General features: G+C 53.4%; 55 protein-coding genes (1 of these 55 only partly in view). 25 read left to right on the top strand and 30 right to left on the bottom strand.

The window, feature by feature from the left end; genetic code table 11:
- Positions 1–7 carry the 5' end (the start) of a 23S rRNA pseudouridine(2457) synthase RluE gene (gene rluE / locus G163CM_RS08000; protein WP_015964824.1) on the bottom strand. Its footprint begins 641 nt before the window's first position, so the window shows 7 of its 648 coding nt (coding positions 1–7); the start codon lies at positions 5–7; the stop codon falls past the left edge of the window.
- Positions 8–221: 214 nt separating this feature from the next.
- Between rluE and icd the strand changes: the two genes are divergently transcribed.
- Complete coding sequence (gene icd, locus G163CM_RS07995) at positions 222–1472, top strand: NADP-dependent isocitrate dehydrogenase (protein WP_015964823.1); 1251 nt, start codon at positions 222–224, stop codon at positions 1470–1472.
- A gap of 58 nt (positions 1473–1530) precedes the next feature.
- Here icd and G163CM_RS07990 read toward each other — a convergent pair whose 3' ends face one another.
- The 5 genes from G163CM_RS07990 to fhuE form a co-directional block, all read right to left on the bottom strand.
- Entirely contained in the window at positions 1531–3078 is a 1548-nt protein-coding gene (locus G163CM_RS07990) for a DUF6056 family protein (RefSeq protein WP_231828346.1), read from the bottom strand.
- Positions 3078–4007, bottom strand: coding sequence for a glycosyltransferase family 2 protein (locus G163CM_RS07985; protein ID WP_231827642.1), 930 nt, complete (start codon positions 4005–4007; stop codon positions 3078–3080). The genes G163CM_RS07990 and G163CM_RS07985 overlap by 1 nt, the downstream gene beginning before the upstream one ends.
- Positions 4004–4366: a GtrA family protein gene (locus G163CM_RS07980; protein ID WP_231827641.1), complete on the bottom strand. Its 363-nt coding sequence runs from the start codon at positions 4364–4366 to the stop codon at positions 4004–4006. Before G163CM_RS07980 ends, G163CM_RS07985 begins: the two co-directional genes overlap by 4 nt.
- Positions 4367–4463: 97 nt before the next feature.
- Complete coding sequence (locus G163CM_RS07975) at positions 4464–5627, bottom strand: MFS transporter (RefSeq protein WP_231827640.1); 1164 nt, start codon at positions 5625–5627, stop codon at positions 4464–4466.
- Between the two features lie 106 nt (positions 5628–5733).
- Positions 5734–7920: a ferric-rhodotorulic acid/ferric-coprogen receptor FhuE gene (fhuE, locus tag G163CM_RS07970; protein WP_255690273.1), complete on the bottom strand. Its 2187-nt coding sequence runs from the start codon at positions 7918–7920 to the stop codon at positions 5734–5736.
- A 349-nt stretch (positions 7921–8269) separates the two neighbouring features.
- Between fhuE and G163CM_RS07965 the strand changes: the two genes are divergently transcribed.
- Positions 8270–9361 (top strand): YncE family protein, encoded by a 1092-nt coding sequence (locus tag G163CM_RS07965; protein ID WP_015964819.1) that lies wholly within the window; start codon positions 8270–8272, stop codon positions 9359–9361.
- Positions 9362–9409: 48 nt separating this feature from the next.
- Here the strand turns inward: G163CM_RS07965 and G163CM_RS07960 are convergent, their stop codons facing one another.
- The 3 genes from G163CM_RS07960 to G163CM_RS07950 are packed head-to-tail and all read right to left on the bottom strand — an operon-like array spanning position 9410 to position 10309.
- Positions 9410–9592 (bottom strand): DUF1869 domain-containing protein, encoded by a 183-nt coding sequence (locus tag G163CM_RS07960; RefSeq protein ID WP_015964818.1) that lies wholly within the window; start codon positions 9590–9592, stop codon positions 9410–9412.
- 5 nt (positions 9593–9597) lie between these two features.
- On the bottom strand, positions 9598–9951 hold the full coding sequence (locus tag G163CM_RS07955) for a TehB family protein (protein ID WP_015964817.1): 354 nt from the start codon (positions 9949–9951) through the stop codon (positions 9598–9600).
- A gap of 31 nt (positions 9952–9982) precedes the next feature.
- The gene (locus tag G163CM_RS07950) at positions 9983–10309 is read right to left on the bottom strand and encodes a TehB family protein (protein WP_231827638.1); all 327 of its coding nucleotides are present in this window, start codon (positions 10307–10309) and stop codon (positions 9983–9985) included.
- A gap of 184 nt (positions 10310–10493) precedes the next feature.
- On the opposite strand from G163CM_RS07950, the gene G163CM_RS07945 reads away from it, so the two are divergent.
- On the top strand, positions 10494–10757 hold the full coding sequence (locus G163CM_RS07945; RefSeq protein WP_015964815.1) for a DUF2534 family protein: 264 nt from the start codon (positions 10494–10496) through the stop codon (positions 10755–10757).
- 446 nt (positions 10758–11203) lie between these two features.
- Positions 11204–12688, top strand: a complete 1485-nt coding sequence (locus G163CM_RS07940; protein WP_231827637.1) for a GGDEF domain-containing protein — start codon at positions 11204–11206, stop codon at positions 12686–12688.
- Between the two features lie 89 nt (positions 12689–12777).
- Here G163CM_RS07940 and G163CM_RS07935 read toward each other — a convergent pair whose 3' ends face one another.
- The 4 genes from G163CM_RS07935 to G163CM_RS07920 form a co-directional block, all read right to left on the bottom strand.
- Positions 12778–12882, bottom strand: a complete 105-nt coding sequence (locus G163CM_RS07935) for a YoaK family small membrane protein (protein ID WP_015964813.1) — start codon at positions 12880–12882, stop codon at positions 12778–12780.
- 45 nt (positions 12883–12927) lie between these two features.
- A complete protein-coding gene (locus G163CM_RS07930) occupies positions 12928–13944 on the bottom strand; it encodes a GGDEF domain-containing protein (protein ID WP_231827636.1) in 1017 nt (338 codons plus the stop codon).
- Between the two features lie 241 nt (positions 13945–14185).
- Complete coding sequence (locus G163CM_RS07925; protein WP_231827635.1) at positions 14186–14605, bottom strand: hypothetical protein; 420 nt, start codon at positions 14603–14605, stop codon at positions 14186–14188.
- A 361-nt stretch (positions 14606–14966) separates the two neighbouring features.
- A complete protein-coding gene (locus tag G163CM_RS07920; RefSeq protein ID WP_231827634.1) occupies positions 14967–15641 on the bottom strand; it encodes a hypothetical protein in 675 nt (224 codons plus the stop codon).
- A gap of 486 nt (positions 15642–16127) precedes the next feature.
- On the opposite strand from G163CM_RS07920, the gene G163CM_RS07915 reads away from it, so the two are divergent.
- Positions 16128–16376 (top strand): putative hemolysin, encoded by a 249-nt coding sequence (locus tag G163CM_RS07915; protein WP_041686470.1) that lies wholly within the window; start codon positions 16128–16130, stop codon positions 16374–16376.
- Positions 16377–16447: 71 nt separating this feature from the next.
- On the top strand, positions 16448–16753 hold the full coding sequence (locus G163CM_RS07910) for a hypothetical protein (protein WP_015964810.1): 306 nt from the start codon (positions 16448–16450) through the stop codon (positions 16751–16753).
- Between the two features lie 32 nt (positions 16754–16785).
- Here G163CM_RS07910 and G163CM_RS07905 read toward each other — a convergent pair whose 3' ends face one another.
- Positions 16786–17130 (bottom strand): DUF488 domain-containing protein, encoded by a 345-nt coding sequence (locus tag G163CM_RS07905; RefSeq protein WP_149464741.1) that lies wholly within the window; start codon positions 17128–17130, stop codon positions 16786–16788.
- 139 nt (positions 17131–17269) lie between these two features.
- Here G163CM_RS07905 and G163CM_RS07900 point away from each other — a divergent pair, with 139 nt between their 5' ends.
- A complete protein-coding gene (locus G163CM_RS07900) occupies positions 17270–17977 on the top strand; it encodes a CTP synthase C-terminal region-related (seleno)protein (RefSeq protein ID WP_231827633.1) in 708 nt (235 codons plus the stop codon).
- Positions 17978–17981: 4 nt separating this feature from the next.
- On the opposite strand, the gene G163CM_RS07895 is transcribed toward G163CM_RS07900, so the two are convergent.
- Positions 17982–19163, bottom strand: a complete 1182-nt coding sequence (locus G163CM_RS07895; protein WP_231827632.1) for a CynX/NimT family MFS transporter — start codon at positions 19161–19163, stop codon at positions 17982–17984.
- A 96-nt stretch (positions 19164–19259) separates the two neighbouring features.
- Here G163CM_RS07895 and G163CM_RS07890 point away from each other — a divergent pair, with 96 nt between their 5' ends.
- Positions 19260–20051 carry an AraC family transcriptional regulator gene (locus G163CM_RS07890; RefSeq protein ID WP_231828345.1) on the top strand — a complete coding sequence of 264 codons (792 nt, stop codon included), beginning with the start codon at positions 19260–19262 and terminating at the stop codon, positions 20049–20051.
- Here G163CM_RS07890 and G163CM_RS07885 read toward each other — a convergent pair.
- From G163CM_RS07885 to yeaG, 8 genes are all read right to left on the bottom strand, one after another.
- Positions 20035–20481: a DUF441 domain-containing protein gene (locus tag G163CM_RS07885; RefSeq protein ID WP_015964805.1), complete on the bottom strand. Its 447-nt coding sequence runs from the start codon at positions 20479–20481 to the stop codon at positions 20035–20037. The genes G163CM_RS07890 and G163CM_RS07885 overlap by 17 nt on opposite strands.
- A 34-nt stretch (positions 20482–20515) precedes the next feature.
- Positions 20516–22624, bottom strand: coding sequence for a glycoside hydrolase family 31 protein (locus tag G163CM_RS07880; protein ID WP_231827631.1), 2109 nt, complete (start codon positions 22622–22624; stop codon positions 20516–20518).
- Positions 22625–22633: 9 nt separating this feature from the next.
- Positions 22634–23968 carry a glycoside-pentoside-hexuronide (GPH):cation symporter gene (locus G163CM_RS07875; RefSeq protein ID WP_231827630.1) on the bottom strand — a complete coding sequence of 445 codons (1335 nt, stop codon included), beginning with the start codon at positions 23966–23968 and terminating at the stop codon, positions 22634–22636.
- Between the two features lie 198 nt (positions 23969–24166).
- Entirely contained in the window at positions 24167–24670 is a 504-nt protein-coding gene (locus G163CM_RS07870) for a YbaK/prolyl-tRNA synthetase associated domain-containing protein (protein WP_231827629.1), read from the bottom strand.
- A gap of 69 nt (positions 24671–24739) precedes the next feature.
- Positions 24740–26239, bottom strand: coding sequence for a diguanylate cyclase DgcJ (gene dgcJ / locus G163CM_RS07865; protein WP_255690271.1), 1500 nt, complete (start codon positions 26237–26239; stop codon positions 24740–24742).
- A gap of 102 nt (positions 26240–26341) precedes the next feature.
- Entirely contained in the window at positions 26342–26776 is a 435-nt protein-coding gene (uspF, locus tag G163CM_RS07860) for a universal stress protein UspF (RefSeq protein ID WP_015964802.1), read from the bottom strand.
- Positions 26777–26964: 188 nt separating this feature from the next.
- On the bottom strand, positions 26965–28236 hold the full coding sequence (locus G163CM_RS07855; protein ID WP_015964801.1) for a YeaH/YhbH family protein: 1272 nt from the start codon (positions 28234–28236) through the stop codon (positions 26965–26967).
- A 118-nt stretch (positions 28237–28354) separates the two neighbouring features.
- Positions 28355–30289, bottom strand: coding sequence for a protein kinase YeaG (gene yeaG, locus G163CM_RS07850; RefSeq protein ID WP_015964800.1), 1935 nt, complete (start codon positions 30287–30289; stop codon positions 28355–28357).
- Between the two features lie 440 nt (positions 30290–30729).
- On the opposite strand from yeaG, the gene G163CM_RS07845 reads away from it, so the two are divergent.
- Positions 30730–31476 (top strand): MipA/OmpV family protein, encoded by a 747-nt coding sequence (locus G163CM_RS07845; protein WP_015964799.1) that lies wholly within the window; start codon positions 30730–30732, stop codon positions 31474–31476.
- A 96-nt stretch (positions 31477–31572) separates the two neighbouring features.
- On the top strand, positions 31573–32424 hold the full coding sequence (locus G163CM_RS07840) for an aldo/keto reductase (protein ID WP_231827627.1): 852 nt from the start codon (positions 31573–31575) through the stop codon (positions 32422–32424).
- A gap of 120 nt (positions 32425–32544) precedes the next feature.
- Here the strand turns inward: G163CM_RS07840 and G163CM_RS07835 are convergent, their stop codons facing one another.
- Together G163CM_RS07835 and gapA are read right to left on the bottom strand one after the other, a co-directional pair.
- Complete coding sequence (locus G163CM_RS07835) at positions 32545–33429, bottom strand: D-hexose-6-phosphate mutarotase (RefSeq protein WP_231827626.1); 885 nt, start codon at positions 33427–33429, stop codon at positions 32545–32547.
- A 73-nt stretch (positions 33430–33502) separates the two neighbouring features.
- Complete coding sequence (gene gapA, locus G163CM_RS07830; protein ID WP_149464751.1) at positions 33503–34498, bottom strand: glyceraldehyde-3-phosphate dehydrogenase; 996 nt, start codon at positions 34496–34498, stop codon at positions 33503–33505.
- Between the two features lie 339 nt (positions 34499–34837).
- Here gapA and msrB point away from each other — a divergent pair, with 339 nt between their 5' ends.
- Entirely contained in the window at positions 34838–35251 is a 414-nt protein-coding gene (gene msrB, locus G163CM_RS07825; RefSeq protein WP_015964795.1) for a peptide-methionine (R)-S-oxide reductase MsrB, read from the top strand.
- 43 nt (positions 35252–35294) lie between these two features.
- Positions 35295–35573 (top strand): YeaC family protein, encoded by a 279-nt coding sequence (locus G163CM_RS07820; RefSeq protein WP_015964794.1) that lies wholly within the window; start codon positions 35295–35297, stop codon positions 35571–35573.
- Between the two features lie 6 nt (positions 35574–35579).
- Here the strand turns inward: G163CM_RS07820 and G163CM_RS07815 are convergent, their stop codons facing one another.
- The gene (locus G163CM_RS07815) at positions 35580–37502 is read right to left on the bottom strand and encodes a sigma-54-dependent Fis family transcriptional regulator (RefSeq protein WP_231827625.1); all 1923 of its coding nucleotides are present in this window, start codon (positions 37500–37502) and stop codon (positions 35580–35582) included.
- 274 nt (positions 37503–37776) lie between these two features.
- Between G163CM_RS07815 and ssuD the strand changes: the two genes are divergently transcribed.
- The 10 genes from ssuD (at position 37777) to G163CM_RS07765 (ending at position 48824) form a co-directional block, all read left to right on the top strand.
- On the top strand, positions 37777–38949 hold the full coding sequence (ssuD, locus tag G163CM_RS07810; protein WP_231827624.1) for an FMNH2-dependent alkanesulfonate monooxygenase: 1173 nt from the start codon (positions 37777–37779) through the stop codon (positions 38947–38949).
- Between the two features lie 22 nt (positions 38950–38971).
- Positions 38972–40354, top strand: coding sequence for an FAD/NAD(P)-binding protein (locus tag G163CM_RS07805; protein WP_231827623.1), 1383 nt, complete (start codon positions 38972–38974; stop codon positions 40352–40354).
- Positions 40355–40424: 70 nt separating this feature from the next.
- Entirely contained in the window at positions 40425–41831 is a 1407-nt protein-coding gene (locus tag G163CM_RS07800; RefSeq protein WP_231827622.1) for an LLM class flavin-dependent oxidoreductase, read from the top strand.
- Positions 41828–42847: a methionine ABC transporter ATP-binding protein gene (locus G163CM_RS07795; protein WP_231827621.1), complete on the top strand. Its 1020-nt coding sequence runs from the start codon at positions 41828–41830 to the stop codon at positions 42845–42847. Before G163CM_RS07800 ends, G163CM_RS07795 begins: the two co-directional genes overlap by 4 nt.
- On the top strand, positions 42844–43539 hold the full coding sequence (locus G163CM_RS07790) for a methionine ABC transporter permease (RefSeq protein WP_231827620.1): 696 nt from the start codon (positions 42844–42846) through the stop codon (positions 43537–43539). Before G163CM_RS07795 ends, G163CM_RS07790 begins: the two co-directional genes overlap by 4 nt.
- Positions 43539–44414, top strand: a complete 876-nt coding sequence (locus G163CM_RS07785) for a MetQ/NlpA family ABC transporter substrate-binding protein (RefSeq protein WP_231827619.1) — start codon at positions 43539–43541, stop codon at positions 44412–44414. Before G163CM_RS07790 ends, G163CM_RS07785 begins: the two co-directional genes overlap by 1 nt.
- A 48-nt stretch (positions 44415–44462) precedes the next feature.
- Positions 44463–45878, top strand: coding sequence for an MFS transporter (locus tag G163CM_RS07780; RefSeq protein WP_231827618.1), 1416 nt, complete (start codon positions 44463–44465; stop codon positions 45876–45878).
- 10 nt (positions 45879–45888) lie between these two features.
- Entirely contained in the window at positions 45889–47100 is a 1212-nt protein-coding gene (locus G163CM_RS07775) for an acyl-CoA dehydrogenase family protein (protein WP_231827617.1), read from the top strand.
- A gap of 737 nt (positions 47101–47837) precedes the next feature.
- Positions 47838–48239 carry a hypothetical protein gene (locus G163CM_RS07770; protein ID WP_231827616.1) on the top strand — a complete coding sequence of 134 codons (402 nt, stop codon included), beginning with the start codon at positions 47838–47840 and terminating at the stop codon, positions 48237–48239.
- A gap of 84 nt (positions 48240–48323) precedes the next feature.
- Positions 48324–48824, top strand: coding sequence for a hypothetical protein (locus tag G163CM_RS07765; protein WP_231828344.1), 501 nt, complete (start codon positions 48324–48326; stop codon positions 48822–48824).
- 29 nt (positions 48825–48853) lie between these two features.
- Here the strand turns inward: G163CM_RS07765 and pncA are convergent, their stop codons facing one another.
- Genes pncA through sppA form a run of 3 tightly spaced genes read right to left on the bottom strand, consistent with a single transcriptional unit; the run spans position 48854 to position 52426 of the window.
- Entirely contained in the window at positions 48854–49495 is a 642-nt protein-coding gene (gene pncA, locus G163CM_RS07760; RefSeq protein ID WP_015964784.1) for a bifunctional nicotinamidase/pyrazinamidase, read from the bottom strand.
- Between the two features lie 9 nt (positions 49496–49504).
- Entirely contained in the window at positions 49505–50521 is a 1017-nt protein-coding gene (gene ansA / locus G163CM_RS07755; protein ID WP_015964783.1) for an asparaginase, read from the bottom strand.
- Between the two features lie 51 nt (positions 50522–50572).
- Positions 50573–52426, bottom strand: a complete 1854-nt coding sequence (sppA, locus tag G163CM_RS07750; protein WP_231827615.1) for a signal peptide peptidase SppA — start codon at positions 52424–52426, stop codon at positions 50573–50575.
- A gap of 164 nt (positions 52427–52590) precedes the next feature.
- Between sppA and G163CM_RS07745 the strand changes: the two genes are divergently transcribed.
- Complete coding sequence (locus G163CM_RS07745) at positions 52591–53142, top strand: NAD(P)H nitroreductase (RefSeq protein ID WP_231827614.1); 552 nt, start codon at positions 52591–52593, stop codon at positions 53140–53142.
- A gap of 43 nt (positions 53143–53185) precedes the next feature.
- On the opposite strand, the gene phoC is transcribed toward G163CM_RS07745, so the two are convergent.
- Positions 53186–53935 carry an acid phosphatase PhoC gene (gene phoC / locus G163CM_RS07740; protein ID WP_231827613.1) on the bottom strand — a complete coding sequence of 250 codons (750 nt, stop codon included), beginning with the start codon at positions 53933–53935 and terminating at the stop codon, positions 53186–53188.
- Positions 53936–54158: 223 nt separating this feature from the next.
- Here phoC and selD point away from each other — a divergent pair, with 223 nt between their 5' ends.
- Positions 54159–55202, top strand: coding sequence for a selenide, water dikinase SelD (gene selD / locus G163CM_RS07735; RefSeq protein ID WP_231827612.1), 1044 nt, complete (start codon positions 54159–54161; stop codon positions 55200–55202).
- A 4-nt stretch (positions 55203–55206) separates the two neighbouring features.
- Entirely contained in the window at positions 55207–57165 is a 1959-nt protein-coding gene (locus G163CM_RS07730) for a DNA topoisomerase III (RefSeq protein ID WP_231827611.1), read from the top strand.
- The last annotated feature ends 74 nt before the right edge of the window (positions 57166–57239 follow it).

Here is a 57239-nt window from a genome sequence, read left to right as displayed (position 1 = left end):
CGCGCATTATAGCCTAATAACGAGTGTCTTTCATGGCGCCGAACAATAAGGTAGTATTGACACGATCATTACAAATCATTAACAAAAATGCTCTAACTCTTTGTGTTGCAGGAAGGCGGTAAGACAGTGCATTCCCGGGGTTTAACCGGCATGTAGTAAACAGCGAGAACCTGTGGCGTAAAGGATGACGAGCACACCAGAAGCGCTCGAAGGAGAGGTGAATGGAAAGCAAAGTAGTTGTTCCGGCAGAAGGTCAAAAAATCACCCTGAAAGACGGCAAGCTGAATGTGCCGCACAATCCGATTATCCCATTCATTGAAGGCGACGGCATCGGTGTTGATGTAACCCCACCGATGATCAAAGTTGTGAATGCCGCAGTTGAGAAAGCCTACAAAGGTGAGCGTAAAATTTCCTGGATGGAAATCTACACCGGCGAGAAATCCACTCAGGTTTATGGCCAGGATGTCTGGCTGCCAGCTGAAACGCTGGATCTGGTACGTGAATATCGCGTTGCCATCAAAGGCCCGTTGACCACGCCAGTTGGCGGCGGTATCCGTTCTCTGAACGTTGCCCTGCGTCAGGAACTGGACCTCTACGTTTGTCTGCGCCCGGTGCGTTACTACCAGGGCACCCCAAGCCCGGTTAAACATCCTGAACTGACCGATATGGTCATCTTCCGTGAAAACTCAGAAGATATCTATGCGGGTATCGAGTGGAAAGCGGACTCCGCTGACGCAGAAAAAGTGATTAAATTCCTGCGCGAAGAGATGGGCGTGAAGAAAATTCGCTTCCCGGAACATTGTGGTATCGGCATCAAGCCGTGCTCCGAAGAAGGCACTAAACGCCTGGTTCGCGCCGCTATCGAATACGCAATTGCTAACGACCGTGACTCTGTGACTCTGGTTCACAAAGGCAACATCATGAAGTTCACCGAAGGCGCGTTCAAAGACTGGGGCTACCAGCTGGCACGCGAAGAATTCGGCGGCGAACTGATCGACGGCGGCCCGTGGCTGAAAATCAAGAACCCGAAAACCGGCAAAGAAATCGTGGTTAAAGACGTTATCGCTGACGCCTTCCTGCAGCAGATCCTGCTGCGTCCGGCAGAGTACGATGTGATTGCCTGTATGAACCTGAACGGTGACTACATTTCTGACGCCCTGGCGGCGCAGGTTGGCGGTATCGGTATTGCTCCGGGCGCGAACATCGGCGACGAATGTGCCCTGTTCGAAGCGACCCACGGTACTGCACCGAAATACGCAGGCCAGGATAAAGTCAACCCGGGCTCCATCATTCTGTCAGCAGAAATGATGCTGCGTCATATGGAATGGTTCGAAGCGGCTGACCTGATTGTTAAAGGCATGGAAGGCGCTATCGCTAACAAGACTGTAACCTATGACTTCGAACGTCTGATGGAAGGCGCTAAGCTGCTGAAATGTTCAGAGTTTGGTGACGCGATTATCGCGAATATGTAATTGAAATAGCGTTAAGCCCCGCTCTTTGCTTAAAGGCGGGGCTTTTTTTCGCTCAGGCTTAGAGGGAGATTACTGTAACCTCACCTTTATCAATAGGGGCGTAGTACCAGAATTGTTGGTTAATTTCTACCTGTCTCATCTTTTCAGGATGAATAATTTTCTTCGTACCATCGACAGTTACCGTTATCGCTGAAGCAAGCGGGGTCGCGCTAATCACGGCCAAATCACCTTCTGTATTACTGTAGGCCACGATATCGTTAGCGAGTGTATGCTGCTGCCCATCAGCAACGACTGAATAGTCAAACTTTACTTTCTTCCTGACAATTGTCTGAACGCCATAATAGTCGCCATAGACCGCAGGATCGTGGAAGAAACCAAAGTGACCACCACTGTTTTGCAATTTTACAAAATAGTAATCAGGGATGGTAAACGCCTGCTTCCCTGCCGCAAGCTGCTGGCTAATCACTTTTTGCCTGACGACTTCCTGGCGGGCAGTTTTTTCGTACGCGTTGTACATCATGGGATAAGACCATAAGAAAGTTATCCCACATAGCACGGTAACGGCTGCTGTACCGATGACTCCCGCTCTCACACCACTGGTTAATAAGCCATGAGCAAGGAAAGCAATGGCTAGTAGAAAGAACATAAAGGTCCCATTCATTACCCGGTCTGGGTAGGAGGGGGAGGCAAACATGATTAATGATGTGCCCAGACCTATGCAAACCACCAGCGCTGCGGTAACAAGATAGCTCTTTTCAATTTTTGTGCGAATTTGCTTGTTGAAGATAACCAACAGCACCAGCAGAAACAGTACGACATAACCAATCCAGATCAGTGCCAGATGATTATGCACGCGTTCAGTCAGGTGAATGAAAATTCGTTCAAAAATGGATTTCCCATACCAAAAGTCTTTCCCGCTGGCGCGGATAAAGTTACCTGGAGAGAGAATTAAAACACATGATCCCAGGATTGCACTGATGCTGTAGATAATCTTATTGACTGAAACTGACTTTGTACGCCACAGCTCGTACGCGATGGTGAGCACAGAAAGCAAGGAGACAAAAGGTGAGACGCTTTCATTAGAACAACCCGCCATAAAACTCAGCAAGGCAATTAATGGGTTGATCGTTTTGATATTTTGGGTCGTGATACGGTAGATATAAAACAACCACGCCGCGACGAAAAGGTTAGTCCAAAGATAGTTTGCCGCACCCACAATCCAGAAGGTGGTTTGTCCTAAATTTGGGTTCGAAATCCAGTAGGTAAAAAAGATCAGCGGGAACAAAATATAATCAACTTTCGTCCAGCTCAGCGTACCAGATGGCGTTTTAACAATGAAGTAGCAGAACGCAACCGTTGAGAAGCCTGCGGCAACGGAATAGATAATTTGTGATTGAGTGTAGAGAATCAGTGAACTGGCGTAATCGGCAATGATCCTGCCGCTCCAGGTCATATAATGATGTAAATGAGACTCAGGTGAGATCCCTAAAAGATAGTAGCGATAGTCATCTGAGTGTATCGGGGTAAGCCACTCAATGAGAAATATGGCAAAAAATGCCAGCAGCAATATCGCCGCTTTGGGTAGTAACTTTAGCATGGTCGTAATTATTCCATCGTCCTGTTTTTACTCTTCAAGATGTAACGAGGTCTCTGCTTAACCTCCGTGTAAACGCGGCCAATATACTCACCGAGAATGCCGATGCCAATAAGCTGAATACCGCCCAGAAAGAGAATAGCGGTCATGAGGGAGGGATAGCCCGGAACAGGATTGCCCCACAGCAACTTGTCCAGGATCATCCACGCGGCATAAATGAGAGAGAGAGCGGAAACGCTAACGCCAATATAGGTCCAGATCCGCAGGGGAAATGTGGAAAAACTGGTGATGCCCTCAAGCGCCAGGTTCCAGAGTTTCCAGCCGTTGAATTTCGAATCGCCAGCAACGCGGTCCGCACGTGCGTATTCTACAACATCGGTGTTGCCACCTACCCAGGAAAGTACGCCTTTCATAAAAAGATTTCGTTCAGGCAATAACTTAATATTTTCCACGACATCGCGAGACATCAGCCTGAAATCACCCACATTTTCTTCAATCCTGGGCGTACTGATCTTATTGTGTAATTTATAAAACCATTCTGCGGTCTTACGTTTCAGCCGGCCATCAGTCGAACGATCGGTGCGCTTCGCCAGCACCATATCAGCGCCGGCTTGCCATTTTTTGATAAGGTGTGGAATTACCTCTATGGGGTCCTGTAAGTCAACATCGATAGGGATGACCGCATCGCCAGTGGCGTGATCCAGGCCAGCAAAGAGCGCTGGCTCTTTACCAAAATTTCGCGTAAATGAGAGCGGTACGACCAGCGGATCCGCTATAGCCAGAGCATTAATAATTGATTCGGTGGCATCGTGACTACCGTCATTAATAAAGACGATCTCGACGTCGAACGGTTTTAATTCATCAAACTCTCTCACCGTCTTATAAAAGATAGGGATAGTGTCCTCTTCATTAAAGACGGGAACCACTAATGAAATTTTCATTTCGCATTCCTGAATACAATGAACCGAGAATAAAAAAATCCGCAAATCAGGCTGATCGCAGAGAAGACTACAAGCGTAATAATCGGTGCCATTGCGCACTCATCGGCTATCCAGCCCACAATACCGCTCAGTGCGCCCATAAAGCCGACATACAGCAAATAACGCGTGGTCGATGTGGTGGATTTGAATGTAAATCGTGCGTTAGCAAAAAAACTAAAACTGACAGCCACAGCAAAACCGGCCACATTAGCCAGCGCCTGGCTTGTGTGGAAGCCATAGACACAGATAGAGAAAATGATCCAATGCAAGGCAGTATTAAGTACGCCAATTGATGCATACTTTGTGAATAATTTTAACATTACCAAAATCAACAGGTTGAAATTCTGCGCAGTCTATCAGACTCGCGCCTGACAATCATTATTGCCCTGCGTAATTTGAGGGGCCAGCCAGACGAAATTATGACGTAGTCCTGTGCTCGCTACTGACTTGCCTGCGGGAAGAGGGCGTTATAAGTAACATGGCACACGACATCCCCGCAAACACAATTAAAGTTATAACCGCACCATACCCCGCATAAATCTGCCCAAACAATGCAGACCCCACCACCTGACCCGCGGCCAGCATAAAGAATGCGACGCAAACCCCAGTTGCCGGAGCCTGACGAAGGACATCGGCGGCATACACCAGCAACACACCGGAAAGCGTGACATACCCGGCACCACACATCGCCACTGCAGGGATCAGCCACCCGGAGTAACTTTGCAAAAAAGCCATCAGCAGCAATGGCAGCGCCATGCACAGCTGAGATAAACGATAAATCTGCGTCCAGGCCAGGTAGCGAGCCAGTAACCCGGTGAATACCGCTAGAATGCCCGCCGCTCCGCTTATCAGCCATAGCAGGCTGCGAAGCCGCGCATTCACTGCAAGATGATGGGCGAGTATATCCGGGCCAAAACTCCACCAGGCCGCGCTGGCCGCGCCGCTTATCAGAGCGATAAAGGCTAAGCGTAGCATCGCTGGCGAAAACAATTCACGCAGGGCAAAGGGATTTTGCGCCTTCTTTGCTCGCGTTTCGCGGGGAATATGGCGATAAATCAGCAACAGGCAGAATATTGCCAGCGCGGCAAAAGTTATACACGCCATTCGCCAGCCGCCGGGCATGACCAGTAATACCGGAACGCTGACAATAATTCCCGCGCCGGTACCCGCATTAATGGCGGTATTCACCTGCGGCTGGTTGTGCGTGGAGATTCGCTGTGAAACGGCCTCTGCAAGCGCTGGAGAAGATAACCCTGCGCTGGCGCCTGCGATGAAAAGCCCGACGGCGAGCACAAGCGGGGAATGTGTCAGCGCCAGCAGAATAAGCCCGGCGGCAGCTGCCAGTGCGGCAGTCATTGCCGGCATGCGTGGGCCAAAGCGGGAAACCAGCAGGGGAGTGAAGACGATCGCCAGGCAGTAAGCCAGATAGCTGCAGGCCGCGATAATGCCGGCAATTTGTGGGCTAAACGACACCTCTTTCGCCACTTCCGGCATCATCAACCCCCAGGAAAATCTCGCCATCCCGTAGGTTACTGCGATAAGCGAAAAGCCGGTGATACCCAGTGCGGTTGAATTTTTCATGGTTTCAAGCCTGGAATAATATCGCGGTAAGATCCAGTCAGGGCGGGGTTAATCAGTCTGAAAGCGGAGGGGAAAAACGCAGAGGATAATCCTCTGCGTGTGTCGGTCAGAATGCCCAGGAGACGTTCACCGAATAGTTACGCGGTTCGCCATATACCACGTAATCACTGGCCCAGGAGTAGTATTCGCGGTCGAAGAGGTTTTCGATATTCGCCTGCACCGCCAGTTGTTTCGTGACCTGGTAGCGGGCAAACAGATTCGCCAGTGGATAACTGCCCTGATGGACGCGGGTGGTTTCGCCATCCGGTCCACTGGCATCCTGATATGTTCGATTCTGCCAGGTGAGGCCGCCGCCGACGGTAAGGTCGCGCAGCATCGGTAACTGGTAACGGCTAAAGAGCTTAAACTGCGTCTGAGGCATATTGCTGTTGAAGCGCCCTGTGGAATCGCGTGCGACGTAGCGCGTGGCGCCAAAGGTCATTTGCAGGTTATCGGTCACCGCACCGTTCAGCTCAAACTCCGCGCCCTTACTGACTGCGCCTTTTGCCGCATAATAGGCCTGCTCGCTGCTGCCGTTGACGTGATTATCGCCATCGGCCTGGCCTACGTTATCCTGCTCAATGCGGAACACGGCAACCGTCGCGGTTAACCGACCGTCCAGCCAGGCGGATTTCAGGCCCGTTTCGTAACTTTTTCCAGTGACCGGCGAGAGGTAACTGCCTTTCTGGTCGCGGTAGGTCTGCGGCTGGAAGATGGAGGTATAACTGGCATACGCCGACCAGATGTCATTGATGTCATACACCAGCCCGGCATACGGCGTAATGTTGTTTTTACTCATATCCCCACTGGAGCCGTGAGTGCTCCATTGGGTGTAGCGCGCGCCCACAATTAAAGAGAGCGGGTCAGCCAGCGAGAAACGCGCCGCCGTGTAAGCAGATTTTTGCCGCACGATATCATCGGATGTTAGCGTCCAGTCGCTCCAGGCGGGTTCCGCGAGGCTGCCGTTCCAGTTGTTATCAAACACGCCAATATCTGCCGTATCAATATCCGCTCCGGCGCTGTAATAGCGGTTGGTCTGTCGGCTGTAGCTCAGGCCCGCCACCAGCTCGTGCTGACGCCCCAGCAGCGTGAAGGGCCCGGTGGTGTAGGTATCCACGGAATCGAGTCTCCGCTTGCCGCGATCGAGACTGCCATAACCCGACAGGCCTTCCCCGGTGGACTGATCCGGAAAGCCGAAGGAGTAGAGCAGTTTCGAATCAAACGAGGCTTCCGCATGCGTACCATTCATGCGCAGGCTCCAGCCATTATCAAATTCGTGGGTCAGGTCGGCGAAAACTTTGCGTGATTCAAGATAGTAGTGCGCCCAGTCTGCTGAGGGGTTAGTGCTGCGGTCGTAATGGGTTTTTACGCCGTTACTGTACCAGGTTGGCAGCCCGCCCCAGGTCGGATTGCGGGTGGTACTTTGCTGATAATCATAGCCCAGCGAAACGGTCGTGTTGTCGGTGATGTCAGCATCGACGACGCCGTAGAAGAATTTTTTGCGTTTATGATAACGATCCAGCCAGCTGTCCTGATCCTGATATCCGGCGATGATTCTGCCGCGCACGGAGCCCGTGTCGTTCAGCGGGGCAGAGAGATCGGCGACATAGCGCTGTTTGTTCCAGCTGCCATAGGTGGCGCCGACGTTGCCCGTAAATTCACGGCTGTCAGCGTGTTTGCGTACCATGTTGACCGAGGCCGCCGGATTGCCTGCGCCGGTCATTAACCCGGTCGCGCCGCGAACCACTTCAATACGATCATAAATGGCGGTGTCGTCACCCGCGTCGCCAAAGTTCCACTCATCGCTGACGGAGGTTGGAATATCATCAAAGGTATAGTTGTTGATGTAAAAACCACGAGAAAAATAGCTGGAACGTTCGCTGTCAAAAATATTGGCGGAGATCCCCGTGGTATTCGCCAGCACATCGCCGACAGTTTCCAGGTTTTGATCCTGCATGCGTTGTTCGGTGATGACGCTGACCGACTGCGGCACATCGCGGGGGGTGAGCAGCATTTTGGTGCCCGCACGCGTCGTTTTCACACTGTAGTCGTGCTGGCCCTGCGTATTATCTGATACATCCGACGACGCGCCATCGACCACCATGACATCCTGCGTATTGGTATTTTCCGCAGCGACCGCTGAGCCAGAGGCGAGGGCGAGATGAATCATCGCCGCCAGGCTTGAAAAAAGAAAGCGTGATGCCCTTGCTGAAGATCTCTGTGCGGAACGGGGAACCCTGTTAAAACAACCCATTGTACGTTCTCATATGTTGTGTTTGTTATCGAAAAATCTGCCACTGTGACCACCGCTCAATGAGCGAATGGCAATGATAATCATTTGCCTTATCGAATTGAGAAATGATCTCATCTAAATTGTAAGTTAATGTAAATTCTTTAATTATCACAGTGTTGTAAGGGTTTTTCTCTAACGGGCGCGCGGCGGGCGTTGTGTGTGGAGAGGTGGGATTAATCGCGGCAAAGGGTGGGTGAGTTGCTATGGCTGCAGAGTCGGTAACGTTTGCTAAAGTGGTGATAATAAGTATGATTCTCATTCTCTAATGGTTGCCGTCACGGGAACCTTTATCCATTGAATGGAGTACAGAATGAAATTAGTGCTTACGCGCCGTCACGTTACGGTGGCTTTTGCGATTGCTGCTGCGCTGGGGCTTTCGGCATGCCAGTCTCCGGCGGTGAAGAATCCGCCGGTAGAATCAAAAACGCAGCCGCCAGCCGCCAGCAGCGACGTCACGCAGCGCGTATTAGCGAATGGACTCTATGAGATGAATTACGCGCCGACGGAAAAGGCGCTTTATGTCGCCAGCGCGCAGGGTTTTAAAGATATTAATGGTGGCGTGCTTTATCGTCTGGACCCGGCAACCCTTGCCACTACCGGTGAAACGCATACCGATTATAAAAACTTTGGCATGGCGAGCGAGCCGGACGGAAGCGTCTTCTACACCACCAACTCCCTTGATGGTGCCGTATCGAAAGTGGATGCCAAAACCGGCAAGATTCTGCAACGGGTGAAATTTAGCGAAAAAGGCCCGGATGGCGACCCGGTTGGCGCGCGTGAAATCCTGTGGCACGACGGGCTGCTGTTTATCGGCGGCGTGGCAGACCCTGGCCTGATTTGGGTGGTGGATGCCAAAACCATGACCCTAAAAACCCGCATCAAAAATGCCGGGAAATGGGTAACCGGGATTATCTACTCGCCTACCACCGATCGTATTTACGCGGCCAATGGCGGCGGTGAAATTCTGGTGATTAACCCGAAAAACTACCGCATTGAAAAACGCCTGACCGCAGGGGATGGCAAAAGCTACCTGTTCCTGAATATGGCGACAGACCCACAAACGGGGCGTCTGTTCGTGACCGATGACTCAAAGGCGAAAACCACGTTGGTGTTTGATGAGCGCACCGGACGCGTGATTAAACGTCTGGAAGGCGATGCGCTGGGCATTAAGTTTGACGCGAAACGCAATGAGATCTTTATCAGCCAGCGTGAATCGAAGAAAGTGTTGCAGCTGGATGCCACCACCTATGCGGTGAAGAAAAGCTGGTCATTTGACGCCCGCCCGAACAGTCTGCTACTGACGCCGGACGGTCAGACGCTGTATGTCACGCTGAAGCAAGACTTCAACGATGACAGCACCACCAAAGGCCCGGATAGCGTGGCGCGGATTGCCCTGAAGTAATAAAAAACGGGAGCCCATTGGCTCCCGTTTTCTCTCCCGCCGGATACGTTACCAGCCACACACTTCGTGTTCATTCTCGGTATCGTACGCACGCACGGTATTGATCAGATCTTTCACCACATCGGCAGCAACATCAGGTATCAGCAATTCCATCGGTTTATCGGTTTCATAATCCACCGAAATGCCGTTGCTGTTGTTCGTGACGGTCACCGTATAGGTTGCTTTACCCATGATGTTTACTCCTTATGCGAATTGACCACTTTGCCCAGGCCTGCGCCTTCAAGTTTGACATCCGGGTCGGCAAAGAAGTCGATATTGAAATAGGTATCGTCAGTCAGAAGCTCGATTCGGTGCCATTTTTGCGGCGGCGAAATGCCGAATGACCCGGCTTCGATGACAATGTCGACGTCAGGCTCAGTGGCCTCGGCGTCAGGAAAACCAAAGTAGCGCACCGCGCCCTGCATCACCGACAGGCGGCCATAAACATGTGCTTTGGTGTTGTGGTGAGTGAACAGCGCTTTTGGCGCGGTGTCTTTATTCCAGAACGGTGTTGAACGGGAATGAATAAAATTTTCAGGAATACGCAGCATAATTGGCTCCTTACTTAGTCGCCTTGTGAGCTTAAAGGGATCTCAAAACATCAGCTTCCACGAAAAAATCAATTTGAAAAACAGTATCTTCGGTCATCAGTTCTATCAGATGCCATTTCTCAGGAGGGAACACGCCAAAGTGACCCGCTTCGATCAGTAACTCGGCTTCAGGCTGTTCGAACGTCTCATCAGCATAGCCCAGGTATTTCACCGCCCCTTTATGCACCGACAGGCGAGGGTAGACCCCCTGGCGCGTACCTTTATCGAGATGACGCTGGAAAATACCGGCGGGTGCCGTCTCTTTGTTCCAGAACGGCGTGGAACGCGTATGAACACAACTTTGCGGAATCCGTAACATGTTTCCCCCTGTTTTGTTACGGGTTATTAGAGCACGAAGTGGCGGTCGAAATTTATCAAAAAGTGCATTTTAAATACTACTTTAAAAGGGGTAGATCACTATGGATTCACAAAAACATTCATTTATTGGCACATAAATGTTACAACTACAGCGTAATATATCGCCATGAAGGGGAGCGTTGAGTATGGTGCTGGAAAAATTGCGGACAAGGAACGGCAAAAAATTTCTGCTGTGTGCCTGCACAATATTTGTGATTGCGTTGTTTGTCGTGGGGCGGGCAACGTTTGGCGGCGTAGTACGTGAGTACAACCTGCCTTATTCGGAGTGGACAACGGGCATGTTCTTTTTGCAGGGTGCGATGGTCATGGTCTACAGCTGCATTTTCACCGTGCTGGGGTCGATTCCATTCGGTTTTATTTTCCTGGGTCCCAAAGAGAGCCACAGCTAATTTTATCAGGCGAGCATGGCTCGCCTGAATTTTCCCTCTGTCAACGATGATGCGAGTGGTGATGACCGCCACGGTGATGGTCATGATCGATGATGCATCCGCTGAGTGTGCTGCTCAATACAATTAATAAAGAGAGTGCGAGCAATTTTTTCATTATAAGTGTCTCCTGTAACACGCTGTCGCCATAAATAGTCTATGCGATTCAGCTGAGACGATTGTTATAAAAGCCCATGCATTAGTAGATAAGATTACTCCGTATTCCTCATGGCTCCCTGCGTCTTTGCGCCTAATTCTCATGCACATAAATTAGTCAGTTGTACATTAATTTGTTAATAACCACACATTTAAGGTATGAATAGCCTATTTTTCTGATAGGTTCTTTCTGAACAAGCTAAAAACACAAAGTGTGTTACGTTTAAAAGGATGACTTTTATGATGGTGCGCATGTGAGACGTGTTCAGGACAGTTTACGAAAGAAGCAGGCGTTGCTGGTGGCAGCAGGGATCACTGGCCTGTTAATTTTCCTGTATCTCTTTTTTATGTATCAACGTGCCATTACTCAGGTCAATGACGGCATTAATGCGCTGGAAAGCAATATGCTGGCCATCTTTAATGATAATGAATTAATTGCCGATGCCGCGGGGGTGCGTTATCAACAGCTAAAAAGTAATAACCTGTGCGGCAATTTGAGCGATTTTCGTCCGCGTAATCGCGATGAATGGGGCATCAATGCTGACCGGTCGGTTCTAAATCCGGGCTACGGCACGCTGATATCCAGAACGCAGAGCGAAGAAGCGCGCTGTATGTTTGCCGCAGGCGAGTTCGTGCGTGCCAGAATGAACACGCTGAATCCTGGGCATTACGATACCCATCGTTATATTGTGGCGCATGACGCGCACTGGTTTTATTGGTTTACCAGTAAAGACTCCGTTCGCTTTTCCTTTGATTCATCACAAATGGCGCGTAATCCTGCCGCCTTTTTCCAGATTCCTGAATCGTTTTATGACCGCTTATTACTCAAAGATTCTCGTAAAAAAGCGCGGAGCTCGACCAATTTTTATACGGATAAAATAACCGGTGAAAAAGCCTACAGTCTGGTGAGTTATATCTACGATCTTTCTGCTGGACAGGTGAGTAATCATATTGTCGGTTATTTACTGTACGATTTTTCGAAGCCCGAGTTACAACGCGCTTTACGCGAGTCGTTCAAAAATAACGTCCCTTCTGAGCTGATGCTGAAATTTGTTAACCGTCAGGATGCTAGCCATCTTTGTTTAACAGATAACTGTAACTGGCCGACGGTTTATCAGGTTTACGACCTTTCCGATCGCTACGAATTCCGCTATGCGCTGCCGCTTTATTTATACATCTTACATGACCCAATGGCCTCAACGGCCGTTCTGCTGGCGCCGTTGCTCTTTTTATTACTGTTTTTTGTTATACGCCGCAGGCTAAATAAAGGTGACAATCGTTTCTATTCTGATGCGCTCACCGGCAGTTATACGCGTAATATTCTGGAACTGATTCAGAAGCATGAACTCCGTTACACAACCGTTCTTCTGTTTGACTGCAACAAGTTTAAAGCGATCAACGATGCCTGGGGGCATAGCGTGGGAGACCGCGCGCTGAAGATTATCGCGCAATGTATGCTGGATAACGTCCGTGCCGTACACGATCTGGTGATCCGTACTGGTGGTGATGAGTTTGTCATTTTACTGGCCAGCGCCAGCAAGGAAGATGCGCGCTATATTGCTGAACGGATTGCTATGCAGGTAACACAGCATGCCTTTACGGTAGAGGGCGAAGTGGTGCCGTTATCCGTATCATGGGGAATGTCTACAAGTGCGGATAATCTGGATAGCGCAATCCAGCAGGCGGATGCGGACATGTATCGGATGAAGAAGGGCGAACAGCAGGAATCAGGCCGGTAAACCGGCCTTTGTGCAGGTTTACCACCAGCCTAGTTGTGTCCCGGCGACGGCTACAACCGCCACAATCAACATAATGATGGTTGTTTTTCTCATTTTGCACCTTCCGGTAGCGCATAGCCGCCGATAAAGAACCAGCTCAGAAAAATGACCGCCACAATAAAGATGACGATGGGAAAAGCGATACCTAGCCTCATTATTTTATCCTGAATGTTATTTATTCATGTTGTGTAGGGTGAATCTTAACCGATATGCCAGGGGGAATGCATCTGACGGCGCATCTGTTTATCCAGGTACATCGCACTGTCGGCGGCGCGCAGGGCGCTTTCAATGTCTGTGCTGTGGGGATCAATGTCAATCACGCCAATACTGGTTCCGGGATAGTGGAGGGTTGTTTCTGCTAACGTATAATCACCGCTGAGCTGTTGACGCAGCGTACTGACAAACTGTGTCTGTTCACCTTTTGAGGCACAGAGTACCGCAGCCAGAAATTCATCGCCACCCAAACGCCCGACCAGGCCGTCTTCCGTTTTAAAGGCCAGCAAGCGTTGCCCAACCTGCTGTAAGAACCGATCGCCCCAGTGATGGCCGTAGTGGTCATTGATGGCCTTAAAGCCATCAAGGTCGATATAGGCAAGCGTAATATGACAGCCCACTTTCCGGGCATGAGAGAACATGGTCTCCAGGTTTTCAAATATCGCCCGGCGATTAGGTAATCCTGTTAATGCATCGGTGTAGGAATGGTATATCAGCGCCGCATTCGCTGCGCGCAGTTGATTCACCAGCGACTCTTTCTCAATGTAGCGCGCAATAATACTGGCGAACAGCTGTAGCACCTGCTGACCGTTCAGGCTAAAAGGCATGGTCTGCTTACTGGAGGCGCACAGCGTTCCATACAGCGAGCCATCGGCCAGATGCACCGGCGTGCTGAGAAACGTGGTGATGCCAAGCTCGCGCGCACGTTCGCAATCCGCCCAGTGGACGTCGACGTCATTACAGAAGAAAAAATTTTCATCCATTGCCCGTTTGCATAACGACTCTTCCCAGGGAACGGAGGCGTTTTCCGGGATGGTCATATCCCCGCTGTTGCGCGCATAAACAATATGTTGCAGCTGGGCTTCCGTATCGATTTTGGTCAGATACGTTGACTCCATGTTGGTGACCAGCTCAAGCATTTCGAGTAACTGGCGAACCAGAAACTCCAAAGATTGTTCCGTGGCAAGGGTATGCGTTACCCGGGCAAGAATGTTGTCGGACATGAAAAAAGCTCCCGTACAGTGGGGAATACGCCGTACGTTGGTAAGAATTTTCTGGCTGCTCAGTAAGAATACAGCCTGGATATATCAAATTTTATACATTCTGGCGAAGGAAAATAAGGCTTTAGGACAAAAAAGGTCCGCTGGGTGGCGATACCGCCCCTTGATTAGAGCTACATCCACCCATATCAGTGGCCGCTATAAATTCCACGCCTGTTGACGAAGTGAGAATGAATCTAGTTGTTTATCCTTTGAAATCAATAAGCTGATTACAATTTAAGCTATCCCATTGTTGCTTTAGCACCGCAACCCATGCATAGTTTTCATCAAGATTACTGTTTTTAACTTCTTGTTGCATCTCTGCAGTATGCTCCTGTGTTGACTCCTGGAAAAAGTATGCATAGTCCTCAGCGAGTGTTTCGGGAGTGAATTTGTAGCCGTCATAATCATGCGAACTACGATATTTGATGTAAGCCGTGACATTATTTTTTGCAATAATATCAAACCGTTTGGGATCACCATCACTCCCTAAGCGATTCTGGACACTTGCACACATCGCTTGAGTACGCACAGGGGCTAGATTGTACTCAGCATACGCCGAAGGAATGGTGGAGCAAAAAACGATACACAGAATACGAAATTTCAACGGGTTAACCTTCTTCATGTTCAGACATTGATGCTTTAAAGTACGCCAATGTCACTGGGTACAAGTTATTAAGAATAGCCTGACATGATAAAAAAATTATAGTGATGGCGACTTGATGATGATCATCCTGGGTTGAGGACGCAGTGCTATATGAGCCAATATTCCCGAACTCACTTTTTATCCAGGCTGTATGCTAAACTAATGCTATTGCGCTGAAATTTGTGAATCAGATTAAGATGTCCCATGTTTTTTTTTGCTTCGTTTCCTCCAGAACATCATGCCTGATGATCTATTTTATAAATATAGCTGGAAAACAATATGTGCTTCCCATGTGTTATTTAATGACGTTTATGAGTACACTTCACATAAAATAAGCTAATTACTTGAGGTTGGCGATGGTATTCTGCATAAGAGACGCTGAGGCAGTTTCCTTTTCTTTCGCCTCTTTAGCCATTATACCTGCTGCTGTGGATATTAATCCGGCAGCCCTGTAATTCTGAATGTCATGGTTTGCAGCAACAAAGCTATATTTTGATATGTTGTCCTCAGCCATGTTTTTCAGTATCTCTGATAGGATTCTATTTCTTTCAGCGTTCATTGTTGATATCAGTGAGTTTATTGTCTGATTGTAATATATATTGTTATCAATAGCGCTTCTATAGCCGACAAGTGCCGTTGTGATTGCAGATAAAATAGTCTTCGTCATTACTGGTGTGAATGTTGTTGCAGCTAGCCCGGTGGATAATGAAAGTATATCCGTTACAGTATGCATGTTCGCTTGCTCTGGTGCTATTTCAGAAATAAACTTTATATAATCAATGTCGATAAGCATTATCTGGGCAGTTATAAACTCATTTCTGGCTGTAGGGCTAAATAAATTACTCTGAGACTGTATGACTTTGTCGCCTAACGCTTTAGTTATAGTCTCCATGCTGGCTTTATTATTATAGGGAAAGCCAAGTCGTCCACCTTTAAAGCTTGAGCATCCAGCCAAAATTGAAAGAATCAGTATTAATAGAAAATTACATGTGAGATGCTTTATTAAAATACACATGTTATTCCCCATGGCATAACGTTATTATTTTAAATGTAGTTACTTGTGATAATATTTCAATTAATTAAGGAAAAATACGAAAGTAGTATGAGTTATTCTGAGGTTATTAATTGTTACTCGGCTTTGCCTCGATTGAGTCGATGCAGCAGTGGCGAGTTTGTGTGATGAATGTCGTCAGGATTGTATCCATTGTCAGCAGGGTGACAGGCAATGTAGATCTAACACTCATCATCAATATCCTGCATTGCGGAGCTTTTCTTTCAATGGGGGCAATGAGTGGACATGGCCTGAAATAAATCCTTCTACTTCATATTGTTAGATCCAAAAAAAAGCCCCATCGGGGGCGATGGGGCAAAAACTCATTGATTATGGAATGATCTGTTCTCTGGTCAGTTCGAGAACGAGGTGTACTTTATTCGGCAAAAGTGCAGTTAAAATGGAGAAATCATGGAGTTTAAAGTGAAACCTCATCTAAAAGGAAAAAGCATGTCAAAACAGTATCTGATCGGTGCCGCATTACTTCTTGCTGGGTGCGCACAACAACAACCCGATGCGCCACCGCCGCCAAAGCAGGTGGGGATGGCTAACCCGGCGTCGGTGTACTGCGTGGAAAAGGGCGGCAAACTGATTGCACAGAAGAGTGCTCAGGGGGAGAGCAATCTCTGCCAGTTGCCGGGCGGCGAGCGTGTGGATGAATGGACGCTCTGGCGCCGGGATCATCCGCAGAAACAGTGACAACATCGCGGCTCTTGAGTAAACTCCGCTTAGGATAATTCTTAACCAAAGAACGCGAGTAGAAAGAGAGCATGTTTTTGCATAAACCGGGCAGTACCGCCCTGATTATTGCCGCGCGCACCACAGCAGGTCGCGCGAATATTGGTAAAGCCGTTGAGCTGTTTGCGCTTTGTGCGCCGGGAGAACGTATTTTAAATCCGGTGAATGGCGTGATGACGCAAATCCCTGCGCAATCGCCGCGCGCCTTATGGCTGGTCACCGGTGATGTGCGGGCGGCAGATGGACAACACGGATTCGCGTTTGTGCGCAGCGAGTATCTATTGCCACTGACGCCGGATGCGTTGCCCGAAGAGGAAAAAGCGCTCAGTCTTGCGTAATGCTACGCCGCCGGGCGTAGCATTGAAGAGTCTTACAGTTTGCTCAACCAGTCGGCTAACACTCGCGCATGGTTTTGCGTAGTGTTGGTTGCGGCATAAAGTAGCGTAAGGCCCTGCGTATTGGCGATGCCCTGCAGGCGAACGCCTTCCTCGCGATGCTGGTTTAGTTCATCGCGGTAGTGCTGGCAGAAGGTCGCAAAATCAATCACTTCGCCATGATACGCCTTACGCAGTTCGGCAGACGGCGTGAGATCTTTACACCAGTCATCGTAGACAAGGTTTTCCTTTTTGATACCGCGCGGCCACAGTCGGTCAACGAGCACGCGATAACCATCCTCGGGTGTTGCTGCGTCATAAACGCGTTTACACTGGATCATCTCCTGCCTCCTTTACGCTCATCCAGATGATAGACTTTCCACAATACCACCCCCTCCCGGGTATTGCTATTCAAGGGCGACTCCACCAGGATGACACGCATAATGTTGTTCGAAAAATTGTTACGTATAAGGACCACTCATGGAAAACCCTGCTGTCAAAAACTCCCTTCGCATCGCCCTGGTTGGCGACTACAACCCAGACGTGACAGCCCATCAGGCGATTCCGCTGGCGATTGATGACGCGGCGGCGGTGCTGGACATACTCGTGGACTACCATTGGATCGCGACTTCAGATATTCACAGTACCGATGATTTAGCTGAATTTGACGCCATCTGGGTGGTCCCGGCCAGCCCGTATAAGAACAGCGAGGGCGCGTTTTTGGCGATTCGCTACGCGCGCGAAAACAGCCTGCCATTCCTGGGCACCTGCGGTGGTTTCCAGCATGCGATGATTGAATATGCGCGTAATGTCATGGGGTGGGACGATGCCGCTCACGCCGAAACTGACAGCGAAGGCCGGATGGTGATTGCGCCACTGAGCTGCTCGCTGGTGGAAAAAAAGGACACCATCGAACTGCGTTCGAACACCTTGATTGCTCGCGCGTACGGCCGTGATGAAATTACAGAGGGCTACCACTGTAACTACGGGGTCTCTGCGGAATTTGCGGCGGCGTTACAGGACCAGCCGCTGCGGGTGACCGGCTGGGATGAAGAAGGGGAGATTCGCGCTGTTGAACTGGTGACGCATCCGTTCTTTGTGGCGACGCTTTTCCAGCATGAGCGCAATGCGCTGGAAGGGCGTCCTGCGCCGCTGGTACAGGCTTTCCTGTACGCAGCGGCCAATTAATCGCTTAGTGAATTTCCCGGTCGCGTCCGGCGAGTGCGCCAAACAGCGCCATCACCAGTGAAATGACCGCCACGGCGTAGAGCGGGATATGCCAGTCACCGCTGGCGTCGTGGATTTTCCCCATCAGCGGCGGCCCACAGGCGGCCAGCAAATAACCCACAGACTGCGCCATTCCCGAAAGCGCGGCGGCCTGATGTGCCGAGCTGGCGCGCAGGCCGATAAAGGTCAGACCGAGGATCATCGTCGCGCCGGAGCCGAAGCCGAAAATGAGCGTCCAGACAACTGCCTGCGCCGGGAAGAGCCAGTAGCCCGCCGCGCTCACGGCACACATAAGCGCGACGAGTATGGCGATCCCGCGCTGATCTTTAAGCCGATGCAGGACGAGCGGAATCACAAATCCCGGCGCGGCGGTCGCCAGCTGCAACAGCCCATGTAGCGATCCGGCCTGCGCTTCACTGTAGCCCTGCCCAATCAAAATGGCGGGCAGCCAGCCAATCACCACGTAATAGACCAGCGAGTTGATCCCCAGAAACAGTGTGACCTGCCACGCCAGAGATGAACGCCAGATCCCCCGACTTTTCAGGGTACGCGAGGTGGTCAGCGTGGCGGTTTTTGCCGCACGCCACTGCGGTAACCACAGCAGGAATGCCAGCAGTGGAAATACCATCAGCCCCAGTAATGCCCCACGCCAGCCAAAACCGTTCAGGGCCAGCGGCACGACCATGGCGGAGCCCAGCGCGGCGGCGGCACCCATGGTGACAGAATACGCGCCGGTCATGCGGGCGACGTTGCCTGCAAAATCGCGTTTGATTAACCCCGGCAGCAGGACGTTACCCAGCGCAATTCCGCAGCCGATGATCGCCGTACCGACGAACAGCAGGCTGACTGCCGGTAACGAACGCACCGCAATCCCGATGCAAATCAACAGCAGGGCGACAAACAGGCTGCGTTCAATGCCGAGGCGCTGCGCGATCCCCGCAGCCAGTGGGGAGACCAGCCCAAAAGCCAGCAGGGGGAGGGTCGTCAGCAAACCGGTTTGCGCAGTGGTTAAGCCGTATTCCGCGCGAATAGCGTCAAGCAGTGGCGCAGCCCCGGTAAAGGTGACGCGTAGCGTCGAGGCGATCAGTAAGATGCCCGCAATCAAAAGCCAGGTATGGCGGGCGGCAGAAGGTGAAACAGTACGCATAGCATTCTCAGTAAAACGATGGGAACAAGACGATACCCTGTTTAGCGCAGGATGAAATCAAGCTAAAATGACAAATTATCGCTAAATTCGGACAAAATTATGTTGGGTCTTGGTCTTGATGGTTATCACCCCGACGGTCATCACGATGCGGCAGTGGCATTCAGCGTTCAGGTCGCGCCCGATGAGCAGTACATTGCGCAGCATCAGCATCGTAAAGGGCAATTGATTCTGGCGCTGCATGGCGCGATCACCTGTGAGGTGGAAAATGCGCGCTGGATGGTGCCGCCCCAGTTTGCGGTGTGGATCCCAGGCGGGATGCCGCACAGCAATCGGGCGACGCCGCAGGCGCAGCTCTGTTTTCTGTTTATCGAGCCCGGGGCGGCGTTAATGCCCGATCACTGCTGTTCTCTGAAAATTTCACCGCTGGTGCGCGAGCTGATTCTGGCGCTCGCACAACGGCCTGGCAACGCGCGTCAGACGCCGCAAACCCAGCGTCTGACGCAGGTGCTGTTCGATGAGCTTCCGCAGCAGGCCGAGCAACAGCTACAGCTGCCGGTGTCCGCGCATCCGAAGATTCGTCTTATGGTAGAGACTATGGAGGCGGAACCCGCGCAGTGGCAGACGCTCAGCCAGTGGGCCAGCCGTTTTGCCATGAGTGAACGCAATCTGGCGCGGCTGGTGGTTAAAGAGACCGGGCTCAATTTTCGCCGCTGGCGGCACCAGTTGCAGTTGATTCTGGCGCTGCAAATGCTGGTGCGCGGGTTAGCGGTGCAGCAGGTGGCACTGGCGCTGGGTTATGACTCCACCACCGCGTTTATCACCATGTTCCGTAAAGGGCTCGGTCAGACGCCGGGACGCTATCTGGCGAGCCTTACGACTTCCCAATAAGAATGGAGACCAGCCCGGCGGCAATCAGCGGGCCCACCGGAACGCCGCGAAAGAGCGCCACGCCCAGCACGGTGCCAATCAGCAACCCGGCCACAAGCTGTGGCTGGCTGCCCATCAGCACGACGCCGCGTCCGCCAAGCCACGAGACAAAGACGCCAACCGCTATCGCCACCAGCGATTTCCAGTTAACGAATGAATGCAGCAGCGTGGAAGGAGGCAGGGTACCGCTGGCAATGGGCGCCATGACGCCGATGGTCAGGATAATAATCCCGATGGTCAGCCCCTGTTTCTCAATCCAGGGGAAAAAGGTATTTAGCGGAGTGACACGAACAATAATCAGTACCAGGATGGAGACGGCTACGGTGGTGTTATGACTGACGAAGCTGAGCGCCGCCAGACCAAGGAGGATCAGCAGGGTGGTATCGAACATGAAAGGAAATCCTTGCCAAAAAAAGTAAGCCTGCTTACTTTACGCGCAACCGCGTGAATAAGCAGGCTTTTTTTAACATCTGGCGATCATTCTGGCGTCTGCACAATAAGCCAACCAGCAATGCCACCAGCGGACTTCCTTCACGGATAAAGACCGGAATCGTTTCCAGCGCGGCATCGACGGTAATTTGCTGCTGCCCGGCATAACGTTCACCGTTCAGTGCTACCCAGCGATGATTGCCAGGAAGCCACAGCGTACGCTCGCGCTGACCCGCCTGCATCACCGGCGCGACCAGCAGATCGTCACCAAACAGGTACTGATCTTCTACCGTCCAGCTTTTGGCTTCATCCGGATAATGCCAGAACAGCGGGCGCATCAGCGGGTCACCGTGCTGCTGTGCATTGCTGAACAGCGCATCGATATAGGGGCGCAGCTTCTCGCGTACCGAAAGCCAGTGTTGCAGCGTGGCGAAGTTGGCTTCTCCGTAGCTCCACAGCTCATTTGGCGAACCGCTGTTACACTGTGGAATACCGTTACGGTAGCTTTCCGCTGGCTGAATTTGCGGTTCACGATAGCCATGCATCCGCAGTACCGGGCAGAACACCGCCCACTGGAACCAGCGGATCAACAGCTCGTGGAAGGCCGGGTCGTGAATATTGCCGCCCTGAAAACCGCCGATGTCCGTGGTCCACCAGGGAATGCCCGCGAGCCCCATATTGAGCCCTGCGGCGAGTTGGTTGCGGAACGCGTGAAACGAGGAGTGAACATCGCCCGACCACGCGAGCACGCCGTAACGCTGGCTGCCCGCCCAGCTACAGCGAACCAGGTTACAGATTTCTTCTTCGCCTTCCGCCTTCAGACCATCATAAAAACCCTGCGCGAAATCGCGCGGATACTGATTACCCACTTCCAGAACCGGGCCGGCGTGATAGCGATAGTTATCGAAATCGTAGGCGCGATATTCGGGTTCGGCTTCATCCAGCCAGAACAGCTTAATGCCCAGATCGTGATAGTTCTTCTTCACCGTTTCCCAGACGAACTGACGGGCTTGCGGATGTGTGGCGTCAAAGAACGTGGTATTGCCCATAAAATCCAGATTCACCTGCACGCCGCGATCGCTGGTTACCAACCAGCCTTTGGCTTTCATCTGCGCAAAGAGCGGGCTGCGGGCTTCGACGGTCGGCCAGACGGAGACCATCAGTTCAATGCCGAGCGATTTCAGCTCTTCAACCATCGCGCGCGGGTCCGGCCAGTCAACCGGGTCAAAACACCAGGTCCCCTGATTCGGCCAGTGGAAGAAATCGATAACCATCACCGACAGCGGGAGATGACGCCGACGATACTCCCGGGCGACCTCCAGCACTTCCTGCTGATTGCGATAGCGCAGTTTGCACTGCCACAGGCCGCTGATAAATGCGGGTGCGGCGGGCGGCGTGCCGGTGACGCGCGCATATTGCCGCGTGATATCGGCAATGCTGTCTCCGGCAGTTACCCAGTAGTCCATTTCTCCGGTGACCTGCGCTTTCCAGGTTGTCTGATTTTTGGCAAAACAGGCTTCGCCGATGGCGGGGTTATTCCACAGCAGGCCATAACCGAGGCTGGATTGCATAAACGGCACGCTGGCCTGTGAATTACGTTGCGCCAGTTCGAGCGTACAGCCTTTTAAATCGAGCCAGGGTTGTTGGTATTGCCCCATACCGTAGATTTTCTCGTCAGGACGCGACTCAAAACGCACCGTGAGCTGATATTTCCCGCCCGGTAGCGGCTTGAATTCGCGCCCATCCAGTTTCAGCGCGCTGACGTACTTATCCTGACTCTTCTCGCTGGCGCCAATACCGACCGTCGAGCGCTGTCGCCACATCTCTTCAAGCAGCAACTCGTTGCGCTGGTTGTAAAAGGCCAGTTGTCCTTTCAGATTGAGCACCGCGCGAATGTTGCCGTTGCGCAGGGTTAATGTCTCCGGGCCGGTGGTGATTTCCGCCGGGCAGTCGTCAGCGCACAGTAGCGCATGCCGCGCATCGCTGAAGCCGGGCTGGCAGGTCGCACGCACGCGCAGGCTGTTTTTTCCCCACGGCTCAATACGCAGAATTTGTCGCTCAAAGCGCCACTCGATGCTGTTGGTATTTTGAATTAATTCACTCATGTTGGACCCTTAAGAGAAGCTCTGTTTGGCGAGATGGATTTCCTGCATTTTGCTATCGTCCAGCCGATACCAGCGCAGCGTTGCAAAGGCGCACAGCGACAACATACCTGGAATGATAGTGAACAGGGCGACGATGCAGTGCATGGCGAGCGGCGTTTGTTGCGGGGCGTTAGCGACATAGCCGCTCAGGCCCAGCGTCCAGCCAACGATCGCGCCGCTGATGGCCATGCCCAGTTTCAGTACCGCGAGGAAAGTTGAGAAAATCACGCCGTCCATGCGTTTACCCTGTTTCCACTCGCCGTAATCAGCGACGTCCGCCATCATCACCCACATTAAGGTGGTGGTGGACTGGTAAAGCGTCGAAACGATAAAGGTGAGGGGCACCAGCACGACGATGGATTTCGGCGCGAAGAACAGCGCAATGCTAAGAATACCGGCCAGCACCGAGCAGTAGCCGAACATCTGGACCTTACTGGCGTTGCGGGTCAGGCGTTTGGCCAGCGCGCTGCCTGCGGCTTTACCGATAATATGTGCAGCGAGCATCCACATAAAATAGCCCGCATCGCCGAGATAATAGGTGACGAAATACATCATGGCACCCAGGCGAATCACCCCAAAGCCAATATTGGTTAATACCAGAACGGCGACAACGCGCCATTGATCGTTACGTAAGAGATCGCGTAACTCGGCAAGGTAATTATTATGTGTGGCGGGCGCTTGAATTCGCTCACGGGTATTGGCAAAGCAAATCCAGAACATGATAACGGCAATGCTGGCCATAATTGCCATCGACCAGCGATAGCCCATTAATTTATCTGCGCCACCAATAAATTCAGCTAAAGGCATCATAAAAAACGTGGACATTGCGCCGCCGAGTGTGGCCAGAAAAAAGCGATACGATTGCAGAGAAATACGCTCTTTATTATCCGGGGTAATCACCGCGCCCATTGAGCAGTAGGGAATATTAATGGCGGTATACATCAACATCATGAAGGTATAGCTGACGGTGGCGAAAATCATTTTCCCCGTCAGGTCTAACGACTCCGGTACCGCGTAGGTCAGCAGGCAGCTGGCGCCAAACGGCAGGGCCAGCCACAGCATCCATGGGCGGAACTTGCCCCAGCGTGAGGTGGTGCGGTCAGCCAGGTAGCCCATCGCCGGGTCGATGATGGCGTCGGCGGTACGGGCCAGTAAAAACATTGTTCCCACGAAGGCGGCGGGGAGACCCACGACGTCGGTATAATAGAAAGTCAGAAAAATAATAACGTTATCTAAACCAATATGGCTGGCCATATCGCCTAAACCATAGCTGATTTTTTCCTTGCGGCTAATAAATTGACTCATGATCCACCCTGTCTTTATAAGGTTATTTCAGAGAGCATTACCGGACCATGTTTAGGGAAAGGGAGAGGGGAAACAATTATGAGATTTTGCAATATCGTTATGTAAACTGCTTTTCGTGATACCGGTAACAATTCAATGCAAAATGAATCGTTTCAGTGGCGATAACGGGCATTATCGCCTGGTAATTATTATTTTTTGTTATAGCTCGCGACGAAACGCCACCAGTTCAGGCTGCGCAATGCGTAAATAGTCTTCGGAATTCAGAATAACGGATTTTTCCAGACGACCGGCATTAAACGCAATTTCATCAAACCGCGTGAACAATAACGGGTCTGCAATCAGACGCAGCGAGGGATGAAAAGAGAAAGGCGGGATTGCGCCAAAAACGCAGGCGGTGAGTTGCTCTACCTCGGCTGGGCTGGCGAGGGACGCTTTTAACCCACCGACGTGCTCAGCAATACGCGATAAATCAGCCTGCTGGTCGGCGGCGAGTACCGCCAGAATATGTTGCTTGATGCCGTTGCCTTTCACTTTGCATACCAGCGCTTTGGCTCCCTGGCCCAGCGCCGTGCCGCGCATTTCAGAAACGGCTTCGCATTTACCCACCGCTTCATGGGTCATGACACGGTAGCGCGCGCGGTTTTCCGCTAACAAATCTAACAGATGCTGGTGAACATCCTGAGGTGCGTTGATTTCAGACATATCTTCTCCTTGCGACGAAAAACAGTCTTCAGGGTAGCCCTTTTGGCGGCTAACTCAAGTGCTCAACGCTTATCGGGAGCGCTTCCCTTTTTTGTGCAGATACAACGCGCCGTCGGCTTTCGCAAAAGCACTGTCCAGCGGCTCGCCCGGCTGCATCTGATAACCGCCCCAGGAGAATTTCACCGGGAAGCCGGTATCCATCGCCGCCAGATTGTTTTCAATACGTTTCACCACCTGCTGCGCCGCAGCGAGGGTATTATCAATGAGGATAATATTAAACTCGTCACCGCCGAGGCGAATGCCGTAATCACTCTTACGAATCGACTGATCGATGGCTTTTCCCAACGCCTGAATCATACGGTCTCCCGCCTGGTGCCCCAGAGTATCGTTGATGCGCTTCAGGCCGTCGCAGTCCAGTGCGATGACGCTCACGGCAATGCCTTTTGCTAGCAGTTCATCGATTTTTGCCTGTAGGGAAGGTAAGAGCAGTTTTCTATTGTACAGGCCGGTCATCACATCCGTGATGTTCTCCCGTGAGAGGCGTGCATTGCGTGTCAGATGGTATTTTGCGTAAGCGCAGAGCAAATAGGTGGTTAAGAGATAACTGAAGATCAGCCACGTATTCGAGATGATAAAGTAGACGATATCCAGGCTGATGTGCAGAGAGTAGTACTGGGTGATCGCTTCTTTATGATGAATAAGCGTACGCACCCGCCAGGCAGGGTTATGGAAATTGATTTTTTTTCCGGTGGCGTTGTCTTCGATGTGCATCGACAGAAACTTCCAGATAACCGGTCTGTCGGCGGTATAGAAAGACGTTGCCAGGTCACTGATATTTATATCAGTGATGATAATGCCTTTAAACGTGCTGTCTTTAAACACCGGCGTTAGCATGCTAATAATATTATGGTGGGTGTAACCATCCCGATAAACATGAGAGATAATGTTTTCGCCCATCGCCAGATCTTTCAGGCTGCTGTCATCAATGCTGATAGTCTGTGCACTTTTTTTGATATCGATTGAATTATGGTTAACAACCAGCCAATTATTAAAGGTGTACTTATTACTGTCGACCAGTTTATTGATATAGATATAGGAATTAGCCACATCGATGTAATAGCGGATGTTATCAAATGCATAGCCGGAATAGTTGGAAAACGTGTACTTCGACGTTTTTCGGGCGGGCAGCGAATTGATCAGTGGCAGATAAGCGACATCGCTGATCCACTGCTCACAGGAGGCGTTGGTGGTCTGTAACGTGCCCGGTAGTGCCTGAAAGTCATGGCTGGCAAGGTTAAACCCGTTTACACCGTTGAGATGCTCCAGTTTCTGACAGGCGCGGGTATCATGCTTCTTTATGTTGGCATCTGCTGAGAAAGCGCGCGATAACTGAAAGGCCAGATTCTGATTAATATACTCTTCGTGAAAAAGCGCGGAACGCCCGTTCTCAGAGATATAATTCATATAGTTATTGAGGTTGCTGTACTCTTTATACAAAAGTCCGAGGAATACGCAGGTCGATAAGATGACTATCACAGACGTTGTTTTTTTGCTGCTGAAATGTGACACGTTTATATCCTGAACTTCACTGGCGACGCTGAATTATAGCATGCATTTTTTCAGGATAGGGCACTAAGCGGAAATAACCTTTTCCGCTTAGTGTAAAGATAATTATCGAATAACCAGAACAGAACACTCCGCGTGTCTGACCACCGCCGCAGCGGTTGAGCCCAGGAGATAAGTGGTAAAATCAGGACGATGCGAGCTAATAATAACCAAATCCGCGGGAATGGTTTTCGCCAGTTCGAGGATTTTGTCCTTTGGCGCGCCTTCCGCGAAGTGCTTGTAAACCCGATCTTCCGGCAGGGAAAACTGCTTCACAATCTCGTCGAGCTTTTTCATGGCATCGGTTTCGAGATCGTCCATCACCGGCAGATCGGCCACATAGCGCGCGCCAAGGGTGGCATAGTATGGATACAAAGGGAGTACGGTCAGGAAATGGACTTCCGCATCATCCAGACGGGCTTGCGCTTCTACCTGCGCAATCACGCGCTGAGTGAGTTCAGTTTCTGAAATATCAATCGGTACAAGAATCTTCTTGGTCATAATACCTCCTTTTGTCATCACCAATTTAAAAGTAACCGTTTATGGTGTGGGGGTATATTAAAAAGTGTACGTTTCGTGAGCTATACCATTTTTTAATGATAATCACCCCGATGAATAGCGTGCTGAGAATTTACTGATAACAAAAATGAGGAAATCAGCCAGCAAAGGGCATTGCTGGCTGATTAGCGTCAGGCATCCTGCTTATGGAACAGTTCGCGGAATACCGGGTAGATATCCTCCTGGTCGCGAATATGCTGCATCGCGAAGTTCTCAAACGTCGCCTGCAGATGCTCATATTCTCGCCACAGGGTTTGATGTGCCCGGCGGGTTATTTCGATATAGCTGTAATAACGGACTACCGGCAGAATCTTCTTCGCCAGCAGTTCATGACACAGCGGGGAGTCATCCGCCCAGTTATCGCCATCCGACGCCTGTGCGGCATAGATATTCCACTGTGCCGGGTTATAACGCTCCGTCACCACTTCATCCATCAGTTTCAGCGCGCTGGAGACAATCGTGCCGCCGGTTTCCTGGGAGTAGAAGAACTCATGTTCATCCACTTCTTTGGCCTGCGTATGGTGGCGAATATAGACCACCTCGACGTTTTTATAGGTTCGGCTCAGGAACAGATAGAGCAGAATGTAAAAACGCTTGGCCATATCTTTGGTGGCCTGATCCATCGACCCTGAAACGTCCATCAGGCAGAACATAACCGCCTGGCTGGTGGGCTCAGGCCGTTTCTCATAGTTTTTGTAACGCAGGTCAAAAGTGTCGATAAACGGCACGCGATCGATTTTTGCCCGCAGCTCAGCAATCTCTTTGCGCAGCCGCTCCTCTTCCAGCAACTGGGCCGGTTCGCTTTTCGCGACGATGTCCAGACTGGTTTCCAGTTCATGTAATTCGCGCCGTTTCCCCGCCGTCATGGCGGTGCGTCGGGCCAGCGAGTTTTGCAGAGATCGAACCACGCTGATGTTGGCCGGTACACCGTTTGAGGTAAACCCCGCCCGATGCGTTTTATACTCGGTCAGCTGTCGCTGCTGGTTTTTTCTCAGATTCGGCAGGGCCAAATCTTCGAAAAGCAGATCCAGATATTCATCTTTCGAAATCTGAAAGACAAATTCATCCTGCCCCTCGCCGTCAGGGCTGGCCTGGCCCTGACCGCTTCCGCCGCCACCGCCGCCCCCTTGTGGGCGCTCGATGCGGTCGTTTTGCACAAAGTGATCGTTACCGGGATGCACCCGATGGCGAAGCCCGCCGCGCCCCTGATGGAACATCGGCTCGTTAATATCATCCGTAGGAATGGAGACAGACTCACCGCTGTCTATGTCGGTAACCGAACGCTTATTGATGGCCTCGGAAATCGACTGTTTAATCTGCGCTTTATAACGGCGTAAAAAGCGTTGGCGATTCACCGCGCTTTTGTTTTTGCCGTTAAGACGCCGGTCTATAAACCAGGTCATATTTCCCCTCCCGTACTGCCAACTTTTTGCCGTATCTATAAAACCGAATAGCACTGCGCTCATCCGGCTTACAGAACGCTGTGATATGCCCGGCAGGCAAGCGCTGCCGGGCATCACATCATGACGATTTACGCACGCGCAGATACCATTCGCACAGCAGTCGTACCTGTTTACGGGTATAACCTTTTTCCATCATGCGATCGACAAAGTCATCGTGTTTTTTCTGCTCGTCTGTTGACGTTTTGGCGTTGAAGGAGATAACCGGCAGCAGCTCTTCGGTATTGGAGAACATTTTCTTCTCAATAACCGTGCGCAGTTTTTCATAGCTGGTCCAGTTCGGATTGCGCCCGTTGTTATGTGCTCTGGCGCGCAGCACAAAGTTGACGATTTCATTACGGAAGTCTTTCGGGTTGCTGATCCCGGCAGGCTTCTCAATTTTCTCCAGCTCAGCGTTGAGCGATTCGCGGTCAAACAGCTGGCCGGTATCCGGGTCGCGATACTCCTGATCCTGAATCCAGAAATCCGCATAGGTGACATAGCGGTCAAAAATGTTCTGGCCGTATTCAGAGTAGGACTCCAGATACGCGGTCTGAATCTCTTTGCCGATGAACTCGGCATATTTCGGGATCAGATAACCTTTCAGGAACTCAAGATAACGTTCCGCCATTTCCTGCGGGAACTGCTCGCGCTCAATCTGCTGTTCCAGCACATAGAACAGATGAACCGGGTTGGCCGCCACTTCCGCATGGTCGAAGTTGAACACGCGCGACAGAATTTTAAAGGCGAAACGGGTTGAAAGGCCGTTCATCCCTTCGTCTACGCCAGCATAGTCGCGATACTCCTGATACGACTTCGCTTTCGGATCGGTGTCTTTCAGACTTTCGCCATCGTAGACGCGCATTTTTGAGTAAATGCTCGAGTTTTCCGGCTCTTTCAGACGCGACAGAATCGAGAAGCGCGACAGGGTTTCCAGCGTGCCAGGGGCGCAAGGCGCATGTACCAGCTCACTGTGGTTAAGCAGTTTCTCGTAAATTTTGATCTCTTCCGAAATGCGCAGGCAATAAGGCACTTTGACGATGTACACACGGTCAAGGAACGCCTCATTATTTTTGTTATTACGGAAGGTGACCCACTCCGATTCGTTGGAGTGCGCAAGGATAATACCGTTGAACGGCAGGGCAGAGAGGCCCTCGGTACCGTTGTAGTTGCCTTCCTGTGTCGCGGTCAGCAACGGGTGCAACACTTTAATCGGCGCCTTGAACATCTCGACGAATTCCATGATCCCCTGGTTGGCGCGGCACAGCGCGCCGGAATAGCCATAGGCATCTGGATCGTTCTGCGCGAAGTGTTCCAGCTTACGGATATCCACTTTCCCGACCAGCGCCGAAATATCCTGGTTGTTTTCATCGCCCGGCTCGGTTTTCGCAATCGCCACCTGTTCCAGAATCGATGGCCACACTTTGACTACGCGGAATTTGGTGATGTCGCCGCCAAACTCATGTAGCCGTTTTGCCGCCCACGGCGACATGATGGTGCCGAGGTAGCGTGAAGGCACGCCGTACTCTTTTTCCAGAATCTGCGCGTCTTCCTGCGGGTTAAACAGGCACAGCGGATGATCGTTTACCGGGCTGCGCTCGCCGTTGGCGCTCAGCACGTAGATAGGCACCCGCTGCATCAGGGATTTCAGTCGTTCCGCCAGTGACGATTTACCGCCACCTACCGGGCCCAGTAAATAGAGGATCTGTTTCTTCTCTTCCAGTCCCTGGGCGGCGTGCTTGAGGTAGGAGACGATTTGCTCAATCGCATCCTCCATGCCATAAAATTCTTCAAACGCCGGATAGCGTCCAATGACGCGGTTCGAAAACAGACGGGAAAGCCGTGGCTCCTGGGCAGTGTCGACCATTACAGGCTCACCAATAGCCATTAATAGCCGTTCTGCCGCATTAGCATAGGCACTGCGGTCTTGCCGACAAATGGTAAGAAACTCCTGCAGTGTGAACTCTTCGTCCTTGGCAGCTTCATAACGCTGGCGATAGTGATCGAATATATTCATGGCATGCCGTCCTTTCGTCTTTTTTTAGCACAGGTGGTTAAGAGCCGTTCGTATGAATAGTGGAGGCTCCCGGAAGCAGTCTGCCGCACGACGCTCGCTGCAAGTCCTGCAACCGAAATCCCCGGCTGCTGCACTCTTCACGAAAACATGCCCTGCGATGACGACTTCTAAAAATAAGCGTAGATGGCATTTGCAAAACTTGCATGCTGTCAAAAACGAATTTCAATGACATATCAATAACTCATCAAAAAATACGGTCATTTATTCTTTTTATAGAGATAAGGGATTTCTTTCTGCTGTCACGTGTTTGCAAGCGTGCTGTCATCAATTATCGAGAGAATATCGAGTGATAATGTGCCATTTCAGGTAAAAAATTTGTGATAAGCGAATCGGGCGGGTACACTTCCGCCGCTGATAAGTTAAAAAAGGAATTACGGATTGTGAATAAAATCAAACTTCTGACGCTGGGCGTGTTGCTGGCTACTTCTGCAACTGCCGTGCAGGCTGAAAGCAAACTGACCCTGGGGGCAGGCGTTGGTGTCATTCAACATCCCTATAAACAGTACAGCAACGATGTTGTGCCGGTGCCGGTCCTGACCTATGAAAGTGAGAACTTCTGGTTCCGCGGCCTGGGCGGCGGTTACTACCTGTGGAATGACGGTACCGATCAGCTTTCCCTGACCGCATACTGGCTGCCGATGTACTTCAAACCGAGCGACAGCGACAGCCATAAACTGCGCCGCCTCGACAGCCGTCACTCCACGCTGATGGCCGGTGTCTCCTGGTTCCACCATACTCAGTACGGTTCGCTGCGTACCACGCTTTCCGGCGATACGCTGGATAAAAGCAACGGCCTGATTTGGGACCTGGGCTGGATTTATCGCTACACCAACGGCAACCTGACGCTGACGCCTGGTATCGGTGTTGAGTGGAACAGCGATAACATGAATGACTACTACTACGGCGTGTCGCACAAAGAATCGCGTAAAAGCGGTCTGCGCGACTACAGCGCTGATGGCGGCTGGAATCCGTATCTGGAGCTGAGCGCGAACTATCGCTTCCTCGGCAACTGGAGCGTATACGGTACTGCCCGTTATACCCGTCTGTCGGATGAAATCACCGACAGCCCGATGGTGGACAAAAGCTGGACCGGTCTGCTCTCAACCGGTGTCACATACACCTTCTGATTACTGCATCGTCGTATCGAGCCCGCCACTGGCGGGCTTTTTTTTGGCATTTTTCCGGAAACTGTTTAGGGTAAGAGATAACAAAAGGAGGATGTCATGGCAGATAAAACGGTTTTACTCGCCGGGCAACGGTTGCCAGCGATCGGCCAGGGAACGTGGTATATGGGGGAAGACGCCAGCGCACGGCGTGAAGAAGCCATGGCGCTGCGGGCTGGCGTTGATTGCGGGCTGACGTTAATTGATACGGCGGAGATGTACGCCGAAGGCGGCGCGGAAGAGGTGGTGGGCGAGGCGATTCGCGGGATCCGCGACCGCGTATTCGTGGTGTCCAAGGTGTATCCGTGGAATGCCGGGGGCAGCAATATGGCTGCCGCCTGCGAAGCCAGCCTGCGGCGATTGGGCACCGACCATCTCGACCTTTATCTCTTACACTGGCGCGGGAACTATTCGTTGCAGGAAACCGTGACGGCGATGGAAAAACTGGTGGAACAGGGCAAAATCCGTTACTGGGGCGTGTCGAACCTCGATTACGCCGATATGCAGGAATTGTGGCAGGTGAAAGGCGGGGAGGCCTGCGCGGCGAATCAGGTGCTCTATCATCTGGCCTCACGAGGAATCGAATACGATCTTCTCCCCTGGTGTCAGCAGCATTCAATGCCGGTAATGGCGTACTGCCCGCTGGCACAGGCCGGGCGTTTGCGCAGGGGATTGTTTGCCAACCCGACGGTTCAAGCCATTGCGGATGTGCATCAGGCGACGGTCGCCCAGGTGCTGCTGGCATGGGTGATTCGCCAGCACGGCATTATGGCGATTCCGAAAGCGGCGACGGTGAAGCATGTGGAAGAGAATGCGGCGGCGTTAACGCTGACGTTAAGCGAGGAAGAACAGGCATTGCTGGACAGCGCGTTCCCGGCCCCGGGGCATAAAACGGCGTTGGATGTCGTGTGAAGAAAATGCCTGATGGCGCTTTCGTTTATCAGGCCTACGGTCAAAAAATGCGATCAACTGTAGGCCGGGTAAGCGCTAGCGCCACCCGGCAAAAGCCCGCACAAATGCCGGGCTAACCACTTAGCCTTTCACAACCTTAATGGTCTGGCTCAAACGAGACGGTTTATCCGCCGTCGCTTTTTGCGTTTTGCTGGCGCATGCGGTTTCTACACACACGAAGGTTTTATAGCCATCGTCCGGCATATCGCCCATGCTGACAGACAGCGCCGGGCCAGGGTTCCAGCCCACAACGTCCGGGTTATGATGGTGGATCACGTTAATGCTGCGGTTCAACGCGGCATCGTGGATCACGCTGCATGATTCCGGGTTCAGATAAACGCGGTCGGTACGGTCCGGGAAGGTTTGTACGCCATCGCTCAACACGCCTTCTTTGGCATCGTTCACTTTATCGATAAAGCGATCGCCAAGGCCGCTCACTTTGACCGCGTGGATATCGCCCACGTTGAAGTAGGTGTGCAGCGCGCTGGTGGTTTCGAAATCACCATGTGCTTCCAGTTCAATTTCACAGGTTTTACCCAGTTTGAAACGGGCGAGCAGGGTGAAGTCGTGCGACCAGAACTGGCGAGATGCCTCGCTGCTTTGCAGTTCAAAGGTCAGTACTACGCCGTTGTCATCTTCGTTGTGCGCCTTCAGCGCCCACGGCAGATTACGGGCAAAGCCGTGAGAAGGCAGGCCCTGTTGAGCCGCCGGGCCGAACCAAGGCCAGCAAATCGGCACGCCGCCGCGCAGCGCAACGCCGTTTTTAAACGGGGTATTGTTGCTCAGCCACAGCACATCCGCTTCTCCTGCTGGTTTCCACGACAGCAGGTGTGCACCCTGAAGCGCAACGGATGCTTTAACAGCCGGGTGATCAACAACGATAATTTCCAGCTCATCAAGCTGACGACGGGAGAGCACAGGGGTAAGTTGTTCGATTACCGGAAGTGCAAAAATTTTATTAATCATTACGCAATCCTTCTTTTCAAACAAAAAAAAGAGCGACCGAAGTCGCTCTTTCAGATTACTGTTTCATCTCAACTTATTTGGAGATGTGAGCAATCAGGTCCAGAACTTTGTTGGAGTAGCCGGTTTCGTTGTCGTACCAGGATACCAGTTTCACGAAGTTGTCGTTCAGTGCGATACCCGCTTTGGCATCGAACACGGAAGTGCAAACTTCGCCGTTGAAATCGGTAGATACAACGTCGTCTTCGGTGTAACCCAGAACGCCTTTCATCGGGCCTTCGGAAGCAGCTTTGATTGCTTTCTTAATTTCTTCGTAAGAAGCAGCTTTTTCCAGACGAACGGTCAGGTCAACAACGGATACGTTCGGAGTCGGAACGCGGAACGCCATACCAGTCAGTTTGCCATTCAGTTCTGGCAGTACTTTACCTACAGCTTTAGCAGCACCGGTAGAGGACGGGATGATGTTCTGGGATGCGCCGCGGCCGCCGCGCCAGTCTTTGTGAGACGGGCCATCAACGGTTTTCTGAGTAGCGGTGGTCGCGTGAACAGTGGTCATCAGACCTTCGATGATACCGAAGTTGTCGTTGATAACTTTTGCCAGCGGTGCCAGGCAGTTAGTGGTGCAGGATGCGTTAGAAACGATGTCCTGGCCTTCGTATTTGTCAAAGTTAGCGCCTTTAACAAACATCGGAGTGTTGTCTTTGGACGGGCCAGTCAGAACAACTTTTTTCGCACCAGCAGTGATGTGTTTGCGAGCGGTTTCGTCAGTCAGGAACAGGCCAGTTGCTTCAGCAACAACGTCAACACCAACTTCGTTCCATTTCAGGTTAGCCGGATCACGCTCAGCGGTAACACGGATTTTTTTACCGTTAACGATCAGATGACCGTCTTTCACTTCAACGGTACCGTTGAAACGGCCGTGAGTGGAGTCATATTTCAGCATGTATGCCATGTAGTCAGCGTCTAACAGATCGTTGATTGCAACGATCTCGATGTCAGAACGTTCCTGAGCAGCACGGAAAACAATGCGACCGATACGGCCAAAACCGTTGATACCTACTTTGATAGTCATATATTCCACCAGCTATTTGTTAGTGAATAAAAGGTTGCCTGTAAAATTACAAAAACCTTACGCAGCGTCAAGCGGAATCGTGTCAATCATTGCGACAAATCAACTCTTAGCACAACCTTTGCTCGATTGATTTACCTCACTCTCCCTTTGAGCTTGTAACCACATGGGGTCAGCGCGGCGAATTTTAAAGGTTACAGCAGATAAAAATGTGAAATACATCACAATAAATCGGCCGTCTTTTCGCATCGGATAAGTTTAGAACAAAAGTCGATACGCCATTGTTAATGTTTTGTTAGAATCGGAGTTGAGATGTACTTTCCATAGCGAGATGTGAGCAAAATGGCGAACAAACCTACCCCCGAAGAACTCAAAAAAAATTTAAGCGAAATGCAGTTCTACGTCACGCAGAATCACGGCACCGAGCCGCCATTCACCGGACGTTTGCTGCATAATAAGCGTGACGGGATTTACCATTGTTTAGTGTGCGATGCGCCACTTTTCCACTCCGAAAGTAAGTACGATTCCGGATGTGGCTGGCCAAGTTTTTATGAGCCCGTAAGCGATACCGCGATCCGCTATCTCAACGATTACTCCCACGGTATGCAACGTACTGAAATCCGTTGCGGAAATTGCGATGCACACCTGGGCCATGTCTTCCCCGATGGGCCTCAGCCGACAGGTGAACGTTTTTGCGTCAATTCGGCGTCACTGAGCTTCACGGATGGCGAGAAAGGTGAGTCAACTAAAGGTTGAAAAAACGATTCAGCAAATTATTCCTTAACAGTCGGAGTCGGACATGAGTATTGAGCAAATTATCGACAATATGACACCGGACGTTTATCAGCGTTTGATGACGGCGGTGGAGCTGGGGAAATGGCCGGATGGTGTGGCCCTGACCGCAGAGCAAAAAGAGAACTGCCTGCAACTGGTGATGCTCTGGCAGGCGCGCTACAACAGCGACGCCCAGCATATGACCATCGACACCAACGGGCAGATGGTGATGAAAAGTAAGCAGCAGCTGAAAGAGGACTTCGGCATTTCACCGAAGCCCATCGCCACCTTTAAGCAGCACTGAGTCTTATCAGGCCGCAATCCACGGTTCGGCCTGTTCCACTTTCGCGCACCAGATGGCGTCGCGCACCGCCACGGGTTTGCTCAGCAGGCCCAGCGCGTAGAAGCGATCGGCGATGGTTTGCTGGGCGCGAATCACTTTTAAATCCATTTCGCGGGTTTGATGGCTGCGACGGGCCAGCGCACACTCCAGCGAGGCGATATCCAGCCCCAGTTCGCTGGAAAGCAACTGCGCCGCGTCATGACGCTGTCTGTCGATAAACTTCCCGGTTCTGCCGAGCGCATCAACGACATGCGCAATAATGTCATCGTTATACTGCGCGTACTGACGGCGAGCGATATAAAACTGATGGTTGTTCACACGCCCCTCGCCGGTGGCGACAATCCGCAGTTGACCGCTTTTCTCTGCATCACTGAGTACCGGGTCCCACATCATCCACGCGTCGGCGGCCAGATAGTCGCTGGGCGTTAACGGATATTTGGGCGGTGCGTACACCACTTTTACATCCTCAAGGCGTAAACCCGCCTCTTCCAGAATCTGCACCAGCAGCCAGTGCACATTGGAACCTTTATTCAGGGCAATGCGTTTACCGCGCAGCTGACGAATGTGCTGAATGTCGCTGTCGTTCGGCACCACCATGGCCACGCTGCGTGGCGCGGGCGGCTCCCAGGCGACGTAAAGCAGCGCGTTTTCGCGCGACTGGGCAAAGACCGGCGGCGCTTCGCCCGTGGTGCCAAAATCGATATCGTTGTTGCTTAGCGCCTGCAACATTTGCGGGCCGGCGGGGAATTCGCTCCACAGGACGTTCACGCCGCGCCCGGCAAATTCGCGCTCCAGCGTCTGACGCGCCTTCAGCACGCCAAGGTTGCCGAAACGTTGATAACCAATACGCAGCTCACGCTCGCGCGGGACAGGCGAGGAGGCGCTCATCAGTACAGCCCCCGGTTTGCGGCGACTTTTTATTACTCCGAGATGCGCCAGGTGAGTGCGCAACGAGTGGCGACTGATGCCCAGCAGTGCGGCGGCCTGGCTCTGATTATTGTCGCTTTGGCTCATCGCCGTCTGAATCATCGCGTTCATCACCCGATCGTACAGTTGCCCGCCGTGCAGCGTTAACTGCTCGCGCATAAACGCCGCCAATGAATCTTCTTCTTGCTCATCGTTCCTTGCTGGTGCGGAAGTAAAGCGCAGTTGCGCAGGCGTAATGACTTCCTCCTGGCTGAGCAATACGGCCGTATGCAGCATGTTCTCCAGCTCACGCACGTTGCCAGGCCATGAATAGTCCATCATCGCGGCCAGCGTATCCGGGGCTAAACGGCGAGAGGGTTTGCCTAAGCGTCTGGCGTAAAGCTGTAAAAAATGCTCTGCAAGTAATGGGATATCCTGGCGCCGCTGGCGCAGCGCCGGAAGGTTAACCGCCGCAATATTAAGGCGATAGAAGAGATCTTCCCGGAATCGACGCTCGCGAATGGCCTGCTCAAGATCGACATGGGTCGCGGCAATCACCCGCACGTTCACCTTGATGGGTCTGCGCGAGCCCACTCGGGTTATCTCGCGCTCCTGCAACACGCGCAGCAGTTTGACCTGCAACGCCAGGCTCAGCTCGCCAATTTCATCCAGCAGCAGCGTGCCGCCTTCAGCGGCCTCAAACCAGCCGGGCTGCGCCTGCATCGCACCGGTAAATGCGCCTTTCTCATGACCGAACAGTTCCGCTTCTGCCAGCGACTCGGTCAATGCACCGCAGTTCACCGCCAGAAAGGGCGCGTGGCTACGCGGGCTATGGTGATGAAGGTAGCGAGCCACCACCTCTTTGCCGCTGCCGGTCTCACCAATGATGAGCACGGTGGCATCGGTCGGGGCAAATCGGTCAAGCAGGCTTTGAAAGGCTTTGGAGGCCGGGTCAATCAGCACAGGGGTAGAGGCGTTTAGCATAGGTTTGGCTCCGCGTAATTCATATGCCGAACTTATCTTTTACCGGAGCAATACACCAGAGCGGGGAAGGCCCGGTTTGTTGCATTTGCAGCAGGGTGTGTCCGCTACTTGTCGCATTTGCAACGAGAGGTTGATCGCGCCATATGTGTTAACTACATGATATTAATGATTTTAATTTTTGTTAAATTTTGGCACGGATTTCGCTAATACAGTTATAACCATCTTGAAGAAACGCTTCGATAAATAGTGAATATAGTTATAAAGGAAAGAGATAATGACAGCGAAATCCGATAATAACCTGAATGTCTTCTGGTTCCTGCCAACCCACGGTGATGGTCGCTATCTGGGCACCACCCAGGGTGGGCGTCCGGTTGATTTGCCTTATCTGCAACAGGTGGCGGTGGCCGCCGATAGCCTGGGCTATTACGGTGTGCTGATCCCAACCGGTAAAAGCTGTGAAGACTCCTGGCTGGTGGCCGCCGCGCTGGCCCCGCAGACGCGTAATCTGCGTTATCTGGTGGCGGTGCGTCCTGGGCTTCAGCCGCCAACGCTTGCGGCACGCATGGCGGCAACGCTGGATCGCCTGTCAGAAGGCCGTTTGCTGATTAACGTGGTGACCGGCGGTGACCCGGTAGAAAACAAAGGCGACGGGATTTTCCTGAATCATACTGAACGCTATGAAGTGACCCAGGAATTCCTTGATGTTTATCGCCGCCTGCTGGCGGGTGAAAAGGTCGACTACCACGGCAAGCATATCAAGGTGGAAGGCGCGGAAGTGCTGTTCCCGCCGGTGCAGGAGAATGGTCCGCCGCTGTACTTCGGCGGTTCATCCGATGCGGCGATTGACGTTGCTTCAGATCATATCGACGCTTATCTGACCTGGGGCGAGCCGCCAGCGCAGGTGGCGGAGAAGCTGGAAGTGGTGAAAGCGCGGGCGAAAGCGAAAGGACGTGAGCTGCAATACGGTATCCGTCTGCACGTCATTGTGCGCGAAACGGAAGAAGAGGCGTGGGCCGCCGCCGACAAGCTGATTGCACATCTGGATGATGACACCATCGCGCAGGCGCAGCAGATCTTCTCGCGTATGGATTCAACCGGCCAGGCGCGCATGAGCGCCTTACATAAAGGGAATCGCGATAATCTGGTTATCTCGCCCAATCTATGGGCGGGCGTTGGCCTGGTGCGCGGCGGCGCAGGCACCGCGCTGGTGGGAAATCCGCAGCAGGTGGCGGAACGTATTCGTGAGTACCAGGCTTTAGGGATCACGAATTTTATTTTCTCCGGCTACCCGCATCTCGAAGAGGCACATCGTTTCGCCGAGCTGGTGATGCCGATGCTGCCGCTGAGTACGCGTCCGCGTAGCCAGTCCGGCAACGTGAATACCGGTCCGTTTGGCGAAACCATCGGCGGTGCGGCGCGTCCGACAAAACAGGTCAGCGCCAGTTAAACAAGGTTTGTGGAGATGTGCGATGAGTGAACCTCATATTGTGATTATTGGCGGCGGCTTCAGCGGGGCGGCGGTGGCAATTCATCTGCTGCGCGAAGCGCAAACGCCTGTGCGTATCACCCTCATTGAGCCCCGAGAGCAGCCGGGGCTGGGCGTGGCGTACTCCGCCGCCGACCCGGCGCATCGCATCAATGTTCCGGCGTCCAGGATGCAGCTTTCCGGCGAGGAAGAGGGGGCGTTTGACCGCTGGTATCGTCAGCAGACGAGTTTCCTGCGCGATGCTGACGCCCGTCGCCCCGATGGCAGCGTCTATCCGCAGCGTGGCGAGTTTGGTCGCTATGTCGCCCAGGCGTTTCTCACCGAGGCGCAAAAGCAGCCAGGACGCGTCTCCCATCTGCGTGATACCGCCGTGGCCTGGCAGGATAATCAGGTGATCACCGCGCAGGGGCGTAAGATCTCAGCCGATCGCGTGGTGCTGGCGGTCAGTCATCCGCCGCCGGATCTCCCTAAAGAAGTGCGGGCGATTGCCGAACATCCGCGCTTGGTAGCCAACCCGTGGGTTGCCGGGGCGCTGGAAAACATCCCCCCTGAAGCCAACGTGGCGATTGTCGGTACCGCACTGAGCATGGCGGATGTCGTGGCATCGCTGACCCGCTTAGGGCATCGCGGCAAACTGCTGGCGTTCTCGCGCCACGGCTTACTTTCACGGCCTAACGCGGCGGCAGGTTTGCCAAAATGGCAGGCGGAGTATGCCCACGGATCGCTGCGCCAGTGCTTGCGACAGATTCGCGAAGATATTGCCCGTGCCGCTGAAATCGGTCTGCCCTGGCAGGTGGTGCTTGATGAAGTCCGCAGCCAGGGGCAGTCGATTTGGCAACAGTTAAGTGAGCGCGAACAGCGCCAGTTCCTGCGTCATCTGCGCCGCTTCTGGGATGTGCACCGCTACCGCATTGCGCCACAGGTGGCCGATGCCATTACCGCGAAGCAGGAGGCTGGCTTACTCACTGTGCTGGCGGCCAGGCTGAAAACGGTGACGGCGAAGGAGAATCATCTGCGTGTACAGCTCGCGGTGCGCAATGATGCGCCGCAGGATCTGTCCGTCGATTATCTGATTTTAACCACCGGGCCCGCGCACGCTTCGCTCACGGAAAGCCAGCCGTTTTTACGTGATTTGCGCCGTGCTGGCGTGATTCGCCCCGATGCGCTGGGTTTAGGGATCGACGTCGATACCCATTCGCAAACGCTGGATGCGCAGGGTAAACCTTCTGCCATATTCCTGGTCTCCGGGCCTGCTGCCCGTGGCCGCTTTGGTGAACTGATGGGCCTGCCGCAGGTGGCGGATCATGCTCAGGCCGTCGCCCGCGAAGCCCTGCTGACGCTGTCAGCACGATGTCCCATCATCTAAAAAAATTCCCCTCTAAAAACTATGAAATGACATAGCGCCAGGTTTGCCCCTGGCGCGACAGGAGAGTGCTATGCCATCGCAACGTGAAATTCGTCTTAACGCTTTTGATATGAACTGTGTCGGCCATCAGTCGCCGGGCCTGTGGGCGCATCCGCGCGATCGCTCCTGGCAGTATAAAGACCTGGATTACTGGGTCGATCTGGCGCGTTTACTGGAGCGCGGTAAGTTTGACGGCCTGTTTATTGCCGATGTGCTGGGGGTTTATGACGTCCTGAACGGTAACGGCGAGGCGGCGATTCGCCAGGCCGCGCAGGTACCGGTAAACGATCCGCTGGCGCTGATAACCCCGATGGCGCTGGTGACCGAGCATCTTGGTTTTGGCCTGACCGCGTCGCTGTCGTTCGAGCACCCGTACCCGTTTGCCCGCCGTCTTTCGACCCTTGACCATCTGACCAAAGGCCGCGTGGGCTGGAATATTGTCACCTCTTATCTGGAAAGCGGGGCGCGTAATATCGGCCATAAAGCGCAAACGGATCACGACGTGCGTTACGACTACGCCGATGAGTATCTCGACGTGGTGTACAAACTGCTGGAAGGCAGCTGGGAAGAGGGCGCGATCCTGCGTGACCGCGAGCGCCGCATCTTTAGCGATCCGAGCAAAATCCACAATATTAACCACCACGGTAAATTCTTTGACGTACCGGGTTTTCACCTTTGCGAGCCTTCCCCGCAGCGCACGCCGGTGCTGTATCAGGCGGGAGCATCCAGCCGGGGTAAACAGTTTGCCGCCAGCCACGCGGAGTGCGTGTTCGTGGCTGCGCCGTCAAAAGCGTTGCTCAAAAAGACCGTGGCCGATATTCGTCGCCGCGCCGCTGAAGCCGGGCGCGACCCGCACAGTATTCTGATTTTCAACATGCAAACGGTCATCGTCGGCGAAACGGACAAAGCCGCACAGGCGAAATGGAATGAGTACAAATCGTACGTCAGCTACGAGGGCGCACTGGCGCTGATCTCCGGCTGGACAGGGATCGACTTCGGCCAGTTTAAACCGGACCAAATCTTCACATACTCGCAGACCAACGCCATTCAGTCGGTGGTTGAGGCGTTCTCAACGGCCGATCCTAACCGTCAGTGGACGGTAGAAGCGATGGCGGAGTGGGTCGGTATTGGGGGATTCGGCCCGTTAATGGTGGGCAGCGCGCAAACCGTCGCCGATGAACTGCAATCGTGGGTGGAAGAGACCGACGTGGACGGCTTCAACCTGGCCTACGCCGTGACTCACGAAACCTTTACCGATGTGGTGGAACTGTTGATCCCGGAACTGCAAAAGCGCGGCGTCTTCAAGAAAGAGTATCGCCCCGGCACCCTGCGCGAAAAACTGTTCGGAGGGGATGCCCGTTTGCAGGCGCCACACCCTGGTGCGAGCTATCGCATTCATGCTGGGCAGTCCGTTGAGGCGGGAGAAAAGGTCGCATGATTGAAATCGAAAATCTTTCAAAGAGTTACCGTAGCGCAAGCGGCAACGTGACGCCGGTTTTGAAAGGGATTTCGTTGCAGGTGCAGGCGGGTTCGATCACGGCAGTGGTCGGCCCGAGCGGGGCGGGGAAATCGACGCTGGCGAAGTGCATCAGCCTGCTGGAGCGCCCCGATAGTGGCAGCATCAGGGTCAACGGTAACGATCTCTCGCTGCTCTCAGGTGTTGCCCTGCGCCGGGAGCGTCGTGCGATTGGCACCGTTTTCCAGTCCTCGGCGTTGCTCGGGCGTAAGACGGCGTGGCAGAACATTGCTCTGCCGCTGGAATACCTTGGCGTGGTGGAGAGGGATATTCACGCCCGCGTGGGCGAACTGCTTGAAAGCGTCGGGCTGAGTCACAAAGCGCAGGCTTATCCGGCACAGCTTTCCGGCGGCCAGCGTCAGCGCATTGGCATCGCCCGCGCGCTGGCGTTACGTCCGTCAGTGTTGCTGGCGGATGAAGCCACTTCCGGGCTGGATCCGCAGGCGACAGATTCGGTGCTGAAACTGCTGCGTCAGTTACGTGATGACTATCGGCTTGCCATTGTCTTGATCACCCACGAAATGGACGTGGTGCGAACGACGGCGGATGCGGTCGCGGAGATCCGCGAGGGCGAGATTGTGCAGTCAGGGGCGCTGAAAACGCTGCTGGCGCAGCCGGATTCCCACCTCGGTCAGCAACTGATGCCACTGGCACCGGCCTCCACGCCTGCCGATGTGTTACTGCGTGTGAGCTATCGTACCGACGGCAGCGCGCGCACGGACTGGATCAGCCAGCTTAGCCAACAGCACGGTCTGCGTGTCGATGTGCTGGGCGGTCATGTTGAGCAAATTAACGGCTTGCTCAGCGGCAGAATGCAGATTGGCATCAGCTTTACTCACGAACGCGTGTCGATTCCTCGGCTGGTCGCGCAGTTAGCGCATCTTGGTGTGGTTGCGCAGGTTCTGGACGCGCCGCGAGCGTTGAAGGAGGCGGTATGAAACCCACCACTGTCAGTCAGGATACGCCGTGGAGTGAGATTCATACGCTGCTGCTGCCCGCACTGGGGGAGACGGCGCTGATGGTCTCTATCGTGATGCTGTTTGTTGTGACGCTGGGAGGCGTGGGCGGCGTTGTCCTGTTCAATACCTCTGCGCGCGGGCTGTTCCCTCGTCCGGCCCTGCATCGCGTACTCAACAGTATTGCCAACGTCGGACGATCGCTGCCGTTTCTGGTGCTGATGGCCGCCATCATTCCGTTCACCTGGTGGCTGACGGGAACCACCATCGGCATTCCCGCTGCGGTGGTGCCGATGATTGTCGCCGGGATCCCGTTCTTCGCGCGGCTGGTGGAGAACGCATTGCGCGAACTGCCCGCAGACGTGACGGCGGTCGGGCTGGTTTGCGGTGGCTCCGCCTGGCAAATCATTACCAAAGCGCAACTGAGCGAAGCGCTGCCTGCGCTGGTGGCGGCGGTGACACTTAACATCATCTCGATGATTGAGTATTCAGCGATCGCGGGCACCATCGGGGCGGGGGGAATCGGTTATCTCGCGGTGGTGTACGGTTATCAGCGTTTCGACAACCACATCATGATTGCCACCATTGTGGTGCTAATTGTGGCTATTCAGCTTATCCAGTTTTTGGGCGACCGCCTGGTTACCCGACTTCGACACACACAGGGGAGCGTCTGATGACGACAGAACAGTTTGAACTGCGTAAAGCCCGGCGCTGGCCGTGGCTGGTGGCGCTGGCAATATTACTCATTGCGATTGCCGCGTTCGCCTGGTGGCGCACACAAGGGCCGGCGCAGGTGGTGTTTGGTACCACGCTGAAAATTCATTATGAACCGGCGATGGCGGGCGAGCAGCGCATTATTGAATACATCGGTGAGCATATCGCGCCAGACTATGGCTTGACGCTGGAAGCCGTTGGCGTGCAGGACCCGGTGCAGGCGGATCGCGCGGTGGCGGATGGCACCTACGCGGGCACCATTTATCAACATCAGTTGTGGCTCAAGCAGGTTGTCGATGCCAACGGTTTTGCGCTGAGCACCACCGTACCGGTCTTCCAGTGGGCGTTTGGTATTTACTCCGACCGATATCCCTCTATCGATAAACTGCCCAAAGGCGCAACGATTGTGGTGCCGGACGACGGCGCAAATCAGGGGCAGGCCCTGTGGCTGTTGGCGCGTATCGGGCTGATTAAACTCGACCCGGCGGTTGAACCGCGTACCGCGAAACTGAAAAACATCGTCGAAAACCCGCATCAGTATCAGTTTAAGGAACTGGATTTGCTGACCATGCCGCGCGCGCTGAACTCGGTAGATGCGGCGATTGGCTATGTCTCGCAGTTTGATGCCGGGAAAATTCCGCGCGAGAAGGGCATTCTTTTCCCGCCCGCCCCACGGACCTTTGCATCGCAGCTGGTGATAGGTACGCCGTATCTGAACCAGGAGAATATCGAAAAACTGAAACAGACATTTGCTGACCCCCGGATCCAAACCTGGCTTAAGACCACGGACGATCCGTTAGTCAAAGGTGTGCTGGTGCCCGTTTCCGCAGATTAACCATTCTTAGCCGGTCAGCTGACCGGCCATTTCAGGCAAGGTAAAACTATGAGTTCAATCCCGGTAGAAAATGCGGGCGGGGTTTCTGTGCCCGTCGGTTCGGTAAGCGACGTCGCGAAGCTGATTAACAACCACGGCGAACAGGCAAAATACGCGCGCATGATTGTCTTTTTAGCGCTCGGCGGCGTCTTTCTGGATGCTTACGATCTCACCACGCTCTCTTACGGTATCGATGATGTGGTGAAGGAGTTTCAACTGACGCCGCTGCTCACCGGCCTGGTGACGTCGTCAATTATGGTTGGCACCATTTTCGGCAATCTTATTGGCGGCTGGCTGACTGATAAGTATGGCCGCTACTCGGTCTTTATGGCAGATATGCTGTTCTTCGTGGTATCGGCAATTGCCGCCGGGCTGGCGCCGAACGTATGGGTGCTGATTGGCGCGCGCTTCCTGATGGGGATCGGCGTTGGCATCGACCTGCCGGTGGCAATGTCCTATCTTGCGGAATTTTCGAAATTCGCCGGAAAAGGTAACAAAGCCGCGCGCCTCGCCGCCTGGTGCCCGATGTGGTATGCAGCCTCCACCGTCTGCTTTTTAATTATCTTCGCGCTGTACTTCCTGTTACCCACCCAGCATCTCGACTGGCTGTGGCGGGCCTCGCTGTTGTTCGGTGCGGTGCCTGCGCTGTTGATTATTGCCGTGCGCAGCAAGTTTATGAACGAGTCGCCGCTGTGGGCGGCTAATCAGGGCGATTTACAAGGGGCGGCGCGTATTCTGCGTGAATCCTATGGTATCGCCGCCCATGAAGCGCCGGGTGTAAACGTCGCGCCGCCGCCGAAAGTGAGCTACCGGGTACTGTTCGAAAAACCGTATCGCGAGCGCACGATTGTCTCCGGGGTGATGAATATCTGTATCGCTTTTGAATACACCGCGATTGCCTTCTTCCTGCCGACCATTCTGGCGCAGTTCCTCGGCGCGGGCGTGTTTGAAACCATCGCTGCCTCGCTTGGGCTAAATGCGCTGTTCGCGTTTACCGGCGGCCTGCTTGGGATGCATCTGGCGTGGAAATATCCCTCCCGACACGTGGCGATTGCCGGGTTTGCTCTGCAATTCGTCGCGCTGATTGTGCTGGCGCTGGTGGGGCAGCCGCAGGCGGCGCTGGGCGTGGCGATTGCGGTGGGGATGCTCGGCCTGTGGCTGTTTGCCGAAGGTTTTGGCCCCGGCGCGCAGCTGATGATTTACCCGGCGCTCTCTTACCCGACGCATATTCGTGCGACGGGCGTCGGTTTCAGCCGCGCGCTTTCCGGCGTGGGCAGCGCGCTGGCGCTGTTTATTCTGCCGCTGCTACAGGCCTCGCTTGGTACCAACATGTTCTGGGTGGTGTCGCTTGCTGCGCTGATCCCGATTTTCTTCCTGCTGGCGGTGCGCCATGAGCCTACCCGCCACGATATCGACGACCAATAAGGAGTCTTTGATGACCTTACTCTCAACCGGAACAGATTATGACGCGCTGGCGGCGCGCTTTCGCCCGATATTTGAACGCATCGCCACCGAGACGGTCGCGCGGGAAATTAACCGTACGCTGCCGTACGAACCGATTCGCTGGCTGAAGGAAGCGGGTTTCGGCACGGTGCGCATCCCGCAGGAAAAGGGCGGCTTTGGCGCCTCGCTGCCGCAACTTTTCGCGCTGTTTGGCGAACTGGCGCAGGCGGATTCAAACCTTCCGCAGGCGCTGCGCGGGCACTTTGCTTTTGTCGAAGATCAGCTCAACCGCCCTGAAAGCGAACTGCGCGATCGCTGGTTCCGCCGCTTTCTTGATGGCGATATTGTCGGCAATGGCTGGACGGAAATTGGCGAGGTTAAACTGGGTGATGTCATCACCAAAGTGACGCCGACAGAGAACGGCTGGCGGCTGACGGGCGAGAAGTTCTACAGCACCGGCACGCTGTTCGCGGACTGGATAGATGTCTTCGGGCGGCGTAGCGATACCGGCGGCGATATTATCGCGCTGGTTAGCACGCATCAGGCGGAGGTTGAGCGTGACGATGACTGGGACGGTTTTGGCCAGCGCCTGACGGGTAGCGGCACCACCCGTTTTCGCGATGCGTTTGTCGAACAGGAACACGTGACGGATTTTGCTGAGCGATTCCGCTATCAAACGGCGTTCTATCAGCACGTGCTGCTCGCCACGCTTGCCGGAGTTGGCCGGGCCATTGAACGCGATGCCGCAGAGGGGGTGAAAAATCGCCGTCGTGTCTATAGCCACGGCAACGCGCCCGCCGCCCGAGATGACGCGCAGGTGTTGCAGGTGGTGGGGCAAATCAGCAGTTGGGTCTATGCGGTGGATGCCACGGTGGAGCGCGCCGCGCAGGCGATGCAGGCGGCGTACGAAGTGCATGCCGATGCTGATCCGGCGGTGATAACGCGCGCTAACGAACTGGCGGAAGTGGCCTCCGCGCAGGCGCAGGTGGTAGTGAGCGAACTGATCCCGCGCGCGGCAACGGAGTTATTTAACGCCCTCGGAGCATCGGACACGCGCACCTCAAAAGCGCTGGATCGCCACTGGCGCAATGCGCGGACGCTGGCATCACATAACCCGGTTATCTACAAGAGCCGCAGTGTTGGAAACTGGCGTGTGAACGGCGTGCCGCCTGTATTTTTGTGGCAGATTGGCAACGGCAGTTAAAAGATGCAGGCCCGGCAAGCGCAGCGCCACCGGGCGGTTGTGCGCGCTTTTGCCGGATGGCGGCGATGCCTTATCCGGCCTACAAGGTTTATGCAATATATTGAGTTCGCGATATTTTGTAGCTCGGATAAGGCGTTTTCGCCGCATCCGACAAGAACAAAACGCACGTTGTCAGCAATCTGAAATGCTCGCCTTGGGCGAGCATTTTCTTTTTGGGGTGTCACCTTTATGAATTCCGAATTATGCGGCTACCGCCTTTGATAGCGTACAGCGCGAGAGGTTGGCTCGCTAGAATGAGACGGTGCAGAATGCGTGAATCACGCTTCAGGGTATGACGGTAGTGTGCCTGGAGGGGCGGTGCAGATAGGGATACGAGCTTACGTCACATAGGTTTCAATAAGGAGTGAAAGTGCATACACAATTCATATTGATGCTGTTATTTTTGCTTCAGTTTATGCCTGGAACCTCACTTGCTAAACAAACCAAGTGGAAGCTTAATCATATTTCTAATGTTGATGTTTTCGGAAAATATGAACTCAATATAATTAGTATGCTTAATGAAACTTATAATAAGGTGACAATCGTAATCAGCCAGAATTACTTATCAGTAATCGATGCTTCTATGGGGGAGTTGTGTTCCGCTAGATATATTGAAATCCCAACGACTCCGCTATCATATTTTTTACCCAGAAATACGGTGGAGCTATATAGTCAATAATAGTTATAAGGAGTTTTTAATGTTAATTGCCTTGTCAATAATCCTATTATTATTGATGCCCTCATCATTGTATGCAAGTCAACAAACTATTGTAGGTTGTTTTAGTAACGGAACAACCAACCTCAAGTTTACCGAGATAATAAGTAAAGAAGCGAGTCTCGGCTATGTTCTATATGAAAAAGGGTCTGCTTTCATCCCGCTCGCTTTTGTGGGCAGAACTGAGGAAGTTTTCGAAGGAAGACCTTCCGAGTTCACTTATACATGGCTTGAAGTGATAAAAGGTCAGGTTAATGGCACCTATGTTGTTTCCACGCAAGGTGCAGTGTTTAATGATTTTTACTATAAGTCAGCTGCAGGGAAAATAATCAGATTTAAAGAAAATATCTCTGTGCTCACTGATGATATGAACTGTAAATGGTGAGTCTGGATGCAAACGATGCGGATAATAACCCTCTCCATAAGGGGCGTGAGGCATTTATCAATAATAGTCATTTTATTGGCGCTTATGCCCATTAATTGCCTGTCCGCAACAATCAAAAACCTCCAAACCTGCGCCATCCCAGAAGAAAAAGAAATAACCCTGTTGTCACTACAAACTATTGATGGCGATACGCCTTATCTCGCTTTTGACAACACCATTACTTCTGCATTTTTGGATGGCAGCGTCAGAACCGGGGAACTGGTAATGGCGAGATGCGTTAATCACGCGCTAATTTTTGCCCTGAGTTATGGCCCGCCTTATATCAGTGGTTGTCTGGTAACCGGGGTAAAAGAATCGGGTGCCCAAAAAAGCGTACCGCAAGGTTTTTGCTTCTCGGAAAGGAATGCGCCGGAAGCTGTCTGGTTTGGCGAAAATCATACGTTATTGGTCATCAGGAACGTCGAGGGAAAAGGAGAGTGGCAGGGGAAATATATCCTCTACGATAGCCGAAAGGATGAAGCGTGGGCCACGGATTCGCTGCCCAATAATGCCGGTTATCAGATCTTTCCATTAAATGCCCGATAACAAGTTGTACCGGGCATTGAGTGAAAAAATTACCCCTGCGTCTCTTCCCAGTCCGCCAGCGTATAGAGCGTTGCGCCCGCTGCCGCCATCTCCATAAACGCCTGATTGCTGTCCTGCGGCTGGATATTCACGCCGCGACAGCCGTCGGTTATCACGTTCACGCGATACCCCAGTTCCAGCGCATCCAGCACGGTGAACTTCACGCAGTAGTCGGTTGCCAGACCGAGCACAATCAGCTCGCTGATTTCATGATGACGCAGCCACGCATCCAGCGCCGTTTTCTGGCGATGACCGTTATCGAAGAATGCGCTGTAGCTGTCAATATTGACGCTTTCGCCTTTATGAAACACCGCATCAATCGATTTCTGCGCCAGCAGTGGGTGCAATTCGGCACCTTCGCTGTGTTGCACGCAGTGATCGGGCCAGAAGGTTTGCGGCAGCCCGTCAAGTTGGCCCTGGGTGTAGGGCTCAACGCCGTGCTGGCTGGCAAAGCTACCGTGATTGGCGGGATGCCAGTCCTGGCTCGCCACAACGGCTTCGCCGCGCGCTTTGCACCAGGTAATCAGCGTATTGGCGATATCAACCGTACTATCACCTTCGGCAACGGCAAGCGCGCCGCCTGCGCAGAAATCATTTTGCAGATCAACCAGTAACAGTGCTCGTGCTTTCATGAAGGCTCCTTAGTCGTCTGGCGTCAGCTCACCGCGCAGGTTTTGCTGCATGGCGCTGCGGATGGCGTCGGCATCAAGGTTCTGGCTTAACAGATAGTGCAGTTTGGTCAGCGTGGCTTCGACGGTCATATCCGCACCGCCAATCACGCCTGCGTGGGCGAGGGCGTTGCCGGTGGCGTAGCCGCCCATATTGACTTTGCCGGACATGCACTGCGTCAGGTTAATCACCACGATGCCGCGCTGGCTGGCTTCGGTCAGCTCTTTTAAAAACTCGCCGTTTTGCGGCGCGTTACCGACACCGTAAGAGCGCAGAATCAGCGCTTTCACCGGCTGGCGCAGGAAGTTGCGCACCACGTCGGCGGAAATGCCGGGGTAAATGGTCACCACGCCAATTGGCTGCGGGGTGATCGGATGGACAATCAGTTCGCCCGAGGTGCTCGGCGCGGGTGGTGTACCCAGGCGGCGGATATGAATCCCCGCTTCCAGCAGCGGCGCCAGGTTCGGTGATGCGAAGGCATCAAAACCGTCGGCGTGCGCTTTAGTGGTGCGGTTGCCACGATAGAGGCGGTTATTGAAGAACAACGAGACTTCGTTGATCGGGTAGTTCGCCGCTACGTATAAGGCATTCAGCAAATTAATTTGTCCATCCGAACGTAGCTCGGCGAGCGGGATTTGTGACCCTGTCACAATTACCGGTTTGCCCAGGTTTTCCAGCATGAACGACAGCGCCGAAGCGGTGAAGGCCATGGTATCCGTGCCGTGAAGGATCACGAAGCCATCATAATCATCGTAGTGCGCTTTGATATCATCGGCGATGTGCTGCCAGTCTTCCGGCGTCATATCGGAAGAATCCATCAGGGGCTGATATTCATGGATGGTGAAATCCGGCATCTCCTGGCGATGGAATTCTGGCATCAGCGCCAGCTGACGTTGCAGATGCCCAGAGACAGGAATATAGCCGTGTTCGGAACGCTGCATCCCGATGGTACCGCCGGTATAGGCGACGTAAATGGATTTTTTTTGCATGGTTTCGTTTGAGTAAGCGAAAGAAAATCCCCTCCGTAGAGGGGATTGCGATTAACGTATATTGGCGCAGGTCAGGCAAAACGCATAGCGATTTTGCGGGTCATTGAAGGCGGCCAGCTTGTCCGTTTCGGCTTTCACCTCTTTGGCGGCTGAGGCCAGCGGCGCAGGCAGATACGCCTGCAACGCCTGCGGCAGCGAGGCGCGCACCGAGCCGGAGACGCTATCCATCACCATATCGAAGAACGTCGGTTCAGACTGATAGTAGTCAATGTGCCACGCTTTCAGCTTCGCCAGTTCAGCGGCTTTGGCGACCGCATCATCGAAATCACCGAGGCTGTCGACCAGTCCGTTAGCTTTCGCATCCTGCCCGGTCCATACGTGGCCCTGCGCGATTTTATCAATCTGCTCCGGCGTGCTGTGGCGCGACTGCGCAACCAGGGTGATAAAGCGTTTATAGCCGTTCTCAATGGTCAGTTGCATCATCTGCTGCACTTCCGGCGGCAGCGTTTTGGTCATCGACACATCTGCCAGCGGAGAAGTGGCAACGCCATCCGTGTGTACGCCGATGGAATCCAGCGAGTTTTCCACGGTGTTGATCACGCCAAAGATACCGATAGAGCCGGTCAGCGTACTCGGGTTCGCCACGATGTAGCTTGCCGGGGTGGAGATCCAGTAACCGCCGGATGCCGCCATACCGCCCATCGATACCACAACCGGTTTACCCGCATCTTTCGCCGCAGCCAGTTCTGCGCGGATCACTTCGGAGGCGCTGACGCTGCCGCCAGGGCTGTTGACGCGCAGAACAATCGCTTTCACTTTCGGGTCAAGACGCGCATCGCGGATTTGCGCCGCGGTGGTATCGCCGCCGACGTTCCCCGGCGTTTCTTCACCGTCCATAATTGCACCGTTCGCAAAGACGACCGCGATGCTGGAACCCGTATCTGCCGGGGTTTTCAGCGCATAGTCGTAAATGCTGACTGCACGGTAGTTTTTATCCGCTTTGCTCCAGCCAAACTCTTTGCTGAGCGCTTTTTCGATTTCTGCGCTGCTGCCCAGGGAATCTACCAGTTTGCTATCAAGCGCATATTTTGCCGTATCGCCGTCCACTTTGGTCAGGCCATCAAGCATCGCCTGCGCGCCAGGGAAGACCTGCTGCGCGGTGATTTTGCGGTTTGCTGCCACCGTATTCAGGTAGTTCTGCCACAGCTCGCCAATCCAGCGGCTGTCGGCATCACGCGCGGCAGGGGACATATCATCGCGAATAAATGGCTCAACGGCGGATTTATAAGTGCCGACGCGGAATACATGCGTAGAAACTTTCAGCTTCTCAAGCAGGGATTTGTAATAGAGGCCGTTGGTGGCAAAACCGTGCAGGTCAACCACGCCCTGTGGCGAGAGCCAGATTTTATTGGCAAAGCTCGCGAGGTAATACTGACCCTGGCTGTAGCTGTCGCCCACAGCGTAAACCGGCTTACCGCTGTCGCGGAACTCGCGCAGCGCTTTGCCGATATACTGCATCGAAGGCTGATCGCCCCCGGCGAAGTTCTTGAGATCCAGCACGATACCGGTGATATTGCGGTCATCTTTCGCCTGGCGGATAGCCAGGACGATATCGAACAGCGAGTTTTCCTGTAAACGATCGGAGCTTGATCCAAACAGCTGACGACCAATCACGCCCAGCTTACTGCTGGCTGAAGGCTTATCGACAATCACGCCGCTGATGTCCATCAACAACGCGCCGCGCGTGCTGTTGCTTTCAGGCGTGCTGCTAAGCTGCATCCAGATCCCCACGCCAACCAGCACGAGGAAAATAAAGAACAGATTCAGCACCAGTTCGCGGACAAAATTGAGTAATCGCCACGTCCATTTAAAGAATCCGGCGATAAAACGCCATAGGGTTCGCATGTTTTCTCCCTGATAAAGACAGTAAACGGTCCACCGGAAGCGGTGAAACATCTGGCTATCCTAAATAGAGCGCCGCCCGTTGTCAGCAGGAATCGCCTTCGGCGCTGTAACAAATTCCCCGCGCATGTTAATTTTGTGAAAAATAACATGACAGGAGCGAATCAATGGACGCACTTGAATTACTGGTAAATCGCCGTAGCGCTTCCCGCCTGGCTGACCCTGCGCCAGCCGGTGAGCAACTGGAAAATATCCTGCGAGCCGGGATGCGTGCCCCGGATCACGGCACGCTACAGCCGTGGCAGTTTTTTATCATCGAGGGAGAAGGCCGCGAACGTTTCAGCCAGTTGCTGGAAAAAGGCGCAATTGACGCGGGCAGCGATGAGAAAGCGATTGATAAAGCACGTAATGCGCCATTCCGTGCACCGCTGATTATCGCGGTAGTGGCGAAGTGTCAGCCACATCACAAAGTGCCAAAATGGGAACAGGAGATGTCGGCAGGCTGCGCGGTGATGGCAATGCAGATGGCGGCGGTTGCGCAGGGTTTTAACGGTATCTGGCGCAGCGGTGCGTTAACCGATAGCCCGGTGGTGCGTGAAGGGCTGAAGTGCGGGGAACACGATAAAATCGTCGGTTTTCTCTACTTAGGCACGCCACAACTGAAGGCGTCTACCTCCGTGTCGGTGCCGGATACGGCCCCGTTTGTGGTGCGTTTCTGACAAAACCGATCGCCCGGCGGCATAATCCACCGGGCTTTTTACATTAAGACTTATGCTGTTTAGCGAATTCGTCTTTCGCTTTTTGCAACTGCTGCTGGAACGCCGGGTTGGTATGCAGCGTAGCAACAACAGCGGAACCGACGATGCGCGCGGCATCTACGTCGCTCTGCCAGTGGTAACCGCAGATCACACGGCTTTCGCCCAGCTCATACCCACGTTTTAAAATCTCGTTCTGACGGTCCGGGTTAATCTCTGCCAGCACCAGCGCGGTGGCCCAGCCGATAGACGTGTGGCCAGACGGATAAGAACCGTTTTTCGACAGCTTATCCTGCTCGGTGGTGTTACAGGTCGGTACGCCATAGAAAGCGAACGGACGAATGCGCATGTATTTCTCTTTGGCACCACGGGTTGCCAGGTCGCCCGCGTCCTCAATCATGTTGGTCAGCAGTTTGTGCAACTGCGGTGCATCTTTTTCGGTGATCGGCGATCCAAACGCGCCGGAGAAGGCATTCGCCACGCCGCCGCCGCTCAGGTTTGCATCTTCCACCGCCAGCTTACCGCGTTCGGTATTGCGCAGCAGGCGGCCTTGTTCATACATCGCCTGATCGTTCAGGAATGCGATGCTCCCTACGGCTGGCGGAGGCGGCAGCAGAGCGAGGCTATCAATGGCTTGCGCATTTTTCAGATAATAGAGGTCTGGTTTGGTGGTGGCGTCGTTCCCGGCCGGAGCAAGAGCAAAAGCGCTGGACGTAAAGAGTGTTGCCAGGCAAAGGGCGATAATGCGTTTTTTCATTGATATTTCCTTTTGATTTTTATCCTGATATGCAGGTTTTGACACTAATATATTCATGCCACTAATTAGTAGAAGGAAAAACGCGGTAAGAAAAATTGCCCTGTGTCGCAAAACGGACAATTGCTTGCGAAGTGAGCAGTAGTGAGCGATTTCGGAGTGTCGGACTTACCACGCCGCCGTTTGGGCGCTACCATAGTGGGATTGGCAAAATCAGGAGATGCCCATGAGCGAGCAAGCCATTCGTTTAACACAGTACAGCCACGGAGCCGGTTGCGGTTGTAAAATTTCCCCGAAAGTGCTGGAAACCATCCTGCATAGCGAACAGGCGAAGTTTGTCGACCCGAACCTGCTTGTCGGCAATGAAACCCGTGATGACGCGGCAGTGTACGACCTCGGCAACGGCACATCGATTATCAGTACCACCGATTTCTTCATGCCGATCGTTGATAACCCGTTTGATTTTGGCCGTATCGCGGCCACTAACGCCATCAGCGATATCTTCGCGATGGGCGGCAAACCGATTATGGCGATTGCGATTCTCGGCTGGCCAATCAACACCCTGGCCCCGGAAATCGCCCGCGACGTGATCGACGGCGGGCGCTTTGCCTGTCAGCAAGCGGGTATCGCCCTGGCGGGCGGCCACTCTATTGATGCGCCGGAGCCTATTTTCGGGCTGGCGGTCACGGGTGTCGTGCCGACCGAGCGCGTGAAGAAAAACAGCACCGCGCAGGCGGGCTGCAAACTTTTCCTCACCAAGCCGCTGGGGATTGGCGTACTCACCACCGCTGAAAAGAAATCGCTGCTGAAACCTGAACATCAGGGGCTGGCAACGGAAGTGATGTGCCAGATGAACCTGGCTGGCGCGGCCTTCGCCAATATTGATGGCGTCAAAGCGATGACGGACGTCACCGGTTTTGGTCTGCTGGGACACCTCAGCGAAATGTGCCAGGGCGCTGGCGTACAGGCGCAGGTGAATTTTGCCGATGTGCCGAAACTGCCGGGCGTGGAAGAGTACATCGCGCAGGGCGCGGTGCCGGGTGGTACCGGGCGCAACTTCGCCAGCTATGGTCACCTGATGGGTGAGATGCCGGACGAATGGCGTTCGCTGCTGTGCGATCCGCAAACCTCTGGCGGCCTGCTGTTGGCGGTCACGCCGGAAGCCGAGCAAGAGGTGCAGGCTGCGGCGGCGGAGTATGGCATTACCTTAACGTCGATTGGTGGTCTGGTTGAGGCCCGCGCGGGTCGCCCGATGATTGAGATCCGCTAAGCAGATGCGCCTGTTTATTGCGGAAAAACCGAGCCTGGCGCGTGCCATTGCCGATGTACTACCTAAACCCCATCGAAAGGGCGACGGCTATATCGAATGCGGCAACGGTCAGGTGGTGACCTGGTGTATTGGCCATCTACTCGAACAGGCGCAGCCGGACGCGTATGACAGCCGTTATGCGCGCTGGAATTTGCAGGATTTGCCGATAGTCCCGGAGAAGTGGCAGCTTCAGCCGCGCCCGTCGGTGACAAAGCAGCTCAACGTTATTAAGCGCTTTTTGCACGAGGCCAGCGAAGTCATTCACGCAGGAGACCCCGACAGAGAAGGGCAACTGCTGGTGGATGAAGTGCTGGACTACCTCTCGCTGGCGCCCGAAAAGCGCCAGCAGGTGCAACGCTGTTTGATCAACGACCTGAACCCGCAGGCGGTGGAGCGGGCGATTACGCGCCTGCGCGCCAACAGCGACTTCATTCCGCTGTGCGTTTCCGCGCTGGCTCGCGCCCGTGCCGACTGGCTTTACGGTATCAATATGACCCGCGCTTACACTATTTTAGGGCGTAACGCGGGATATAACGGCGTGCTCTCCGTGGGGCGGGTACAAACGCCGGTGCTGGGGCTGGTGGTGCGTCGTGATGAAGAGATTGAAAACTTTGTCGCCAAAGATTTCTTCGAAGTGAAGGCGCACATTGTCACCCCGGAAGACGAGCGTTTCACCGCCGTCTGGCAGCCGAGCGAAGCCTGCGAGCCGTATCAGGACGAAGAGGGGCGATTGCTGCATCGCGCGCTGGCCGATCACGTGGTCAAGCGCATCGAAGGTCAGCCGGCGATCGTTACGGCCTATAACGATAAACGGGAATCAGAATCCGCCCCGTTGCCTTTCTCGCTTTCCGCATTGCAGATTGAGGCCGCCAAACGTTTCGGCCTGAGCGCGCAGAATGTGCTTGATATCTGCCAGAAGCTGTACGAAACCCACAAACTGATTACTTACCCACGTTCGGATAGCCGTTATTTGCCCGAAGAGCATTTCGCCGGGCGACATGCGGTGCTGAATGCGATAGGCGTCCACGCGCCGGATCTTTTGCCGCAACCGGTGGTGAATCCGGACACGCGCAACCGCTGCTGGGATGACAAAAAGGTTGACGCGCACCACGCAATTATCCCTACTGCGCGGTCGAGCAACGTCAATCTGACGGAAAACGAATCGAAGATTTACACCCTGGTGGCGCGTCAGTATCTGATGCAGTTCTGCCCGGACGCGGTTTTCCGCAAGTGTCAGATAGACCTTGATATTGCTAATGGTAAATTTATCGCTAAGGCGCGTTTTCTTGCCGAAGCAGGCTGGCGTACGCTGCTCGGCGGGAAAGAACGCGATGAAGAGAACGACGGTACGCCGTTGCCGGTGGTTGCCAAAAGCGATGAACTGCTGTGCGAAAAAGGAGAAGTGGTGGAACGGCAAACCCAGCCGCCGCGCCACTTCACCGACGCAACCCTGCTGTCGGCTATGACCGGTATCGCGCGTTTTGTGCAGGATAAAGATCTGAAAAAGATCCTGCGTGCAACGGATGGCCTCGGCACCGAAGCGACGCGCGCAGGGATTATCGAACTGTTGTTTAAACGCGGCTTCCTGACTAAAAAGGGGCGCTATATTCACTCGACTGACGCGGGCAAAGCGCTGTTCCACTCGCTGCCGGAAATGGCGACACGGCCTGATATGACGGCGCACTGGGAGTCAATCCTGACGCAAATCAGCGAAAAACAGTGCCGCTATCAGGACTTTATGCAGCCGCTGGTGGGCACGCTGTATCAACTGATTGATCAGGCCCGCAGTACGCCGGTCAGACGTTTCCGCGGCATTGTCGCGCCGGGCGGTGCGGCGGGTGAGAAGAAAAAGAGCGCCCCGCGTAAACGTAGCGCGAAAAAAAGCCCGCCATCAGATGAAATGGGCAGTGGGGCGATAGCGTAAGCGCGCGAACTTTTCGCACTACACGAGTCAAATTCTGAAATATCCAGCGGATTTTGAGAATCCGTTGGATATTT

Origin of the sequence: Pseudocitrobacter corydidari (genome assembly GCF_021172065.1) — a bacterium.
In the GTDB taxonomy this organism is placed as follows: Bacteria; Pseudomonadota; Gammaproteobacteria; order Enterobacterales; family Enterobacteriaceae; genus Pseudocitrobacter; species Pseudocitrobacter corydidari.
Note: the sequence above shows the minus strand (reverse complement) of the source record. Positions and strands in the feature narration are given on the sequence as shown.

Bases quoted from the DNA above. Each gene is read 5' to 3' on its own strand.
- icd (WP_015964823.1), top strand. From the start codon at position 222: ATGGAAAGCAAAGTAGTTGTTCCGGCAGAAGGTCAAAAAATCACCCTG.
- G163CM_RS07985 (WP_231827642.1), bottom strand. From the start codon at position 4,007: ATGAAAATTTCATTAGTGGTTCCCGTCTTTAATGAAGAGGACACTATC.
- G163CM_RS07980 (WP_231827641.1), bottom strand. From the start codon at position 4,366: ATGTTAAAATTATTCACAAAGTATGCATCAATTGGCGTACTTAATACT.
- G163CM_RS07975 (WP_231827640.1), bottom strand. From the start codon at position 5,627: ATGAAAAATTCAACCGCACTGGGTATCACCGGCTTTTCGCTTATCGCA.
- fhuE (WP_255690273.1), bottom strand. From the start codon at position 7,920: ATGGGTTGTTTTAACAGGGTTCCCCGTTCCGCACAGAGATCTTCAGCA.
- G163CM_RS07965 (WP_015964819.1), top strand. From the start codon at position 8,270: ATGAAATTAGTGCTTACGCGCCGTCACGTTACGGTGGCTTTTGCGATT.
- G163CM_RS07960 (WP_015964818.1), bottom strand. From the start codon at position 9,592: ATGGGTAAAGCAACCTATACGGTGACCGTCACGAACAACAGCAACGGC.
- G163CM_RS07955 (WP_015964817.1), bottom strand. From the start codon at position 9,951: ATGCTGCGTATTCCTGAAAATTTTATTCATTCCCGTTCAACACCGTTC.
- G163CM_RS07950 (WP_231827638.1), bottom strand. From the start codon at position 10,309: ATGTTACGGATTCCGCAAAGTTGTGTTCATACGCGTTCCACGCCGTTC.
- G163CM_RS07945 (WP_015964815.1), top strand. From the start codon at position 10,494: ATGGTGCTGGAAAAATTGCGGACAAGGAACGGCAAAAAATTTCTGCTG.
- G163CM_RS07935 (WP_015964813.1), bottom strand. From the start codon at position 12,882: ATGAGGCTAGGTATCGCTTTTCCCATCGTCATCTTTATTGTGGCGGTC.
- G163CM_RS07930 (WP_231827636.1), bottom strand. From the start codon at position 13,944: ATGTCCGACAACATTCTTGCCCGGGTAACGCATACCCTTGCCACGGAA.
- G163CM_RS07925 (WP_231827635.1), bottom strand. From the start codon at position 14,605: ATGAAGAAGGTTAACCCGTTGAAATTTCGTATTCTGTGTATCGTTTTT.
- G163CM_RS07920 (WP_231827634.1), bottom strand. From the start codon at position 15,641: ATGTGTATTTTAATAAAGCATCTCACATGTAATTTTCTATTAATACTG.
- G163CM_RS07915 (WP_041686470.1), top strand. From the start codon at position 16,128: ATGTCAAAACAGTATCTGATCGGTGCCGCATTACTTCTTGCTGGGTGC.
- G163CM_RS07910 (WP_015964810.1), top strand. From the start codon at position 16,448: ATGTTTTTGCATAAACCGGGCAGTACCGCCCTGATTATTGCCGCGCGC.
- G163CM_RS07905 (WP_149464741.1), bottom strand. From the start codon at position 17,130: ATGATCCAGTGTAAACGCGTTTATGACGCAGCAACACCCGAGGATGGT.
- G163CM_RS07900 (WP_231827633.1), top strand. From the start codon at position 17,270: ATGGAAAACCCTGCTGTCAAAAACTCCCTTCGCATCGCCCTGGTTGGC.
- G163CM_RS07895 (WP_231827632.1), bottom strand. From the start codon at position 19,163: ATGCGTACTGTTTCACCTTCTGCCGCCCGCCATACCTGGCTTTTGATT.
- G163CM_RS07885 (WP_015964805.1), bottom strand. From the start codon at position 20,481: ATGTTCGATACCACCCTGCTGATCCTCCTTGGTCTGGCGGCGCTCAGC.
- G163CM_RS07880 (WP_231827631.1), bottom strand. From the start codon at position 22,624: ATGAGTGAATTAATTCAAAATACCAACAGCATCGAGTGGCGCTTTGAG.
- G163CM_RS07875 (WP_231827630.1), bottom strand. From the start codon at position 23,968: ATGAGTCAATTTATTAGCCGCAAGGAAAAAATCAGCTATGGTTTAGGC.
- G163CM_RS07870 (WP_231827629.1), bottom strand. From the start codon at position 24,670: ATGTCTGAAATCAACGCACCTCAGGATGTTCACCAGCATCTGTTAGAT.
- uspF (WP_015964802.1), bottom strand. From the start codon at position 26,776: ATGACCAAGAAGATTCTTGTACCGATTGATATTTCAGAAACTGAACTC.
- G163CM_RS07855 (WP_015964801.1), bottom strand. From the start codon at position 28,236: ATGACCTGGTTTATAGACCGGCGTCTTAACGGCAAAAACAAAAGCGCG.
- yeaG (WP_015964800.1), bottom strand. From the start codon at position 30,289: ATGAATATATTCGATCACTATCGCCAGCGTTATGAAGCTGCCAAGGAC.
- G163CM_RS07840 (WP_231827627.1), top strand. From the start codon at position 31,573: ATGGCAGATAAAACGGTTTTACTCGCCGGGCAACGGTTGCCAGCGATC.
- G163CM_RS07835 (WP_231827626.1), bottom strand. From the start codon at position 33,429: ATGATTAATAAAATTTTTGCACTTCCGGTAATCGAACAACTTACCCCT.
- gapA (WP_149464751.1), bottom strand. From the start codon at position 34,498: ATGACTATCAAAGTAGGTATCAACGGTTTTGGCCGTATCGGTCGCATT.
- msrB (WP_015964795.1), top strand. From the start codon at position 34,838: ATGGCGAACAAACCTACCCCCGAAGAACTCAAAAAAAATTTAAGCGAA.
- G163CM_RS07820 (WP_015964794.1), top strand. From the start codon at position 35,295: ATGAGTATTGAGCAAATTATCGACAATATGACACCGGACGTTTATCAG.
- G163CM_RS07815 (WP_231827625.1), bottom strand. From the start codon at position 37,502: ATGCTAAACGCCTCTACCCCTGTGCTGATTGACCCGGCCTCCAAAGCC.
- ssuD (WP_231827624.1), top strand. From the start codon at position 37,777: ATGACAGCGAAATCCGATAATAACCTGAATGTCTTCTGGTTCCTGCCA.
- G163CM_RS07805 (WP_231827623.1), top strand. From the start codon at position 38,972: ATGAGTGAACCTCATATTGTGATTATTGGCGGCGGCTTCAGCGGGGCG.
- G163CM_RS07800 (WP_231827622.1), top strand. From the start codon at position 40,425: ATGCCATCGCAACGTGAAATTCGTCTTAACGCTTTTGATATGAACTGT.
- G163CM_RS07795 (WP_231827621.1), top strand. From the start codon at position 41,828: ATGATTGAAATCGAAAATCTTTCAAAGAGTTACCGTAGCGCAAGCGGC.
- G163CM_RS07790 (WP_231827620.1), top strand. From the start codon at position 42,844: ATGAAACCCACCACTGTCAGTCAGGATACGCCGTGGAGTGAGATTCAT.
- G163CM_RS07785 (WP_231827619.1), top strand. From the start codon at position 43,539: ATGACGACAGAACAGTTTGAACTGCGTAAAGCCCGGCGCTGGCCGTGG.
- G163CM_RS07780 (WP_231827618.1), top strand. From the start codon at position 44,463: ATGAGTTCAATCCCGGTAGAAAATGCGGGCGGGGTTTCTGTGCCCGTC.
- G163CM_RS07775 (WP_231827617.1), top strand. From the start codon at position 45,889: ATGACCTTACTCTCAACCGGAACAGATTATGACGCGCTGGCGGCGCGC.
- G163CM_RS07770 (WP_231827616.1), top strand. From the start codon at position 47,838: ATGTTAATTGCCTTGTCAATAATCCTATTATTATTGATGCCCTCATCA.
- G163CM_RS07765 (WP_231828344.1), top strand. From the start codon at position 48,324: ATGCCCATTAATTGCCTGTCCGCAACAATCAAAAACCTCCAAACCTGC.
- pncA (WP_015964784.1), bottom strand. From the start codon at position 49,495: ATGAAAGCACGAGCACTGTTACTGGTTGATCTGCAAAATGATTTCTGC.
- ansA (WP_015964783.1), bottom strand. From the start codon at position 50,521: ATGCAAAAAAAATCCATTTACGTCGCCTATACCGGCGGTACCATCGGG.
- sppA (WP_231827615.1), bottom strand. From the start codon at position 52,426: ATGCGAACCCTATGGCGTTTTATCGCCGGATTCTTTAAATGGACGTGG.
- G163CM_RS07745 (WP_231827614.1), top strand. From the start codon at position 52,591: ATGGACGCACTTGAATTACTGGTAAATCGCCGTAGCGCTTCCCGCCTG.
- phoC (WP_231827613.1), bottom strand. From the start codon at position 53,935: ATGAAAAAACGCATTATCGCCCTTTGCCTGGCAACACTCTTTACGTCC.
- selD (WP_231827612.1), top strand. From the start codon at position 54,159: ATGAGCGAGCAAGCCATTCGTTTAACACAGTACAGCCACGGAGCCGGT.
- G163CM_RS07730 (WP_231827611.1), top strand. From the start codon at position 55,207: ATGCGCCTGTTTATTGCGGAAAAACCGAGCCTGGCGCGTGCCATTGCC.